Below are 43,418 nucleotides of genomic sequence, written 5' to 3' on the forward strand. Positions count from 1 at the left end.
GTCGGCGGCGCGCAGGCGGGCTGGGGGGCCTGATGAACCACCTCAACCAGACGGTGAAACAGTTGCTGGACCGCTGTCACACGCTGGGCGCGGACCGGCGCAACACCAACTACGCCGGGGGCAACGCCTCCGCCAAGGGCACCGATCGCGACCCCGTCACCGGCGGCGAGGTGGAGCTGCTGTGGGTCAAAGGCTCCGGCGGCGACCTCGGCACGCTCACCGAGGCGGGCCTCGCGGTGCTGCGGCTGGACCGGCTGCGCGCGCTGGTAGACGTCTACCCGGGCGTCGAGCGCGAGGACGAGATGGTGGCCGCCTTCGAGTACTGCCTGCACGGCAAGGGCGGCGCGGCCCCGTCGATCGACACCGCCATGCACGGCCTGGTCGACGCCGCCCACGTGGACCACCTGCACCCCGACGCCGGCATCGCCGTCGCCTGCGCCGCCGACGGCCCCGAGCTCACCGAGCGTATCTACGGCGACCGGGTCGTGTGGGTGCCGTGGCGCCGCCCCGGCTTCCAGCTCGGCCTGGACATCGCCGCGATCAAACAGGCCAACCCGCAGGCCATCGGCGTGATCCTGGGCGGGCACGGCATCACCGCCTGGGGTGAGACCAGCGAGGAGTGCCAGGCCAACTCGCTGGAGATCATCCGGACGGCCGAGCGGTACATCGCCGAGCACGGCCGGCCCGAGCCGTTCGGCCCGGTCGTCGTCGAGCCGCTGCCCGAGCGGGAGCGGCGGGCGAAGGCCGCCGAGCTGTTCCCAGCGATCAGGGGCCTGGCCTCGGCGAGCCATCGGGTGGTCGGCCACTTCACCGACTCCCCCGAGGTGCTGGACTTCGTCTCGCGCGCCGAGCTGCGCCGCCTGGCCGCGCTGGGCACCTCCTGCCCGGACCATTTCCTGCGCACCAAGGTCGCCCCGCTCGTGCTGGACCTGTCGGATGAGCTGGAGCCGCAGTTCGAGGCCTACCGGGCCGAGTACCGCGCCTACTACGAGCGGCACGCCACCCTCGGCTCGCCGCCCATGCGTGGCGCCGATCCGGCGATCGTGCTGGTGCCGGGCGTGGGCATGTTCAGCTTCGGCAAGGACAAGCAGACCGCCCGGGTGGCCGGGGAGTTCTACGTCAACGCGATCAACGTCATGCGCGGCGCCGAGGCGCTGTCGCGCTACCAGCCGATCGACGAGGCGGAGAAGTTCCGCATCGAGTACTGGGAGCTGGAGGAGGCCAAGCTCCGCCGCCTGCCCCCGCCCAAGCCGCTGGCCACGCGGGTCGCGCTGGTCACCGGCGGCGGGTCCGGGATCGGCGCGGCCACCGCGCGGAAGCTGGCTTCGGAGGGCGCGTGCGTGGTGGTGGCCGACCGGGACCTGGGCGCCGCCGAGAAGGTGGCCGCGGAGCTGGGATCCGCCGACGTCGCCGTCGCCGTGGAGGTGGACGTCACCTCCGAGGAGCAGATCGCGGCAGCCGTACGGCAGGCGGTCCTCGCCTTCGGCGGCGTGGACCTGGTGGTCAACAACGCCGGGCTGTCGATCTCCAAGAGCCTGCTGGAGACCACCGCCGCCGACTGGGACCTGCAGCACCAGGTGATGGCGCGCGGCTCGTTCCTGGTCTCCCGCGAGAGCGCCCGCGTGATGATCGCCCAGGGCATGGGCGGCGACATCGTCTACATCTGCTCCAAGAACGCCGTCTTCGCCGGGCCGAACAACCTCGCCTACGGCGCGGCCAAGGCCGACCAGGCGCACCAGGTCCGGCTGCTGGCCGCCGAGCTGGGCGAGCACGGCATCCGCGTCAACGGCGTCAACCCCGACGGGGTGGTCCGCGGCTCGGGCATCTTCGCCTCCGGCTGGGGCGCCAACCGGGCGGCGGTGTACGGCGTGCCCGAGGAGAAGCTCAGCGAGTTCTACGCCCAGCGGACCCTGCTGAAGCGGGAGGTCCTGCCCGAGCACGTGGCCGCGGCGGTCTTTCACCTGACCCAGCTGTCCCACACCACCGGCCTGCACATCCCCGTGGACGCCGGGGTCGCGGCGGCCTTCCTGCGATGAGCGGCGGCCTTCCCGGCGGGGGCGCGCGCTACGCGGCCGTCGACCTGGGCGCCTCCAGCGGCCGGGTGATCGTCGCCGAGGTCGGGCCCGAGCGGCTGGAGCTGCGGGAGGTCCACCGCTTCGGCAACGTCCCGGTCGAGCGGGACGGCACGCTGTGGTGGGACTTCGGCCGCATCCTCGACGGCATAGCCACCGGGCTGCGCGCCGCCGGCCCGGTGGACGGGATCGGCGTCGACTCCTGGGCCGTGGACTTCGGCCTGCTCGACGCCTCCGGGACGCGCGTGGGAGACCCCGTGTGCTACCGGGACCGCCGCACCGAGGGCGTGCCCGAGCGCGTGGACGCGGTCATCCCGGCCGAGGAGCTCTACGCCAGGACGGGGATCGCGCGCCAGCCGTTCAACACCCTCTACCAGCTGGTGGCCGCCCCGCCGCCGGCCGGGCGGACGCTGCTGCTCATCCCCGACCTGGTCGCGCACTGGCTGACGGGGCAGGTGGGGGTCGAGGTCACCAACGCCTCCACCACCCAGCTGCTGGAGGCCCGCACCCGGCAGTGGGACGCCGAGCTGATGAGCCGCGTGGGCATCGACCCCGGCCTGTTCCCGCCGCTGCGCTCCCCCGGCGAGGTGATCGGCCGGGTCCGTCCCGAGCTGGCCGCGCGGTTCGGCTGGAGCGAGTCTCCCCCGGTCATCGCGGTCGGCTCGCACGACACCGCCTCGGCCGTGGCGGCGGTCCCGGCCGAGGACCCGCACTTCGCCTACATCTCCTGCGGCACGTGGTCGCTCGTGGGCGTGGAGCTGGACAAGCCCGCGATCAGCGAGGAGGGGCGGCGGGCCAGCTTCACCAACGAGGCCGGCATCGACGGCACCGTGCGGTACCTGCGCAACGTGACGGGGCTGTGGCTGCTGCAGGAGTGCCTGCGCGAGTGGGGCTCCGGCGCCGGCCTGGCGGACCTGCTGCGGCAGGCGGCCGAGCTGCCACGTGGCGCGGTGGTCGACGCCGGCGACCCGGAGTTCCTGCCGCCGGGCGGCATGCCGCGGCGCATCGCCGAGCACTGCCGCCGCTCCGGCCGGCAGGTTCCGGCCACCCGCGCCGAGACGGTGCGCTGCATCCTCGACTCGCTGGCCGTGGGGCACCGCGCCGCGGTGGAGGACGCCGTCCGCCTCACCGGGCGGGCGGTCGACGTGGTCCACATCGTGGGCGGCGGCTCGCGGAACGAGCTGCTGTGCCGGCTGACCGCGCAGGCCTGCGGGCTGCCCGTCGTCGCCGGCCCGGTCGAGGCCACGGCCATCGGCAACGCGCTGGTCCAGGCCCGGGCGACGGGCGCGCTGGAGGGGACGCTGCGGGACCTGCGGGCGCTGGTGCGCCGCACGCAGCCGCTCACCCGGTATCCGCCGTCCTGACCGGGCCCTCGCCCCGGTCACATCCGGGTCGCGGGATCCGTCAGTGGTATGAAGGACCCCGACGAAGGATTGTGACCATGAGCGACTTCCTGGCCCGCCGTTTCGAGGAGCACCGTCCCCACCTGCGGGCGGTCGCCTACCGCATGCTCGGGTCCCTGGCCGAGGCCGAGGACGCCGTGCAGGAGGCGTGGCTGCGGCTCAGCCGTACCGAGGCCGGACAGGCCGGGCAGATCGACAACCTCGGCGGCTGGCTGACCACCGTGGTCGGGCGCGTGTGCCTGGACATGCTGCGCTCCCGGGCGGCCCGGCGCGAGGACCCCATCGGCGATCGGCAGCACGAGGCGGGCAGGGTGGATCCCGAGCACGAGGCGATGCTGGCCGACTCGGTGGGCGTGGCGCTGCTCGTGGTGCTGGAGACGCTGGAGCCCGCCGAGCGGCTGGCGTTCGTGCTGCACGACCTGTTCGGGGTGCCGTTCGAGGACATCGCCCGGATCGTGGACCGCACCCCGGCGGCGGCCAGGAAGCTCGCCAGCCGCGCCCGCGCCCGGATCCGGGGCGTCCGGGCGGTCCCCGCCGCCGAGCTGCCCCGGCAGCGGGCCGTCGTCGAGGCGTTCCTGGCCGCGGCCCGCGGCGGCGACTTCGAGGGGCTGCTGACCGTGCTCGATCCCGACGTCGTGGTCCGCTCCGACACGGACGTGGCAGGGCTGGTGCGCGGCGCCGCCGCCGTGGCCCGCCAGGCGCTCACCTACGCCACCCTGTCCAGGACGTCGCAGCTGGCCCTCGTCGACGGCATGCTGGGAATCGTCGTCACGCACGAGGGGCGGCCCGTCCGCACGCTGGTGTTCACGGTGCGCGACGACAAGATCACCGAGCTGCGTTCCGTCGCCGGCGCCGAACGGCTGGCGGAGCTGGAGATCAGCCTGCTGATCGACTGACGGCCCGTCCGCCCGCGGGATACGTGGATGTCTGGCTAGATTGGTCCACGTGACCGAAGAGGAACAAGCGCCATCATGGGTGGTGAACCCCCACATTCCCAGCGTCGCACGGATGTACGACTACTACTTAGGCGGAAAGGACAACTTCGCGGCCGACCGGGAGGCCGCCAGGAAGATCATCGCGCTGGTGCCGAACGCCCGGGAGATCGCACGGACCAACCGTGTCTTCCTCGGCCGGGCCGTACGCCACCTGTCCGCCTCGGGGATCCGCCAGTTCCTGGACATCGGCACCGGCCTGCCGACCCAGGAGAACGTCCACCAGGTGGCGGCGGAGGGGTCGCGGGTGGTCTACGTCGACAACGACCCCATCGTGCTGACCCACGCCCAGGCCCTGCTGGCCGACAACCCCGACACGATCGTGGCCGAGGGCGACCTGCTGCGGCCGGAGACGATCCTGGACAACCCCGCCGTGCGGGCGCACCTGGACTTCTCCCAGCCGGTGGCCGTGCTCATGCTGGCGATCCTGCACTTCGTGACCTCCGACGCGGAGGCGGCGCGGGCCGTGACGGCCTTCCGCGACGCGGTGGTTCCGGGCAGCCCGCTCGTCATCTCGCACGTCACCGCGGGGGATCTGAGCGAGAGCGAGGTACGGCAGGGCGACCAGATCTACCGGGCGACGCAGGCGGGCGGCATCGTGCCCCGCACGGTGGCGCAGGTCCGGTCGTTCTTCGAGGGGTACGACCTGGTCGAGCCCGGGGTGGTGCCGCTCGCCGACTGGCGGAGGGACCCCGACGAGATCGACCTGCCGGACAGGGGCGGCGCGGGAATCATCGGCGCCGTCGGCGTCAAGCGGCCCTGACCCGGCCTGGGGGTCCGGCGCGGGTTCTGGCGGGTCCGGCTCGGTCCTGATGGGTCCGGCGCGCCGGGCAGGCACGGGCTCAGCCGGATGACGGCCGGGCCGGGTGCAGCTCGGCACGCGCGAGGTCCCCGGCCCCGGGACCCGCCTCGGCGAGGCAGGCGCCGTCGGGGGCCCAGATGCCCGAGCCGCCGGCCGTACGGTCGTAGCCCTCGCCCGTGGGGCCCGCGAAGCTGGCCGTCGCCGTCCAGACGCCGTGGCCGGCGGCCACGCGGCGGGCGCGTTCGCCGTGCAGGCCGGCTTCCTCCGCCCTGTGCACGACCCCCGCGACGTAGACGTCCATGCCGAGCGCCGCCGTGTCGGCCGCGTGCCGCGCGACGCCCGTGTCCTTGCACACGGCCAGCCCGAGGCGCCAGCCGTCCACCTCGATCACGGACGGCGCCGCGCCCGGGCGGAAGCGCTCCGGCTCGCGCCCGCCCAGCCACACCTTGTGGTAGACCGGCATCACGCCCTCGCCGTCCACGGCCAGGACGCCGATGTGCGGCCCGGGCACGGGCGCGCCCACCAGCGCCACCGAGCCCGTCGCCGCGCACGCCGCCACGATCGGCGCCAGCCGCGGGTCGTCGGGGCTCACCTCGGGGGCGTCCAGGTGGTACCCCGTCAGCGACATCTCGGGGAAGACGACCACGCGGGCGCCGGCCTCCCGGATCGCCGCGGCGTGCGCCCCGGCGTTGGCCGCCACGTCGTAGGAGCGGCACGGAGGCTGGGCGACGGCGATGGCGAGTGGCGGGCGCATGCGCGTCATCCTAGGTCCAGCCCACCCGCCGCAGGACGGCGGCCGCCGCCTCCACGACGGTCAGGCGCGTGACGTCCACCGTCACGTCGTCCACCCCGGCGCGGTCGAGAATGCCGTCCAGCTCTCCCGCCCGATCCACGTACCAGACCGGCCCGTGCCCGTCGTGCTCGTGGCGGCGTCGGCCAGCACCGCCGCAGCCAGTCGAGGTCGATGACGGCGTTCGGCACCCCGGCGTCGGCCAGCGCGTCGCCGATCGCGTCCGCGACCGTGGTCTTGCCCACGCCGACGGTCCCGTTGACCAGCAGCGCGGCCGGAGAGCCCCTCACCGCACGTCCCGGGGGCGGAACTGGATGCTGATGCGCGGCCCCACCGCGCCCGCGGCCTTGGGCACCGCGTGCTCCCAGGTGCGCTGGCAGCTGCCGCCCATGACGATGAGGTCGCCGTGCCCCAGGTCGTGGCGGATGGACGGCCCGCCGCCGCGGGGACGCAGCAGGAGCGCCCGAGGGGTGCCGACGGAGACGATGGCGACCATGGTGTCCTCGGTGGCGCCGCGGCCGATCGTGTCGCCGTGCCAGGAGACGCTGTCGCGCCCGTCGCGGTAATAGCACAGCCCCGCCGTGACGAACGGCTCGCCCAGCTCGGCCGCGTAGTGGGCGTTCAGCGCCGCCCGCATGGCCTCCAGGGCCGGATGCGGGAGCCTTTCGCCCTCCTCGTAGAACTTCAGCAGCCGCGGCACGGCGACGACCCTGTCGTACATGCGCCGCCGCTCGGCCTTCCACGGCACGTCCGCCACGAGCCGCTCGAACAGCGCGTCGGCTCCGGCCAGCCAGCCCGGGCGCAGGTCGATCCACGCCCCGTGGGACAGGCGGGTGCGGCGCACCGCCGCGCCGAGCTCGCGGGGCCGGATCTCCTCGTCCAGGTCGAGCAGCGATGCCTGAAACATTCTTCGAGTATACGTTCGATCCGATCATGACGCAGCCCCGCGTGCCGGGTTCATCGCACCCGGGAGCATGGTGGGACAATCGTCGCACCCGCGATGACCATGGAGGGCGCGGGAGGCCTCGCCGTCCCGCCGGACCCGCACGGCGCGGTCTTCGCGGCCTTCGCGGTCGTCGCGAGCGAGCAGCCGCAGAGCCAGAGCTGAGGAAGGACCGCATGCCGCACCCGAACCTCGATCCGCAACTCGCCGCGGGCTGGGCCGCCCTGGACCTGCCCGCGGTGGACCTGCAGACCGCCGACCTCGCCGAGGTGCGGGCGACCCGGCGGGCCTGGGTGGTCCCCGCCGAACCCGACGACATCGCGATCGAGGACCGCCTGGTGCCCGGCCCGCCGGGGGCGCCGGACGTGCGGGTGCGGCTCTACCTGCCGCACGAGGGCGAGCGCCCGCTGCCGTGCCTGTACTGGATCCACGGCGGCGGCATGGTCATGGGCAGCCCGGAGGCCGATGACCACTTCATGGTCCAGATCATCCGGGAGGTCGGGTGCGCGGTGGTGTCGGTCGACTACCGGCTGGCCCCGGAGAACCCGTATCCGGCGCCCCAGGAGGACTGCTACGCCGGGCTGGTGTGGACCGCCAAGAACGCCGCCGAGCTGGGCCTGGACCCCGGCAGGATCGCGGTGGGCGGGGCCAGCGCGGGCGGCGGGCTGGCGGCGGCCACCGTGCTGATGGCCCGCGACCGGGGCGGCCCGGCGATCGCCTTCCAGCTGCTGGAGTGCCCCATGCTGGACGACCGCAACGTGACGCCGTCGTCCGCGATGGAGTACGACGACGCCCTGGTCTGGTCGCGCTCGAACAACCTGTTCGGCTGGCGGGCGCTGCTGGGCGATCTGGAGGAGGTCCCGCCGTACGCCGCCCCCGCCAGGGCCGAGGACCTGTCGGGGCTGCCGCGGACCTTCATCGACGTCGGCGAGCTGGAGGTTTTCCGGGACGAGTGCATCGACTACGCCGCCAGGCTGGTCAGGGCGGGCGTGTCGACCGAGTTCCACCTGTATCCGGGGGCCTTCCACGGCTTCGACGCCTTCGTGCCCGAGGCGGACGTCAGCCGCCGCGCGCTCGCCACGCGGCTCGCGGCGCTCCGCCAGGCCCTGCGCCGTGACGGCTGACCCCATGACGGCCGACCTCGTGACGGGCGGCGACGGCGCCCTCGGCGGGGTCTGCGTCACGGCCTCCCGCACGGCCTGCGCCACGCGAGAGCACGGCGGGCGGTCGTAGTGCTGGCGCGATACCTCGCGGGCGCGGTGGCCGCCCGGACCGGCAACGAGATGTCCGGTCCCGCCCTGCTCGTGCTCGCGCTGGCGGTGACCCGCTCGCCGGTCGTGGCCTCCTCGCTCCTGGCGGGGCTGACCGTCTCGGCGGCCGTGGGCGGCCCGCTGCTGGGCGTGCTGCTGGACCGCGCGGGCCGCCCCGGGCGGATGCTCGGCCTGACCATGGCGGGGTACGCCGCCGGGCTCGTGCTGATCGTGCTCGGCATCCCGTACCTGCCCCATGCCCTGCTGATCGGCATCGCCGTCGTGACCGGGCTCCTCGGCCCGGCGATGGCCGGCGGCTGGACCGCCCAGCTGCCGCTGGTGGCCACCGGCGACCGCCTGGCGCGGGCCAACGCCCTGGACGCGATGACCTACAACGTCGGCGGCCTGGCCGGTCCGGCGGCGGTGGGGGTGATCGCGACGACGGCGGGGCCGCAACCGGCGGCGCTGGCCGCCGTGGCGCTGATCGTCGCGGCCGTCGCGGGCGCCTGGTCCCTCCCCCGCCGCGCCGACGCGGCCACCGCCGGGAACACGGCAGGAGACACCGCCGCGGACACGGCGAGAGACACGGCAGGAGACGCGGCCAGGGACCCGGCAAAGGCGCGCGGCGTCCGGGCCGAGCTGGCGGCCGGGTTCTCGGCCATCGCCAGGCCGGGCCCGCTGCGCCGGGCGACGGCCACCTCCGTGGTCTCCATCGCCGGGGAGGCGATGTTCGTGGTGTGCGCGCCACTGCTCGGCGCGCGGCTGCTGGGTGAGCCCGGCTACGGGGCGATGCTGCTGACCGTCATGGCGGTGGCCGGGCTGGCCGCCAACGCGGTCCTGGCCCGGGTGCGGCACGACCCCGACGTGCTGCTGGTGGCCACCACCCTGGTGCTGGGCCTCGCGCTGGCCCTGGCGGCGCTGGCCACGTCCTTCGCGCTGGCCGTGGTGGCCGCCGCGCTGGCGGGGCTGGCCGAGGGCCCGCAGCTGACCGCCCTGTTCGCGGTACGGCACCGCGAGTCGCCCCCGCGGCTGCGCAGCCAGATCTTCACCACCGGCGCCAGCCTGAAGATCACCTCGTTCGCGCTGGGCTCGGCCGCCGCGGGCCCGCTCGCGACCGTCTCGCCCGGCCTCGCCCTGCTGGTCGGCGCCGGCATCCAGGTGCTGGCCGCGCTCACCTTCGCCGCCCTGTCGCGCAGGCCGTGACCGGCGGGCTCAGCGCAGGGGGCGCCGCCCGGCGAAGCCGAGCTCGGTCCGGTGGTACCAGCCCAGCTCCGGCTCGCCCTCGATCCAGCACAGCCGTACCGAGACCCCGTCGAGCACGGCGGGGAAGTCGACCAGCACGGGCGCGACGCCCTTGATCTCCAGGCCCCGGTCGGTCCAGCCGCTGAGGATCTCCTCGATGCGCGCCTCGCGGGCCTTCAGCTCCGCCAGGCCGCCCAGCGGCGAGGTCTCGCCCGTCTGGCGCGCGTAGGTGATCTCGGCCAGGTCCGCCCTGGCGGCGACCAGCTCCGCGGTCTCGGCCTGGATGACCGGCAGCAGCTCGCGTGCCTCCTCCACGGTGAAGGTCCTGTGCATGCTGGAACGTTAGCCCTTGGGCGCGTAGGCGCGCAGCAGCAGCTGCTCGGCATGGTCGAGGTAGGCCTCCAGGTAGCGGCCGGCCTCCTCGGCCTTCCCGGCTTCGACGAGCTCCAGCAGCTCGCGGTTGCGCTCGACGAACGGCTCGTGGAACTCGCGCGGGTTCTTCATCACGTGGAAGACCAGCCGCAGCTCGGCCAGCAGCTGCCGCATGGCCTCATCCAGGCGGGGGCTGGCGTTGAGGGCCGCCAGCGCCTGGTGGAAGCGGATGTTGGCGGTGCCGACGGCCTGCCAGTCGCCCGCGACGGCGGCCCGCTCGGCGTCGGCCACCGCCTCCCTGATGGCGGCGAGCGTCTCGGCGGACGCCTCGCGGCTGCGCCGTACGGCCGCCCCCTCGATGACGCGGCGCACGCGGTAGAGGTCGGCGACGTCGGCGGCCGACAGGATCCGCACGAAGACGCCCTTGTTGAGCCGGTGCTCCAGCAGGCGCTCGTGGCCGAGCAGCCGGAAGGCCTCCCTGAGCGTGTTGCGCGAGACGTCGAGCGCCTCGGAGATCTCGCCCTCGAGCAGCTGCATCCCCGGCCAGAAGACGCCCTCGGTGATCCGCTCGCGCAGGATGTCGGCCACCCACTCGGCCGTGCTGCTGCGGCCCAGGCGCAGGCGGTCGTGCTCCAGCCGGGCTACAACGTCACGCACATGTGACATGAAATCAGCCAACAAACCTCTTGTCGAGTTGTTCAACGATTCATATGTTGAAGGGAACCCCCTTAGCAGAGGAGCCTGACATGACCGGCAGCTCTTCGAACCAGACCCGGCGCGTGATCGTGGCCAGCCTGATCGGCACGTCGCTGGAGTGGTACGACTTCTTCCTCTACAGCACCGCGGCGGCCCTGGTCTTCGGCAAGCTGTTCTTCCCGACGCTCGACCCGGTCGCCGGCACGCTGGCCGCGTTCACGACCAATGCCGTGGCCTTCGTGGCCCGGCCCCTCGGCGGCATCGTCTTCGGCCACTTCGGCGACCGCGTGGGCCGCAAGACCGTGCTGGTGGTGACCCTGCTGGTGATGGGCATCGCCACCTTCCTCATCGGCCTGCTGCCCACCTACGCCGCCATCGGCGTGGCCGCGCCCGTCCTGCTGGCCGTCCTGCGCTTCGTCCAGGGGCTCGGGCTGGGCGGCGAGTGGGGCGGCGCGGTCCTGATGTCCATCGAGCACGGCGCGCGCGGGCGCCGCGGCCTGAACGCCAGCTGGCCGCAGGTGGGCGTGCCCGCGGGCAACCTGCTGGCCGCCGGTTTGCTGGCGGTGATGTCGGTCCTGCTGACCGACCAGGCGTTCCTGTCGTGGGGCTGGCGGGTGCCGTTCCTGCTCAGCGGGGCGCTGGTCGTGGTCGGCCTGTGGATCCGCCTGAAGATCACCGAGTCGCCGCTGTTCGAGGAGGTCGAGCAGAAGGGCGTCAAGGCGCAGATGCCGCTGCTGGAGGTCCTGAAGACCCACCCGAAGGCGCTGCTGTCGGCCTTCACCGCCCGCATCGGGGTGGACGTGGCGTTCTACACCTTCACCGCCTACATCCTCGTCTACATCACCAAGGATCTCGGCCTGGACCGCCAGATGGGCCTCAACGCGGTCCTGCTCGGCTCGGCGCTGCAGCTGGCGCTGATCCCGTTCTTCGGCGCCCTGTCCGACCGGTACGGCAGGCGCACGGTCTACCTCGGCGGCGTGCTGGCCGCCGCGGTCTGGGTGTTCGCGTTCTTCCCGCTCCTGGACACCAAGTCCTTCCCGATCATCGCGCTGGCCGCGATCGTCGCGCTGGCCGCCCACGCCGCCATGTACGGCCCGCAGGCGGCCTTCATCGCCGAGCTGTTCAGCACCCGCCTGCGCTACAGCGGCGCCTCGATGGGCTACCAGGTGGCCGGCATCGTCGGCGGCGGCCTGGCCCCGATCATCGCCGTGTGGCTGCACGACACCTACGGGTCCTCGGTGCCGGTGTCGCTCTACGTCCTGGCCGCCCTGGCCGTGACCACCGTGGGGCTGGCCATCGCGCCGGAGACCCGTGACCTGGACCTGGCCGCCGACCTGAAGGAGGCCCGGCGCGCCTGACCCGGCCCGCCGCGAGGGAGGGCGGGCGGCGGCTGCCACCGCCGCCCGCCGGCTCGCGTTCACCGCGTTCACCGCGTTCACCGCGTTCACCGCGTTCACCGGAGGAGCCCATGACCGCGAAGCGAATCGTCTTAGCCGCGCTGGCCGCGATCGTGGCCCTGCCCGCGCTGGTCGGCACGGCGCGCGGCTTCACCGGCACCGCGCCGGGCGAGGTCGCCGTGGTGCGCGACGGTGGCTGGTTCGACGACACCGAGATCCGCCAGGTGATCGGCCCGGCCTCCGGGCCGACCTGGACAGGCCTGTGGTCGTCGGTCCACACCTATCCGGCGCAGCAGCGCTTCTACACCATCACCGCCGACCCCAAGCGCGCCACCGCGCTCGGCGTGGACGTGGTGACCGTGCCCAGCAGCGACGGGGTGAACCTGGGCCTGGAAGGCACGCTGTACTTCACCCTCACCGCCGACGAGCAGGCGCTGCGCAGGTTCGACGACAAGTACGGCACGCGCACCTACCGCGGCCAGGACGACCGGTCGCTGGCCGCCTGGGACGGCGACGAGGGCTGGGCCGCCTTCTTCGGCCAGGCCGTCCGGCCCGTCGTCGACAACGCCCTGCGCGTCCAGGTCGGCGCCATGCGCTTCACGCTGGCCAAGGTGACGCTGCCGGCGGAGGTGCAGCGGGCGGTGGACCGGGCGCTGGCCGCCGGCGCCGCCGTGTCGGAGGCGCGGGCCCGCGTGGAGCAGGCCAAGGCCGAGGCCGCGGCGAACCGGGCGCGGCAGGAGGGCTACGACAAGTGCCCGGCCTGCGCGGAGATCGACAAGCTGAAGTCCCTGCCGCAGGGCATCACCGTCTACGCTCCCGGCAATCCGCAGTCGGTGGTCGTCCCGGCCCGGTGAGGCCCAGGCTCACGCGGTCGCGTCGGCCGGCGCCGTACGCCTCCTGGGCAGCAGCGCCATCGCGGCCAGGAACACCACCTGCCCGGCCAGCGCGACCTGCAGCCAGGTCTGCCAGCCGCCGGCGGCCACCACCTGGGGCGCCACCACCAGCAGGACGACGATCATCACGCGGACGACCATGCCCCACAGGCCGAGGGCGGCGCCCTGCAGGCGGGCGTCGACGTCCTCGGCGTCCTCGGAGAAGGCGGCCATCCACGGCACGTAGGCGATGCCGAGGAAGAGGAAGAGCAGGCTGTAGACGAGGGTCACGTGGGCGGCTCCCGGGCGGTCCCCCACGAGGCTGACGCAGTAGGCCAGGGTGGCGATCGTCAGCGCCGTGCCGGTCAGGACGAACGGCCTGCGCGTCAGCAGCCGGTCCGACACCCGGCCGACCACGACGACGGCCAGCGCGTTGAGCACGATGGCGAGCGCCACCACGCCGTTGGCCGCGGCGGTGTCCATGCCGAACGCCTCCACCAGGAGGGTCTGGCCGAAGATGGCGAAGGTCCAGTAGAGGACCTGCCAGGCGGTGTTGCCGGCGACGTGCGCCCATAAGTGCGGGTGGCGCAGCAGCGCGCGGACCTTGCCGGGGTCGACGGCCCGCTCGGCGGTGACCTCGGCCTCGGCCGTGAGCACCTGCGCGCGCAGGGCGGCGGACGGCTCGGCGATCTGCCAGATGATCACCCCGCACAGCGCCAGGGACACCACGCCCATGATGATCGCCTGGGACTGCCAGGCGTTGCCGAACAGGGGCAGCGTGAGGCCGGCGATGCCGGAGGCCAGGAACGAGGCCCCGACCGGCCCCCACGTCCAGAACGCGAACGCCTGCGCCCGGCCGAGCCGGGGAGAGAAGTCGCGCACCAGGCTCGCGGTGATGGTGATGCCCGCGCCCTCGATGAAGAGCATCAGGCAGCGCACGGCGAACAACTGGCCGGGCGTCTCGACGAGGGCGAGGAGAAAGTTACAGGCCGCGGTGACGGTCAGGGTGGGCACGAGGATGGCCACGCGGCCCCACCGGTCCGACAGGATCCCGCCGAAGCCCGCCGACAGGCCGCCGACCAGCACGGAGGCGGCGGCGATGAGCCCGTAGACGCGCAGGGACATGCCGAGGTCGGCCATGAGGAGGGGCAGGATGGTGGCGATGGTGGTCTCGAAGTTGGCCACCAGGCTGGCCAGGACGGCGATGGCCAGCAGGCGGATCCGCCTGGCGCCGACGGGGTAGACGTGCAGCTCGCGGACGTAGAACGGCTTCATCCGCCCTCCACCAGAACTGTTTTCTAGTACCGGGTTCACCTTCTCCGCGGTCCGAGAGGCCCGTCAACGCCCCGGGATATCACGATGTGATGTCGATCACAGCTCAGTGTGAAGGTTTCGGGCGGTTTCTCCCGCCTTTGATCGCAGAATGCGCATAAACTGCCCGCCTGTGAGTCTCCCTGTTCGCCAACGCTCCCCCCGCCCCGGCGGCGGACGCCACCGCGCACCGGTTCCCATGAGCCTGCCCTCCGACGCCCCGGTGCTGCTGCTGGCCGTGCCGGGTGACGTCGAGGGCGTCCCCGCCGAGATCGCCTCCGTCGTGCGCGTGGACAACCCCCAGATCGAGGTGCGCCTGGCCTCGGTCGCCGCGCTGGACTCCGCCTTCCCCGAGGGCCGCGCCGCCGTCGTGGTGCCGCTGATGACCTGGCCCGATCCCGCGGTGCTCGGCCAGATCAGCAAGGCCGTGGCCGCGACGGGCGCCGACGCGGTCGTGACGGGCCCGCTGGGCCCGCATCCGCTGCTGGCCGAGGCGCTGCACATCCGGCTGGCCGAGCGCGGCCTGGCCCGCGCGGACCGGGTGCGCCTGCTCAACATCTCCAGCCCGGTCGACGCGGTCGTCCTGGGCGTGCCGGGCGGCCCGGACGGCGTCCAGGCGGCCCAGCCGACCGCCGTGCTGCTGGCCTCCCGCCTGACCCTGCCGGTGGTGGCCGCCTCCCTGGAGGGCGAGCCGGGAGTACGGCTGGCCGCGCAGCGCCTGCGCGACGCGGGCGCCCAGCGCCTGGCCCTGGCGCCCTGCCTGATCGGCCACGAACTGCCCGCCGAGGCGGTGAGCGAGGCGGCCGCGTCGATCGGCGCCGGCCACGCCGCGCCCTTGGGCGCCCACAGCCTGGTCGCGGACCTTGTCGCGCGAGCTTACGGCAGTCAACTCGCTACTTGACAAAGGGTTGTAAAGATCGAGTCGCTCGGGTTAAGTTTCTCCCCATGCGTTGCGTCCAGGTCACCGGCGCCCGTCTCCGCCTTCGGGAGGTCACCCGCGACGACGTCGACGCCCTGCACGCGATCTACGGCGATCCCGCGGCCACCGAGCACCTCCCCTTCGACCCGCGCACGCCGGAGGAGGTGGCCGAGATCGTCGAGGAGGCGATCGAGGCGGCGATGGCCGAGCCGCGCAGGTTGTACCTGCTGGCCGTCACCGACGTCCACGACGGGCGGGTCATCGGCGTCGCGCGGCTCCAGATCGAGGCCGACCACCCGCACAGCGCCGAGATCGGCCTGGCGCTGCGGCCGGAGACATGGGGCCGCGGGCTCGGCACCGACCTGGTGCGGATGCTGCTGTCCTTCGGCTTCCGCGACCTGCGCCTGCACCGCATCTGGGGCGCCCGCTCCCCCGCCAACGTCCCGGCCCAGCTGGCGATGCTCGTGGCCGGGATGGTGGAGGAGGGCCGGGTGCGCCACCACTACCGGACGCCGCGGGGCTGGCGCGACTCGATCGTGCACTCGGCCCTGGAGGACGAGTGGGACGGCGACCGGCGCAGATGAGCCCTCTCAGAGGTAGGCCCGGGCGGCGGTGACCAGATCCGCCACCGCGTCGCGCGTGTCGACGAGCATCGCCCCCTCGGGGGTGCGCTCGCGCACGTCGCGGTCGCGGATGGCGAACACGGCCGGGACCGGCGCGCCCGTCTCGCCGAACCGCGCCGCCACCACCGCCGCCACCGCCCTCCTGAGGTCGGCGACCACCTGCCTGGCCGTGTGCCCCTCGCCGGCGGCGGCGAGGTAGCCAAGCAGGCCGGCGAACCGCATCTCCGTGCGGGAGGGCGGCCGCTGCCCGGGCAGCACCGGCCGGTCGAGCCAGAACACCCGCCCCACCAGGAAGCCGTCGTAGCGCAGGCCGTCGCGGTCGAGGGAACGCGCCGCCTCGGCGACGATCTCCCCGAACTCCGCCAGGTCCGCCCCGGGCGGCAGGTCGGTGGTGACGAACAGCGGCACGATGAGCGCGTCGAGCATGCGGCACATCGTAGAGGCCGCCACCGACACCCGCGGGCCGGCGCTCAGAACGTGATGAGCGGTCCGCCGAACAGACTCGCCACGAAGTTGACGAAGAAGAACCCGAAGAACAGGAAGTTGAGGACCAGGATCACGTAGTGCCACGGCCTCGGCCGCGCCGGCCTGGGCAGCTTGCTGTTGAGGTACATCAGCAGGAACGGGTAGATCAGCGCGCCCAGGTTGGACATGTTCGCCGACCAGTTGATCAGGTTCTGCGGCAGCGTCAGGTGGATGATCACGGAGATCACCACCAGCATGACGATCATGAACGGGTAGTAGAAGCGCCGGGGGTCGCCCTCGATCCTGGCGCGAAGCCTCGGGCTGGTCGCGTGAGCGGCGTCGGTGGTGACGCGCACCATCGCCTCGAAGATGCCCAGCTGCGTGGAGAACAGGACGAGCACGCCCACCAGCAGCAGCAGGTAGAACAGGCCCCTGCCGTACTCCTGGCCGAGAGCGGCGGCCGTGAAGGTGGGGATGTTGGCGTCGGTCGGCCGCTCCCCGGTCAGCCGTACGGCCTGCGTCATGAGGATGGTGGGCAGCAGCATGCCGAGCATGGCGCCGACGAAGAAGACGCCCCACATGTCGGTCAGCAGCAGCCGGTACCACCGCTTCCAGCGCGCCGCGTTCCCCGCGTCGTCGGGGAAGGTCACGCCGCTGGCCATGATCTCCCGCCGCTCGCCGCGCAGGCCGGAGATGAAGCCGGCCCGGTAGCCCATGCCGTACCCCTTGTCGCGGTAGTGGCCCATGACGTACCAGTTCAGCCCGGAGGCCAGCGCGGTGAAGCCGGCGATGGCGCCGATCTGCGTCGCGGTGATCCCGGCGGGCGGGGCGGCGGGGGTGAAGAAGCCGCGGATGCCCTCCCACCACAGCTCGAAGGGCACCACGAACAGGTCGACGGCGACGAGGATGAGCAGGATCGCGGCGACCATCACCCAGTTGGCCAGCTCCAGCGCCCGGCTGATGCGGCGGGCGAAGGCGGTGATGAGGAAGACCAGCACCAGCAGCGCGATGGCCCACAGCCTGGGCTCCTCGGCGCCCCGGGGCGGCACGACGCCGTGCACGAGCGCGTAGACGCCCTGCCCCGCCGAGGCGGCCCAGCCGCCGGCGATGAACGCGAAGATGACGACGAACACCGACAGCGGCACCCACAGCCACCAGCCCGGCGGCACGCGCCCCCAGCCGACGACCGGTACCTCGCCGGTGGCCATCACGTACCGCGAGCACTCCACGTTGTAGAACGTCTGCAGCAGCGCCGAGACGACGATCACCCATCCGACGCCGACGAAGCCGAACTCCCCGATGTTGCGCGGGCCGATGAGCCACTCGCCGCTGCCGATCGAGATGCCCAGCGCGATCAGGCTGGGGCCGACAGCGTACTTGACCAGCTCCTTGGGGCCGATCCGGGAGACCTTGAAGACCTCTTCAGGCGTGGGCAGGTCGGCGACCTCGAGATCCGGGCGGCTGACTCCGAGTTTGTACGGCATGGCACGCCTCCTCAGCTTCAGCGTGATCCCGGATCAGGCCGCCCGCAAGACCCATTTCGGCCTGCACCTGGGGCTTCACACGAGCGTGGAGTACAGCTCCAGGGTCCGTTCGGCGATGCGCTCCCACGAGAAGTGCTCGACCGCCCGCGCCCGCCCCGCCCGGCCCAGGGCCGCGGCGCGGCCGGGGTCGGCGAGCAGCGCGTTGACGCGCGAGGCGAGCTCGGCCGCGAAGGCGTCGGGGTCGCGCGGCTCGCCGTCGGGCCGCTGGCCGATCGGCACCAGCAGCCCCGTCTCCCCGTCGGCGACGACCTCGGGGATGCCGCCGGTCGCGGTGGCCACCACGGCGGTCTCGCAGGCCATGGCCTCCAGGTTGACGATGCCCATGGGCTCGTAGACCGACGGGCACACGAACACCGTGGCGTGCGTGAGCAGCTGGATCACCTCGTGCTTGGGCAGCATCTCGGAGATCCACACGACGCCGTCGCGCTTCAGCCCCCGCACGAGCCCGGTGACCTCCTCGGCGATCTCCGGCGTGTCGGGGGCGCCCGCGCACAGCACCAGCTGCGCCCCCGGGTCGAAGGAGCGGGCCGCGTGGAGCAGGTGGACCAGGCCCTTCTGCCGGGTGATGCGGCCCACGAAGACGACGTACGGCCTGGCCGGGTCGACGCCGTGCTTGCGCAGCGCGTCGTGGCCGTGGTCGGGGGCGTACTCGACGGTGTCGATGCCGTTGTGGATGACGCTGACCTTCTCGGGCGCGATGCCGGGGTAGGCGGCCAGCACGTCGCGCCGCATGCCCTCCGACACGGCGACGACGGCGTCGGCGGCCTCCAGCGCGGTCCGCTCGGCCCAGGAGGAGATCCGGTACCCGCCGCCGAGCTGCTCGGCCTTCCAGGGGCGCAGCGGCTCCAGGCTGTGCGTGGTGATCACGTGCGGCATGCCGTACAGGAGCTTGGCCACGTGCCCGGCGAAGTTGGCGTACCACGTGTGGCTGTGCACCACGTCGGCGCCCTCGCAGGCCGCCGCCATCTCCAGGTCCACCCCGAGGACCTGCAGGGCCGGGTTGGCGGTCTCCAGCCCGCCCGGGATGCGGTAGGCGGACACGCCGGGCTCCTCACGCGGGCCGCCGAAGCACCGCACGCGCACGTCCGCCAGGCGGCGCAGCTCGCGGGAGAGGTATTCCATGTGCACGCCGGCGCCCCCGTACACCTCGGGCGGATACTCCCGGCTCAGCAGATCGACACGCATGGCACGACACTAGAGCCTGGAGGGCGCGAACGGCCGTCACCCGGTATGGTAGGCGCCCCGTTTCGGGGTAGCTTCTGACCATGAAATCCTCGCCCAAGGTCCTCGCGGTCGTGCTAGCCGGTGGAGAAGGCAAGCGCCTGATGCCCCTCACCGCGGACCGGGCGAAACCCGCGGTGCCGTTCGGGGGGATGTACCGGCTCATCGACTTCGTGCTGTCCAACCTCGCCAACGGCCACTACCTGAAGATCGTCGTGCTGACGCAGTACAAGAACCACAGCCTCGACCGGCACATCTCCCGCACCTGGCGGCTGTCGGCGATGCTGGGCAACTACGTCACGCCCGTCCCGGCCCAGCAGCGGCTGGGGCCCAGGTGGTTCGCGGGGTCGGCCGACGCGCTGTTCCAGAACCTCAACCTCATCTACGACGAGATGCCCGAGCACGTGATCGTGTTCGGGGCCGACCACATCTACCGCATGGACCCCCGCCAGATGGTGGCCCAGCACGTCGACTCCGGCGCGGACGTGACCGTGGCGGCCATCCGGCAGCCGCTGTCGCTGGCCGACCAGTTCGGCGTGATCGAGACCGACCCGGCGGGGCGCAGGATCGTGGCCTTCCGCGAGAAGCCCAAGGACGCGGTCGGGCTGCCCGACGCGCCCGACCAGATCTTCGCCTCGATGGGCAACTACGTGTTCAGGACGCAGGCGATGATCGACGCGCTGCGGGAGGACGCCCTCGATCCCACCAGCAAGCACGACCTCGGCGGCAACATCATCCCGATGATGGTCAAGTCGGGCGGCGCGGAGGTCTACGACTTCGCCCACAACATGGTGCCCGGCTCCACCGAGCGCGACCGCGGCTACTGGCGCGACGTGGGGACCCTGGACGCCTACTACGAGGCCAACATGGACCTCATCGCCCCCCACCCGGTCTTCAACCTCTACAACGACCAGTGGCCCATCTACACCGGCCACGATCCGCTGCCCCCGGCGAAGTTCGTGCACAACGTGGGCGACCGGGTCGGCCGGGCCGTCGAGTCGCTGGTCTCCCCCGGCGTGATCATCTCCGGCGGTACGGCGCAGCGGTCCATCCTGTCGCCCCGCGTGGTGCTCCACTCGCACTCGCTGGTGGAGGACTCGGTGCTGATGGACAACGTCAAGATCGGCAGGGGGGCGATCGTCCGCCGGGCGATCATCGACAAGAACGTCGTGATCCCCGACGGCGCCAGGATCGGCTTCGACCTCGACTACGACCGCACCCGCTTCGCGGTCACCCGCAGCGGCGTCGTGGTCATCGGCAAGAACGAGGTCGTGGACCGGTAGCCCGGGTCAGGCGGCGCCCAGGGCGGCGCGGACCTCCTCCATGCGCCGCATCACGGCCAGGCTGTCGGCCACCGGCATGACCTCGCTCTCGGTGCGGCCCTCGGCCAGCGCCGCCGCGACCTCCCGCGCCTGCTCCTGGTAGCCGCCGCGGGAGGGGTCCAGCACGTGCTCCTCGGGCTCGACGCCGGGCCCGCTCAGCACCATCCGCCCGGGCGCCCAGAAGGGCGCGGGCAGGTCGGCGCGCAGGCCGGTGCCGACCACGGTGGCGCTGTTGGCCATGGGGCTGACCAGCGAGGTCTCCAGCAGCGCCCGCGCGCCCCCGGCGTAGGTCAGCAGCATCCCGGCCTCGGCGTCGACCCCGCTGGGCGCCAGCGTGCCCGTCACGTGCAGCGCCTCCGGCTCGCCGAGCAGCAGGTGGGCCAGGGCCAGCGGGTAGACGCCCAGGTCCAGCACCGCGCCGCCCGCGGTCGCCGGGTTCCACAGCCGGTGCTGCGGGTCGTAGGGCGCCACGAAGCCGAAGGACGCCTGGACCGAGCGGATCTCGCCGAACCGCCCGTCGGCGGCCAGGCGCCTGATGAGGGGGTTGAAGCGCATCCACATGGCCTCCATGAGGAACACCCCCGCGTCCTTGGCCAGCTTCGCCATGCGCTCGGCGTCGGCCAGGGACCCGGCCAGCGGCTTCTCGCACAGCACCGCCTTGCCCTCGGCGATGGCCGGCTCCGCCACCGCCAGGTGCTGGGCGTGCGGGGTGGCGACGTAGACGACGTCCACCTCCGGGTCGGCGCACAGGGCGGCGTAGGATCCGTAGGAGCGCTCGGCCCCCAGCTCCGCGGCCAGCGCCGCCGCCCTGCCCGCGTCGCGCGAGCCGACCGCCGCCACGCGCATTCCCGGTTCCGCGGCGATCACCGCTCCCACGGTCCGCGCGATCCCGCCCGTCGCCGCGATGCCCCAGCCGAGCTTCTTCACCAGTCCCCCCCAGCCGTGTCGTCGGTCCCCAGGCTGGCGTGCCGTACGGCTGGGCGGCAACCGTGTCTCACCCTTCGGCCACCGCCCCGGCCGGGCGGCGCCGCCGTACCGCCCGCAGGATCCCGGCCGGGGAGCGCAGCGCGGCCCACAGGGCGACGGCGATGTAGAGGGCCTGCTCGGGGACGCGCCGCCACAGCGGGGTGGCCGCCTCGCCGGCGAAGGGCGTCTCGCTCACGGCCGCGTAGACGTTCGCGGGCAGCAGCGCCACGAACAGCAGCGCCAGGGCCAGCCCCGCGGCGCGGCGGGTGGCGGGCGCCACGAGCCCGGCCGCGCCCGCCAATTCCAGCACGCCCGTCAGGTACACCGTCGCGCTGGGGAAGGGCACGAACGGCGGCACCATGCGGACCAGGTCGGCGTGGTTGGGCATGACCGTGACGCTCTCCGGCACGAAGTGCGCGCAGGCGGTGAGCACCAGCATGACGGCCAGCCCATGGGCCGCACTGGCGTGCCATGTGGCCCACCGGCGCGCGCCCAGCGCGCCGAGCAGGCGGAAGGTGAGCGTGGCGGCGACGAGGACAGCGGGGATCATCAGCGTTCTCCTCCCTATTGGATAGTGACACTATCCAATAGGTCCGGCGGAAGCGCAAGCGACGGGCAAGGTCCTTGCAAGAGGCCGGGTCCACCGTGAGAGCATGACCGCCGCAGCCCTGGCCGCCCGTGTGCGCACGGACCTGCGCAACCCCCTGTTCCTGCAGGGGTACGCGCTCATGGCCAACACCGGGATCACCGCCGTCCTCGGCCTGGGCTACTGGATGCTCGCGAGCAGGCTCTACTCCCCCGAGGCCTTCGGCGAGGGCCAGGCCCTCATCAGCGCGATGCGGCTGTTCTCCTCGCTCACCGGGCTGGCGCTCGCCGGCGTGCTGGCCAGGTTCATCCCGGTGGCCGGGCGGCGCACGGGCGAGCTCATCGTGCGCGGCTACCTGCTGGCCGGGCTGGCCGGGCTGGCGGCGGCGCTGGGCTTCCTGCTCACCCTGCCGCTGTGGGGGCCCGCCTACGCCAGGCTCGACGGCCTGGTCCCCGGCCTGCTGTTCCTCGGCTCCGTGCTGGTGTGGACCGTCTTCACCCTGCAGGACGTCGCGCTGACCGGGCTGCGCAGCGCGATCCTCGTGCCGGTGAACAGCCTGCTCTACGGGCTGGTCAAGATGGCGCTGCTCGCGGGGCTGGCGGCCGGGCTGCCGGAGACCGGCGTCTTCACCTCGTGGATCGTGCCGACCGCGATCGCGCTGATCCCCGTCAACTGGTACATCTTCCGCAGGCTCCTGCCCAGGGCCGCGGCCAGGGACACCGAACCGCCCACCACGGCGCAGATCGGCCGCTTCCTGGCCGGCGACGTGCCCGGCGCCCTGTCCGCCCTGCTGATCGTCTTCCTCGTGCCGGTCCTGGTGGCCGTCTGGCTCGGCGACGCTCGCCTGTTCGGCTACTTCTGCGTCGCCCATACGCTGGGATGCATGATCGCGCTGCTGCCCGCCAACATGGGCATCTCGCTGACCGTCGAGGGCGCCCTGGACCCCGGGCACCTGGCGCGCAAGACGCGCAGCGCGCTGCGCCGCGCCTTCGCCGTCGTCGGGCCCGTCGTCGCCCTGGTCTTCGCGGCGGCGCCGCTGATCCTGCGGCCGTTCGGCGCCGAGCTGGCCGAGCACGGCGCGCCGCTGCTGCGCCTCATGGCGCTCGCGGTGCTGCCCGCGACGGTCATCGAGATCCACCTGAGCACGCTGCGCGCCCTGCGGGCGGCCCGGCGGCTGGCGGCCGTCCAGATCGGCCTGGCCGTGCTGGTCCTGGGCGCCGTCTCGCTGGCCTTCCCGATCTGGGGTATGGCCGGAGTGGGGTACGCGATCCTCGCCAGCCAGCTCCTCGTCGCGGCCTTGGTGGTCCGGCACCTGCGCGGCCACATGACCAAGCACTAGCCTGGGAAAGGATCCATGGAGATCACCGTCATCCGGCCGGGAGAGCTGGGCGCTTCGGACATCGCGTCCTGGCGCGGCATGCAGCGCGCCCTGCCACAGCTGGACAACCCCTTCCTCAGCCCCGAGTTCACCCTGGCCATGGGCGAGGTCTCGCCCGACGCGCGCGTCGCCGTGCTCGCCGAGGGGCGGCCGGTCGGCTTCTTCCCGTTCGAGCTGCGCGGGCGCGGCGTGGGCGCCGCCCTGGGCGCCTGGGTGTCGCTGGGCCAGGGCCTCGTCCACGAGCCCGGCCTGGAGATCAGCGGCGAGCGGCTGCTGCGTGGCTGCGGCCTGGACGTGTGGGAGTTCGGCACGCTGGTGCGGGACCAGCCGTGGTTCGCGCCCTACCAGACGCTCGTCCAGGACAGCGCCATCGTCGATCTGGCCTCCGGCTTCGACGCCTACCTCAAGGGGCTGAGCAAGCAGTTCGTCGCCAACACCTTCCGCAAGGAGCGCAAGCTCGGCCGGGAGGCCGGCGAGGTGCGCTTCGAGTTCGAGGTGCGCGACGAGGCGCAGCTGCGGCTGCTGCGCCGGTGGAAGTCCGACCAGTACCGCGCCATGGGCCGCGCCGACCGCTTCGCCAGGCGGTGGGTGGTGGAGCTGGTCGAGCGCCTGTACGCGGTCCAGGAGCCCGGCTTCGCGGCGCCGCTGTCGATGCTCTACATCGGCGACGAACCCGTCGCCGGGCATTTCGGGATTTGTACTGACACCACGCTCGTCGACTGGTTCCCCGCCTACGATCCCGCCTACTCGTCCTACTCGCCCGGCCTGATCATGCACCTGCGCCTGGCCGAGGCCGCCGCCGCGCGCGGCATCCACACCTTCGACCTCAGCGTGGGCACCGGCTCGCAGTACAAGACGTCCCTGCGCAGCCGGGGCGAGCCCGTGGCCGAGGGCGTCGCGCGCCGCCGTACCGCCCGCGCCGCCGCCCACTGGCTCGGCACCGAGCCCGTACGGCGCGCCCGCCGCCGCGTGCTGGAGACTCCGCTGCTGTACGGCATGGCCGACCGGCTCATGCGTGGCTACGGCCGCCTGCGAGGCCGCCGGTAGGGTCGTGTCGAACTGGACGATGGCGGCTCACGTCCCAGTGGCAGGCAGGGCGCGGAGGTGCCGCGCCCTGCCCGCAGACGTCCATCGATACGTCACGACGACTGCACCGCCCGGTCCACCGTGGCCGGCTGCCGCGCGTCCGTATGCCAGTGCCGCGGAGCGGCCTTCATCCCGCTAGGGGGTGCCCGACCTAGCCGAGCTGCCCGCGGATGGCGCCATCCGGGAACTCCTCGTTGTGGACGTTGGCGTAGTACCGGCTCGGATTCTCGAGGATGGCCCGGAACTCCTCGAAGGTCAGCGTGGTGTCGGCGTTCTCGGCGGTCTGGCTCTTCACGGGCTGGATGCAGTCGTTCGCGAAGCCCTCGCTGGGCGCCTTCAACGCCACCACGATCGGACCCGCCTCCCCCCTCTCTCCCTCGTGGATGTGCGCGGCGGTCGCGGGCTGGATGTTGTGAGCGGTGATGACGTAGCAGAGCCGCCCGTCCTTCACCGTCTTGGCGAAGATGCCGACGCCGTCCGGATCGCCGGGACCGGGAACCTCCTGCTCCCCGGTCATCTCGACGAAGCGGTAGGACGGCGTGTGGCTGGCCGAGGCCATACCGGGAAAGACGGCCGCTGCCGCGGCGAGTGCCGGGATCACGATGAGTGCTTTGAGCACGGCAAGCCCTCCTTGGTAACTTTGGGTAGTGATCTAATTACTCTGAGCAGTCTCTCCAGGTCTGCCGAGCCGAAAACCACGCCGTGATGACCGGAATCGTCAAGTGACGGCATGACCGGCGACGACCTTGTGCCGCCCGACACGTCGAGCCCGGCGGCGTGGGCCTGCCGGCTCCTCCAGCTGACGGGACCTCGCGTCAGCGGTGAGGCGGCCACCCGGCCCCGTGTCACGCCGTACCGTGAACTTCGCCTTCCAGGCAGGCCGTGGTGGAATCCACGCCGGCCAGGTGGGGGTCGGCCTGCCCGCGGGCAGCGGCCTCGGCGATCACGGTCTGCATCAGGTGCTCACAGACGCCCGTCGTCGCCCACGACCGGAACCGGTGTGGACGGTGGACCACGGGCCGTACCCGGCAGGCAGCTGGGGGTGGTGCGGTTCGAAGGCAGGCATTCCAGTGCCGCCCCAGGGAATCGAACCCTGATCCTCCACGTCCTGAGCGTGGCGCCTCTGCCAGTTGGGCCAGGGCGGCGTCGGCCCCGGACGGACGGCTGGCGTGGGCCGTCGTCCGGGGCATGCGGGACCGTTTTCCAGCCGGGGGTTCGCCGTTCCCGTCGGCCAGAACGTTCTCCCATGAAAAAGCCGCCCTGGTGAAACCTCCACGGCGGCTTTCCGGAAAATCTCGGGGATTATCCGGTGGCCGGGCTGCGGAACGGCTCCGCGAGGCTCGGCAGCGACCGCATGTCCGGCTCCTTTCTCGTCGACGATTTCACGGTAATGGGCCTGTCCAAGGTGTCGCCACCGATTTATCGGCCGTCTTCGCCGGCCGGCCTTCCGCACCGCGTGCCGGGGCGTTTGCCGGGGCGCTCCAGACGACGCCGGCGCCCAGCACCGCGGCCCTGCCCGGGCATGAGCCGGCGCGCACGATCCACGGCGGCTGCCCGGCTCCCGGCCGATCCCGGATTCAGTGCACCGGGGCTGTGATCTGCTGTGGCTTGCCGTGGTCGTGCAGCGTAAGTTTCGCCCTGAAGAGCACGTTCACCGCCCGCGTCATGTCCTCGTTGCCCACGAGGAACTCGCTTTCGACCTCCAGGATCCGGGGACGGTCCTGCTCGTCCACAAAGAGTTCAAGCTGGATCAGCGCGTCAGGCGGATATACCCGGCGGGCGCGGTCGAGGATATCCGGAGCCTTTTTAAGGCATTCGCCTACCATGCAGGAAATATAGTATCTCCGTAACTGCGCGCCGGCCGTGGTGGTCGGGGACGGCGACCCGACCAGGTAGCCCTTGCTCCGGAACATCGCGGCGACCATGGTCGTCCGCAACATCGCCTCGGTGCCGGCCGGGTTGAGCCCGCGGTTCCCCACCACGGTCGTCGTCCCGGCGAGGGTTCGCCATTTGGACGATTGCAGCGTGTTGCGGACGTAGGTGCGACCGTCCACGGTGATCACGCGGACGGCCCCGGTGCGGACGAGATCCGGGCTGTATTCCCGCTCGACCGTGGTGGTGACCGACCGCAGATCGAGATCGGTGGCGGCCTGATCGGGCGCGGAGCGCTGGGTGCCCCGCATCTGCGCGTTCATCCTGATCGGCGGGATGGCCCCGCTTCTCACGAACACCTCGGCCTCGACGTCCGCCCGGAGCGGCCGCTCCAAACCGGTGAGGGCCTTCTCCAGATGCCGGTAGGCCCTCTCCGACGGATCCTCGGGAACCTCCTGCCCGCAGCCCGCGAGAACCACCGCCAGGGCTCCCAGTACGGTGGCCGCGGTGCGCCGATTCATTGCTTCTCCCTTTCGTGTGTTGGCTTTTCGCATGCCGGCACGTGCGGCCCAGCCGCCCGACCGTGTCGCGGCATGGGCGGCGCCCATCCCGCTCGCCGGCCCGCCGGGATCCGGCGTGGCGATCATGGAGAGTACGGCGGGGGCCGCGACCGTGGCGATCGCGCCCATGATGTGGCCGGGCATGGCGCAGTTCCCCGTTCGTTCCCATGGTGACCCGTGCACCCGAAGCCGGGAGCGCCCGATCGGTGTCACCCGTTCATGGATCCGCACCAATTCGGTAGCGCGCGGCGCCTATCCGATCGCTATCGGATGCCTGTCTGCGCCGGTGAGGGCGTTGCGCCGAACCGGATCAGGACGGGACGCTCGCTGATCGTCACGGTCTGCCCGGCGTGCACGGGCATGGACCGCCCGTCGAGATGGTCGATGCGCCGCACACCGCGCTCAAGCGTCATCGCGACAGCGCCTTCGGCCGTCCAGCGCACGGCGACCTCCTCGCCGCCGCGCGCGGCAGGGAGCGTGAACCGGCACTGCCACACCCCGTCCGCCAGGCCGTTGGCCCTGCCCCGCCCGCACGACCGGACCGACGCCCCGGCCAGCCAGCCCTGGAGCCGGTCGATGAACAGCGCCGCCCGGGTCGGCGCGCTCCCCTCCACCTGGAGCACCAGAGGCAGGTTGCGGACGCCCCAGCTGTAGAAGTACATACGGCCGTAACGGGCGTAGAGGCCCGCCAGGTAGAAGCGCACCGCGTAATTGTTGGCGTCGTCCTCCCGCAAGGGCTTGTCCGTGGGGATGGAGTGACCCGGCCCCGTGGCCCACATGGGCAGATGGACTCCGGCATTGTGCAGCGTGTTGTAGATGAGGACGGCCAGTTCCGTCATTTCCTCGGGACGGCCCGTGTTGCTGCGTGGATGAAGCTTGACGGCGGCGGCGTCACAAGACCGGTAACCGCCCATGGCCGCGAAGCTCGCGAGATCCCGACGGCCCTGGGGCGTCCACAGCTTCCCGAAGGAGGGACACACGACCGTGGCCCGCGGGTCCGCCTTCTTGATGATGGCCGCGGCCCGATGCGTCATCTCGCTCAAGGTCGCCAGGTCACCCGTGTAGTGCTCGGGGGTGTTGGCGAAGTCCCAGATCTCGTAGGCGCCGATGCGTCCCTTGTAGCGGGACACCACTGCCCGCACGTACCTGTCCCAGTGGGCGAGGTCGCGGGGCGGGGCCGTCCTCGAGCCGTCGTCGTACGCGCTTCTGGGAGCGTCGGGCGCCGCCCAGGACGGGGTGATGCCCATCGTGTAGAGGATCGGGAGGCGCTCGCGTTCGGCCCCCTCCACCATCCGGTCGAGATTGCTCCAGTCGAACGTGTCGGGTCCGGGCTGGACGTTGGCCCAGCGCGTGCGGCTGTCCCAGAAGCGGACCGCCCCGACGCGGAATCCCGGCATGGCGCCGCTCTTGGTTCCGACGGTCGTGCCGAAGAACGCCGCCGGCACCGGCTTGGGCGGTGCCTCCACCCAGGCAGGCCCGGAGACCAGCTGAACACCCGCCGGCTTCGGGGGCACCTCGGTGGTGAACCCGTCACCCACGGCCAGCCCACCGGCACAGACCACCAGCGTGATCGCCGCTCCCACTCCGATCATCCTGACCCGCTTGCCGCCGCCCGCCGGCCCGGCTACGACAGGTACGGCTTGAGCGGGCGGTGACGTGCGAGTGGCAGGCGGCTCCCGCGGGCGTTCCGGGGCGGCGGCGGGAGGGTCCGGGTCACGGTCGCCTCTCAGGATCACCTCGTGCAGGTCACGCAACCGGGCCGTCGGTTCCAGGCCGGTTTCCTCCACAAGTAACGCGCGCCCGCTGCGGTACACCTCCAGCGCCTCCGCGCGCCGCCCGCAACGATAGAGCGCCAGCATCAACCGGGCACGAAGCTCCTCTCGAAGGGGATGCTCGGTCACCAGCGCCGCCAGTTCCGCCACCACGGCCGCATGCCTGCCGAGAGCCAGCTCAAGGCCAAGGCACTCCTCGAGCGCCGTCAGGCGCAGTTCCTCCAGTCGTGCCGCCTCGCGGGACACGAACACCGCGCCGGCGCCTTCCAGCGGTTGCCCACGCCACAGCCCGAGCGCCGCACGGAACTCGGCGACGGCTTCGTCCGGCCGTCCACGAGCGGCGCAGTCCCTCGCGCGTTCGATCCGTCCGGTGAACTCGGAGACATCGATCGCCACGGAGATCTGCGCCGAGCCGGTGCGGAGCACATATCCGGGCGGGCTGGTCTCGATCAGGACCCCGGCCTCGCCCAGCGACTGCCGCACCCGGTACACCAGCGTGTGCACCTGGGTGCGGGCCGAACCGGGCGGCAGATCACCCCAGAGTTCGTCCACCAACCGGTCGATCGAGACCACGCGGTCGGCGCTGAGCAGCAGCGCCACGAGCAGCGCACGCTGCCTGCCGCCGCCGAGCGGCACCGGCCGGCCGCCGCTTCGCACCTCCACCGGGCCCAGCACCGAGAAGACGACGTCCAGCATGCACTCCTCCAGGTGTTCATGACGCCTGCCCGGCATCCACCGACACCACCATCTAGTGGTCGTGCGGCCGGTCGCCCGGATCCAGGTCGACGCGGAAGCGCGGCAGCGCGTCCGGACGGCGGGTCCTGACGTACTCCACCAGGTGCTCGCGGACGTCGCACTTGAGGTCCCAGACCGAGGCGGAGTCGGCCGCGCTCATCAGCGCCCGCAGCTCGACCAGGCCGTTGGGCAGGATGTCGGTCACCTGGAGGGTCCAGTCCTTCTGGTCCCACAGCGGGTGGTCCTTGATGAAGGCGTGCAGCTCGTCGCGCAGCTCCCGCACCGGGACCGCCCAGTCCATCCGCAGGTAGACGTGGCCGATGACGCGGCTGCCGTGGCGGGTCCAGTTCTCGAAGGGGTTCTGGGTGAAGTAGGAGACCGGGAACACCAGCCGCCGCTCGTCCCAGGAGCGCACCACCACGTAGGTGAGCGTGAGCTCCTCGATCCTGCCCCACTCGTTGTTGACGACGACCACGTCGTCCAGCCGGAGCGCGTCGCTGAAGGCGAGCTGGAGCCCGGCGAGCATGTTGCCGATGGTCGACTGGGCGGCGATGCCGACGATCGCGCCCGCGATGCCCGCCGAGGCCAGCAGGCCGGTGCCCAGGGCGCGCACCTGCGGGAAGGAGAACAGGATCGCGCCGAGGGCGATCACGACGACGACCGCCGCCGCGACCCGCCGCACCAGCGCGATCTGCGTGCGGATGCGGCGGGCGCGGCGGTCCCGGTCGCCCTCCACCTGCTCCAGCCGTTCCAGGACGACGTCGGTGACCGCGTAGGAGGCCTGGATGACCAGCCACGTGACGCCGACGACGGTCAGCAGGCCGAGGGCCCGGTCGACCAGGTCGCCGACCTGCCGTTCCTCCGGCCCGTAGCCCATCATGGAGGGCGTGTAGACCGTGTTCGCCGCCACCAGGACGGCCACGGTGAAGCCGGGCCAGATGCAGCGGCGCAGGAACGGCCCGGCGGCGGGCCAGCGGCGCGCCGCCCTGACGAGCCAGCGCCGGAGCAGCTCCACCGCGACGACGGCGCCGACGAGCGCGACGAGGAGGGTGAGCCAATTGAGCGACGCACTCATGCCCCAATCACATCAGAACGCCTCGTCGAAGGTCACACTCCCCTCCACCGCCACCTGGTAGGCCGAAACGCGCCGCTCGAAGAAGTTGGCCAGCTCCTGCACGTCCTGCAGCTCCATGAACGCGAACGGGTTGGCCGTGCCGTACCGGCGGGAGAAACCGAGCCGGGCCAGCCGCTGGTCGGCGACGTACTCCAGGTACTGCCGCATCTGGCCGGCGCTCATGCCGGGCATGCCGTCGCCGCACAGGTCGCGGGCGAAGGCCAGCTCGCAGGCCACGGCCTCCTCCAGCATCTGGACGACCTGGCCCTCCAGCTCGTCGTCGAAGAGCGAGGGCTCCTCGGCGCGCACGGTGTCCACGACGCTGAAGGCGAACTCCATGTGCATGGACTCGTCGCGGAACACCCAGTTCGTGCCGGTGGCCAGGCCGCCCAGCAGGCCGCGGGAGCGGAACCAGTAGACGTAGGCGAAGGCGCCGTAGAAGAACAGCCCCTCGATGCAGGCGGCGAAGCAGATGAGGTTGAGCAGGAACGCCCGCCGGTCCTCGGCGCTGTTCAGCCGCCGCACCCCGAACAGCGAGTCGATCCACTTGAAGCAGAACTCGGCCTTGTCCCGGATGGAGGGGATGTGCTCGACGGCGGCGAAGGCCTTGGCCCGCTCCTCGGGATCCGGCAGGTAGGTGTCCAGCAGGGTCAGGTAGAACTGGACGTGCACCGCCTCCTCGAACAGCTGCCGTGACAGGTACAGCCGCGCCTCCGGCGCGTTGACGTGCTGGTAGAGGTTGAGCACCAGGTTGTTGGCCACGATCGAGTCGCCGGTGGCGAAGAAGGCCACCAGCCGGTTGATCAGGTGCCGCTCCTGCGCGCTCAGCTTCGGCAGGTCCGCCAGGTCGGAGTGGAGGTCGACCTCCTCCACCGTCCAGGTGTTGCGGATGGCCGCCCGGTAGCGCTCGTAGAAGTCGGGGTAGCGCATCGGGCGGAGGGTCAGGTCCATTCCGGGGTCGAGCAGCATCACTGGCACGCCTCACACGTCTCGGGGTTCTCCAGGGAGCAGGCCGCGGCCGGTACGGCTGCCGCCGCTGTCGTCTGCACGGTGGCCTGCACGGTGGCCTGCACGGTCGTCTGCGCGATCCGCGTCGCGGGACGCGAGCGCAGGTAGTAGGTGGTCTTCAGGCCCTTCTTCCAGGCGTACAGGTACATCGACGAGAGCTTGCCGATGGTCGGGCTGGCCATGAACAGGTTGAGGGACTGGGACTGGTCGATGTACGGCATGCGCGCCGCGGCCAGGTCGATGAGCGCCTTCTGCGGCAGCTCCCAGGCCGTGCGGTAGAGCACCTTGAGGTCCTCGGGGATGCCCGGGATGTCCTGCACCGACCCGTCGGCCCGCTTGATCGCGTCGCGCATCCGCGGGGTCCACAGCCCGCGCGCCTGCAGATCGGCCACCAGGTAGCGGTTGACCTGCAGGAACTCCCCCGACAGGGTCTCGCGCTTGAAGACGTTGGACACCTGCGGCTCGATGCACTCGTAGCAGCCCGCGATGGACGCGATCGTGGCCGTGGGCGCGATGGCGATCATGAGGGAGTTCCGCAGCCCGGTGCGGGCGATCTTCTCGCGCAGCCCCTCCGGCACCGGGGCGCCGAAGTGGTCGGGGTGCAGCACGCCCCCCGCGGCGCGCGTGTCCTCGTAGGAGGGGTGCCGCCCGCGCTCGACGGCCAGGTCGGCGGAGGTGTCGTAGGCGGCCCACATGATCTCGGCCGCGATCCTCGTGGACAGCTCCAGTGCCTCGGGCGAGTCGAAGGGCAGCCGGAGGGCGAAGAACACGTCGGCCAGGCCCATGACGCCCAGCCCGATCGGCCGCCAGCGCCTGTTGGCGGCCTCCGCCTCCGGCGTCGGGTAGAAACCCAGGTCGATGGTCCGGTCCAGGAAGCGCACGGCGGTGCGGACGGTCCGGCGCAGCCTGGCCCAGTCCAGGCCGGTGGCATCGAGGTGGGCGGCCAGGTTGACCGAGCCGAGGTTGCACACGGCGGTCTCGGCGTCGCTGGTCACCTCCAGGATCTCGGTGCACAGGTTGGACAGGTGGATGACGTTTTCCGGCCGGGCGGTCTGGTTGGAGGCGCGGTTGGCGGCGTCCTTGAAGGTCATCCAGCCGTTGCCGGTCTGGGCGAGGGTGCGCATCATCCGGCCGTAGAGGGTGCGGGCCGGGATGGTCCGTACGGCCAGGCCCGCCGCCTCGGCCTCGCGGTAGGCGCGGTCGAAGGCCTCGCCGTACAGGTCGGTGAGGTGGGGCACGGTCTTGGGGTCGAACAGCGACCAGTCGGCGCCGGCCTCCACCCGGCGCATGAACTCGTCCGGCACCCAGTTGGCCAGGTTGAGGTTGTGGGTGCGGCGGGCCTCCTCGCCGGTGTTGTCGCGCAGCTCCAGGAACTCCTCGATGTCGGCGTGCCAGGTCTCCAGGTACACGCACGCCGCGCCCTTGCGCCGGCCGCCCTGGTTGACCGCCGCGACGGAGGCGTCGAGCGTGCGCAGCCAGGGCACGATGCCGTTGGAGTGGCCGTTGGTGCCGCGGATGAGCGAGCCGCGGGAGCGCACCCGGGTCCAGGAGATGCCGATGCCCCCGGCGTACTTCGACAGCCTGGCGACCTGCCCGTAGCGCTCGTAGATGGCCTCCAGCTCGTCGCGCGGGGAGTCCAGCAGGAAGCACGACGACAGCTGCGGGCGCCGCGCCCCTGAGTTGAACAGCGTGGGCGAGGAGGGCAGGTAGGCCAGCGTGGACATGAGCCGGTACAGCTCGGCGGCCTCCGCCACGGTCTGCGACAGGCCGCAGGCGACGCGCAGGAAGAAGTGCTGGGGCCGCTCCAGCACGGCCCGGCTGACGGGGTGGCGCAGCAGGTAGCGGTCGTAGACCGTGCGCAGCCCGAAGTACTCGAACCTGTCGTCGGCCCCGGGGTCGACGAGGGCGTCCAGCTCGGCGGCGTGCGCGGCCACGAACGCGGCCAGCCGGTCCTGGACCAGCCCCTCGGCGTGGGTGGCCGCGACGGACTCGGAGAAGGTCCGCACCCCGTGGGTGGCGGCCTCCTCGGCGATCTCCTCGGCCAGCAGGCGCGCCGCGGCGCGCGAGTTGGCCGGGTCCTCGATCACCCGCGCGGCGGCCTCCTCGATGGCCAGCCTGCGGTCCCGTTCGACGGTCTGCGTCACGTGCTCTCTCCTCGCGAGCTCTGCCGCCCCCAGGGCAGGCGAGAGCACGCGGGCACGCCGCGACGCCCCCGAGCCCTCCCTCGAGGCTCCGGACAGCTGAAGTCGCCGGCAGGTCTTCGGACTCGCGGGCGTGGTGGTCTGCCTACTGGCCGTCGCTTCCCAGATGCGCATCCAGTGCTTCGTGACGGCGGTCGTTCCCGCTCACCGCTGCGGGGCAGTCCCGGACTCGCACCGGGTTCCCTTTTGCTCCGCCCCCTGAGGGGCGAACCAGCGACGATCAGGATCCTACATCTAGTGGCCGTTTCCGCAACCGACCCCACAACTTGTGCTGTGCGTGTCGAGCAGGCCGAGATCCCGCAGCACGTGGCGGGTGCGTCCGAGCTCCGAGGCCAGCCACCGGGCGAAGTCCCCGCCCGCCAGCGGCATCGGCTTCCAGCCCCGGGTACGGCAGGCCTCCAGCCACTGCTCGGAGTAGGCGACCTCCTCGCAGGCTGCCACGGCGGCCAGCCGCGCCCTCTCCCCCATGTCGGGCGGGCCGAAGGCGGCGCACCACTCGCTGAAGTCCACGCGGACGCCGCACTCCCGCAGCGTCGGCGCGTCCAGGCCGGCGACGCGCTCGGCGGTGGAGACGGCCAGGACCCGCACCCTGCCCCTGTCGATGCGGGTGCGCCAGGCGGCCAGGGTCCCGGCCGCCGCGGCGACGGTGCCGGCCATCAGCGCGGCGGCGGCCTCCACGCTGGTGGAGTAGCCCGCGTAGTCCACGAGCCGGGTGTCGGCGCCCAGGCCCTGGGAGATGAGCCCGAACAGCACGTGGTCCGCCTCCCCCTGCGGGCCCCCGGCCAGCCGGATCGCGGCCGGGTCGGCGAGCAGCGCGGCCGCGAAGGCGTCGAAGCCGGCCAGCCGCGACTCGGCCGGGACGACCACGACCTCGGGCTCGCCGGTCAGCCTGGCCAGGGGCGTGGCGGCCTCCAGCAGAGGGGTGCGCTGGTTGACCTCGGCCGAGGCCACGGCCGACAGCCCCGTGACGGTGATGCGCGTCGCCGGGCCGGGGACCGCGGCCGCATGGCCGGCCGGCGGCGCCACCCGCTGCCGGAGCGCCCTGCCGTACACCTGGGCGACGGGCGCCCAGTGCTCGCCGTCGGCCACCACGGAGACATGCCCCAGGGCGGCGGTCCCGGCGGGGCCGGCCCGCCGCGACCCGCACCCCGCGGCGCTCACCGCCGCCCCCAGCCCGAGCGCCAAGAACCGCCGACGCCGCATGGCGTCCACCCCCGTGATCACGCCCCCGCAGTACTACGAAGAGTTATGCGCACATTCCAAGCAGCTACACATCCTCGTCATGATCTTCACAAGCCGGGCGTGCGATCTCGGGTCTAGTCGAAGGGGAGCACACTCGCTACCGTCCGGTTTATGGCCGATGTTGCGAAATATCCGTTCATGACCGGCCCACGGGGCGTCCCCTCCCCCGAGTACGCGCGGCGTCGTGAGCGCGATCCGCTCTCCCGGGTCCAGCTGCCCAGCGGCGACGAGGTGTACCTGACCACCACCTACGAGGACGCGCTGATGGTCCTCACCGACCCGCGCTTCTCCCGCGACCTGAGCGCCCCCGGCTCGCCGCGCATGTACCGCGGGTTCACCCTCGCCGAGGCGCCGGGCGGCCTGATCAGCCAGGATCCGCCCGAGCACACCCGGATGCGCCGCCTGCTGTCGTCGACCTTCACCCCCCGCCAGGTGAACCAGTGGCGGCCCCGGCTGCGCGAGCTGACCGCCGAACTGCTCGACGCCCTGCCGGAGGAGTTCGACTTCGTCACGGGCTTCGCCTTCCCGCTGCCCGTCCAGGTGATCTGCGACGTCATGGGCGTGCCGGGCATCGACTTCGGCCGCGTCCGCGCCTGGTCGGACGCCATGCTGTCGACCTCCGCCCTGCCGGAGGAGGACAAGCTCAAGGCCGCCGCGGAGTTCTACGACTACTGCGCCGGACTGGTCGCCGAGCACCGCGGGAACCCGCGCGACGGCCTGCTCGCCACCATGCTCAGGGCGCGCGACGGCGAGGACCGGCTCACCGAGGAGGAGCTGGTGCGCACGGTCCTCGGCCTGTTCGTGGCCGGGCACGAGACCACCGGCTCGGTGCTGTCGCGCGCCGCCCTGCGGCTGCTGGACCCGCGGGACGGCTACGCGAGCCTGGTGGCCTCACCCGAGCTGATCCCCGGGGCGGTCGAGGAGCTGCTGCGGCTGGACCAGCCCGGCGAGAGCCCGCTGATCAGGCTCGCCACCGAGGACGTGGAGCTGCCCTCGGGCACGGTCAGGAAGGGCGAGGGCGTCATCGCCTCCTTCATCGGGGCGAACTTCGACCCGGCGGTGTTCCCCGACCCCGAGGCCATGGTCCTGGACCGCGAGGCCCGCCACCTGTCCTTCGGGCAGGGCCCGCACTACTGCCTGGGCGCGAACCTGGCGAGGATGGAGATGCAGGAGATCCTCGGCGTGCTCGTCGCCCGCGCGCCGGACCTCACGCTGGCCCAACCGGCGCACGAGGTGCCGTGGACCAGCGGAAGCCTCGTCAACCGCCCCGTCAGCCTGTGGGTGCGCAGGTCCGCTACTCGACCGTGACGCTCTTGGCGAGGTTGCGCGGCTTGTCCACGTCCCGCCCGAGCGCCACCGCGGCGTGGTAGGCCAGCAGCTGCAGCGGGACGGTCAGCAGGATGGGGTCCAGCTCGATCTCGTTCTTGGGCACCACGATCACGTCGTCGGCCAGGCCGGCCTCCGGCTCGCGGTGTCCCACCATGAGCACCCGGCCGCCGCGGGCGTGGATCTCGCCCAGCGTCGTGAGGTTCTTGTCGAGCAGCTCGTCGTCCGGGACGATCGCCACGGTCGGCATCTCCGGGCCGATCAGCGCCAGCGGCCCGTGCTTGAGCTCGCTGGCCGGGTAGGCCTCGGCGTGGATGTAGGAGATCTCCTTGAGCTTCTGTGCGCCCTCCCGGGCCACCGGGTAGCCGCGGACCCGGCCGACGAACATGATGCTGGGGTAGGTCGCGTACTTGCGAGCCAGCTCGGCGATCCTGTCGCCCTGCTTGAGGATCTCCTCGATCTGGGCGGGCAGCCTGCGCAGCCCCTCGCAGATGCGCCGCCCGTCGGCCGGCGACAGGTCGTGCACGCGGCCGAAGTGCAGGGCGATGAGGGCGAAGGCCACGGCCGTGGAGGTGAAGGCCTTGGTGGAGGCCACCGACACCTCCGGCCCGGCGTGCAGGTAGACGCCGCCGTCCACCTCGCGGGCGATGGCGCTGCCGACCGCGTTGACGATGCCGATGACGCGGCCGCCCTTGCGCTTGATCTCCTGGACGGCGGCCAGTGTGTCGTAGGTCTCCCCCGACTGGCTGATGGCCACGTAGAGGGTGTCGGGGTCGATGACCGGGTTGCGGTAGCGGAATTCCGAGGCGGGCTCGGCGTCGGCGGGGATGCGGGCCAGCTCCTCGATGAGCTGCGCGCCGATCTGGCCGGAGTAGTAGGCCGAACCGCAGCCGATGATCTTCACGCGGCGGAAGGACCTGGTCTCGCGCGGATCCATGTTGAGCCCGCCGAGGTGGGAGACGTGGAAGCGGTCGTCGATGCGCCCGGACAGGGTCCGCGCCACCGTGTCGGGCTGCTCGGAGATCTCCTTGAGCAGGTAGTGCTCGTAGCCGCCGGTGTCGAAGTGGCCGGCGTCCCAGTCGACGGTCAGCGGCTCCTTGGCGGTCTCCCGCGCGTCGCTGGAGAAGGTGTTGAAGCCGTCGGCCTTGATGACCGCCAGCTCGCCGTCCTCGAGGTGGACGACCTGGCGGGTGTAGCGGATCATGGCGGCCACGTCGGAGGCGGCGAACATCTCCTTCTCGCCGATGCCCAGCACGATGGGGCTGCCGTTGCGGGCGACGACGATCTCGCCGGGCCGCTCGGCGTCGATCACGGCGATGCCGTAGGTGCCGACCACCCGCTTGAGCGCGAGCCGTACGGCCTCCTCCAGCGAGGCGGTCTCCTTGACGGTGGCGGCGATGAGGTGGGCCAGCACCTCGGTGTCGGTCTCCGACACGAACCGCACCCCGTCGGCCTGGAGCCTGCCGCGCAGCTCGTTGGCGTTCTCAATGATGCCGTTGTGCACGACCGCGATGCGCTCGTCGGCCGACAGGTGCGGGTGCGCGTTCACGTCGCTGGGCGCGCCGTGGGTGGCCCACCGGGTGTGGCCGATGCCCACCTTGCCCTTGAAGCTCGCCGGCACGGTCTGCGCCAGGTCCGCCACCCGGCCTTTGCACTTGCGGACCTTCAGGCCCTTGTTCGACACCACGATGCCGGCCGAGTCATAGCCGCGGTACTCCAGCCGCTGCATGCCTTCGAGCAGGATCGGGGCGGCGTCCTTGGGCCCCACGTACGCGACGATTCCGCACATGTGGTCTTCTCCTCATCCGTAAACGATCCGGCGCAGCTGCCGCAGCGTCAGCGGCGGGGCCGCGACCCGGCGCGCCGGCAGTTCCGCGGCGATCCTGGGGAAGATCTCGTCGTTGGTGAGCCCGCGAGCCTTGAGCTCGCGGTGCCGCCGCCTGACGAACTCCTCCACCGGCTCGGAGAAGTACGCCAGCACGTCGGCCACCACGCGCGCCGCCTCGCCCGGGCCGAGCGGGCTCGTCCGGGTGAGGTGCGCGATGAGGTCCTCGTGGGGATGCACGACGAGGACCGTACCCATGCGGAGGCACTCCAGCCAATATCCTGCCCGAAATCGGGCAAGAATTGGGAACCATCGCAGGCTTGATCGTCTCGGATGAACCGTCCACAGCCGGGCATGGTTACAGTATGGAGTTAATCAGTCGCGCTTCGTGGGGGTCAGCCATGCCGTACTGGATCGTCACCCTGCTCGCCGCCCTGATGGCCCCCCTCGGCCTGGCCGCCCCGGGCGAGCAGCCGGGCCGGCAGGGCGACTTCCGCAGGGCGGCGGCGGAGTACGGCGTGCCGGAGAGCGTACTGCTGGCGGTGTCCTACCTGCAGTCGCGGTGGGACGCCAACGCCGGGCTGCCCAGCGCGGCCGGCGGCTACGGGCCCATGCACCTGGTCGACGCGGCGGCCGTGCGGGCGGAGGAGGACCGGCGCGGCGACGAGGGCAGGCCGCTGCGCGCCGTGCCGCACGTGCCCGACACCCTGCGCGAGGCGGCGCGCCTGACCGGGCTGCCGCCCGAGCGGCTGCGCGCCGACCCGGCCGCCAACATCCGGGGCGGCGCGGCCCTGCTGGCCGCCTACCGTGCGGGCGGGAGCTGGCACGAGGCGGCCGCCCGCTACGGCGGGTCCGAGGCGTTCGCCGACGAGGTGATCGAGATCATGCGGACGGGCGCGCAGCGCGTCACCGACGACGGCCATCCCGTACGGCTCGCCGCCCACCCGGGCCTGGCCGCGCCGCAGCGGCCGCCGGCGCGCGCCGCCCGCCAGGCGGAATGCCCGCAGACGCTCAGCTGCCAGTGGCTGCCCGCCGCCCACGCCCGCTTCGGCAGGGGCGACTACGGCAACCACGACCGGGTGCGGGGCCGCCGGTGGATCGACTACATCGTCCTGCACGACATGGAGGGAACCTGGGGCGGCGTCCCCGCCATGGTCCGCGACCCCCGGTACGTCAGCTGGCACTACACCATCCGCTCCCGCGACGGGCACGTCGCCCAGCACGTGCGGACCCGCGACATCGCCTGGCACGCCGGCAACTGGTACGTCAACACGCGCTCGATCGGCATCGAGCAGGAGGGCTACCTGGCCAAGGGCGCGGCCTGGTACACCGAGGCGATGTACCGCTCGGCAGCCCGGCTGGTGCGCTACCTGGCCGACCGCTACGACATCCCGCTGGACCGCGACCACATCCTGGGCCACGACAACGTGCCGGGCCCCACGGCCAGAGAGCTGTCGGGGATGCACAACGACCCGGGGCCGTTCTGGGACTGGGCGCGCCTGTTCGCCCTCATGGAGGCGCCGCTGCCGGGGCCGGGCGAGGAGGGCGCGCTGGCGGCGGACGAGGGCGGCTCGGTGCTCGTCAACCCCGACTTCCAGGGGAACGCCCAGCCGTACACCGGCTGCGCGCGCAAGACCCCCTGCCGGCCGCAGGGCTCCTCGGCCGTGTGGCTGCGCACCGCCCCGCGACCCGACGCGCCGCTGGTCGACGACCCCGGCCGCCGCGGGCCCTCCACCGCGAGCGTCTACGACCACGGGGCCAGGGCCTCCGCCGGGCAACGCTACGCCGTGGCCGGCCGGGAGGCCGAGTGGACGGCGATCTGGTACCTGGGCCGCAAGGCGTGGTTCCACAACCCGCCGGAGGCGCCGGCCGCCGTGCCGGCCTCGGGTCCGCTGGTGACGCCGGTGCGCGACAACGTGCCGGTGTACGGCCGGGCCTACCCGGAGCGGGCGGCCTACCGGGGCAGGGCGCCCTACCAGCCGCTGTCGGCTCTGCCGTACCGGCTGGACAGGGGGCAGGCCTACGCGCTCGGCCTGACCGTGCGCGGGTCCTTCTACGCGGCCCGTTCGCCGGACCCGGCGCGGCACGTCCACGTCCGCGGCCGGACGGAGTACCACCAGATCCAGCTCGGGCACCGCATGGCCTTCGTCAGGGCCGCCGATGTGGACGTGATTCCATGAATTCGCGCGCCGCGGGCCCCTGGATGGGCGCATGCACTCCGTGGAGACGATAAAGTTTCCTCGTGGCCCGCGAACGGCGGGCGACGCGGAAGTGGCTCAGGGGTAGAGCATCACCTTGCCAAGGTGAGGGTCGCGGGTTCGAATCCCGTCTTCCGCTCGGAGCGCAAGACTCCTGGTGGAGTGGCCGAGAGGCGAGGCAGCGGCCTGCAAAGCCGTCTACACGGGTTCAAATCCCGTCTCCACCTCGGTGCTGGATGGCGGACCCGGCAGGATCCGCTAAAGTAGTGCACACGCCAAGCGGAAGTGGCTCAGGGGTAGAGCATCACCTTGCCAAGGTGAGGGTCGCGGGTTCGAATCCCGTCTTCCGCTCTCTGGACGATTAGCTCAGCGGGAGAGCGCTTCCCTGACACGGAAGAGGTCACTGGTTCAATCCCAGTATCGTCCACCAGGTTTTGAGCTTCTAACGCAACCACCGCAGAGCCGCGTCGGCGCAGTCCTCGGGGCTGCTGTTGAAGGCGATGGCGGCATCGGGCGCGTGCTGCCGGACCAGATTGACCACCTTCTCGAAGAGCTCGAGCAACGGCTCGTACGTGCGGATGCCGCCACCGATCACCACGCAGGCGTAGTCCTTGCGGGTCAGCGCCTCCACGATCGCTTCCTCGGGGTTCTCGTCGAGTGCCACCAGGCACCAGTCGGCCTCGATGCCGTGATCGTCGAAACGGGCCCGGCCGCGGGCTATCGCCGCCTGCACCGGCTCCGGATCCCAGCCCTGGATCTTGGCGGGGTCGAGACCGATGACCAGTACTCGTGCCACTGTCACGCGCCCTCCTCCTCGCGGAACGTTTCGATGCCGGCGCCCTGGTCCATCGTCATTGTCGATCTCCTCCAGTTCGTCACCGGTGTCCCGGTAGCGGCGGTGTCCCGGTAGCGGCGTGACCATGGTTCGCCGCCCGGAACACCGCCATGAGCACTTGGACAACAGCGGCCGCCCGGATCCCAGGCTGGATCGACGAGACGAACCGAACGCGGTGTCATGCTCAGGTTCAACCGGTCACCCGCTTGACGCCAGAGGGGTCGACGAGGAGGAAGCCGTTGCTCCGACGGCACCGTCCCGGCGCCTGGAGGAACATCGGGTCCTCCCGATGCCAGACCCCGATCCCGGTGAACCGGTCGCCATCCAGCAAGTCCCCCACGCCGGGCAGCGAGACACCGCGGTGGACGCCGGTGTGGAGCGGGGCCGTGCCTTGGGGCCAGATCGGCACCACGACGCCGCTGCCGGTGTCCACGGCCAGGCAGGAGTCATTGCTGATCCATTTCACCTGCCCGGTGAAGGGTCTGTGGCCGTCCTCCCGTGGGTCGTGTATGAGGATCTGGGGGTCGCTGCCGACCATGCAGACGGCGCCAGGGCAAGTTGTGGAGGTGGATGGGGCAGCCGCGGGAGAGGAGTCAGCTGCGCAGCCCCCTGAGACAGCGACGCCGACCAGGGGGACGCCAGTGGTGATCGCTGACTTCATCGGAGCCTCCGGCGATGAAGGGAAAGGCTGAGCCGGGCCGCTGTTGCGGCCGAGCGGGAGCTTGGCGAGCGGTTCGCGCGCCGCGAGGTCACCATGAAGGCGGTCACGCCGTTCTGGGGGTGATACCGGAACCACGTCGGCCGCGTCGGGACGGTTCGCAGCGCCTTGTGAAGGGACTTCTGGGCTTTCGAAGATCGGCCTCAGAGTAGCCCAGGGTGCCGTATCGCAACACCAGAATCGGTCCGAATCCGGCCCTTGTCACACCACACTCGTTGATGGAGCACATGCTCAGCTCGTGGTCTATGTCGCGAGTCTGGGGCTTCTTCCTGTCGGTAGTTGATCGCCGTTGTCAGCACCCTGGGCCGACGTTGTGCTGACCCTTGCATGACCTCACCTTGACCAAAGCCGTTGACGCTTCCTCGATCTGCGGTCAGGCTCGCGAGTGTGCAAGGAATCGCAAGCCCCAAACAAGGGAGAGCCTCATGGCGCTAGCGTTCTACGGCAAGGACCCGAGCAATCCAGGCAATAACTGTCCGGCCGTCTTCCGGGACCCCATCACAGGGGACTTCTACTTTCAGGGCGAGACCGTGACAGACCCGGAGATACTGGCGATGGTCGCGGCGAACAGCCCGATCCTGGACAGCGAGTCAGTCGTGCGCCTCCCCGCACGCATGATCGAGATCATCATGGAGGCATGCCGTGGCGGACTTCAACGAACTCCTGGCAACGTGTGAGCGCACCGCCTTCAAACTGGAGATGCGTGACCAGTACATGCTGGATGCCCCCGGCTACAAGGCTTGGGAGGCCGGAGACCTGGCCGAAGCCGTTCGGCACTATTCCGACTTCACTGAGACCGCTCGGGCGGCAGTAGCGCGCGGCGTTGCCATACGCCGGGTTCGTATCATCTCCGAACCGGTGAGCACCTACATCAGGTTCGAGTACGAGGTGACGCCAGGGGTCAATCTCTCCGCTGGAGAGGTGATCAGATGGTTGCCCAGGCGCTTGGCCTCAGATCTGGCCCTGCCTGGGAACGACGTCTGGGTCTTCGATGGCCGAGTGGTGCAATTCTGCCACTTTGCAGGGGATGGCACCTGGGTCGCCAACGACGAAAGTGAGGACCCGGCTACGGTAAGTCTCTGCACGACCGCGTTCGCGGCGGCTTGGGAACGAGCCATAGACCACGCGGAGTATCGAATCTGATCACCAAAACCCCGCACGACGTGGCACCGTAGATCATGGCTTCCCCGTACTCGGCCAGCTCCAGCGCTCAGGCAGCACGGCAGGCACTTGCATCCAAGCTTCGAGAGCTTCGCCTCGACGCGAACCTCACCGCCCGAGCGCTGGCAGCCAAGGCAGGCTGGCATGAGGCCAAGACCTCACGAATCGAACATGGTAAGAAGCAGCCCTCAGAAAGTGATCTAGCCGCCTGGGTAGAGGCGTGCGGGGTTCCCGGCCTGCTTCCCGAACTGATCGCGGAACTCCGTGCCGTAGATACCGCCTGGTTGGACTGGCGGCGGGCGGAGAAGTCTGGGCTGACGCGGCTAAACGTCGCGGTCCGGGAGTTGTATGAGCGGACGAAGCTCTATCGGTCCTACTGCCAGGATGTCATCCCCGGCCTGCTCCAAACGGCTGGATACACCACCGCCACCCTGGAGGCCATCCGCGATACCAGGCGTGTTCCTGTCGATGATGTCGCTGAGGCAGTTGCCGAACGGATGGCGCGTCAACACATCCTCTACGAGGGCAACCATCGCTTTGTGTTCATCCTGGAAGTGAACCACTCCGACTTTCGTGGAGGCCCTGAAGCCAGCATCATC

General features: G+C 71.8%; 41 protein-coding genes, 5 tRNA genes and 1 riboswitch (1 of these 47 cut by a window edge). Of the genes, 23 read left to right on the forward strand and 23 right to left on the reverse strand.

The genetic code is table 11. The features are described 5' to 3' along the window. The 5 genes from rhaI to BSB02_RS08300 all read left to right on the forward strand — a co-directional run. On the forward strand, positions 1-33 hold the final stretch of the coding sequence (rhaI, locus tag BSB02_RS08280) for an L-rhamnose isomerase (RefSeq protein ID WP_084958092.1). The gene continues 1,113 nt to the left of window position 1, outside the view; 33 of the gene's 1,146 nt are visible here — the last part of the coding sequence; its start codon lies off the left edge, out of view; the stop codon is at positions 31-33. Then, positions 33-2,036, forward strand: a complete 2,004-nt coding sequence (locus BSB02_RS08285) for a bifunctional rhamnulose-1-phosphate aldolase/short-chain dehydrogenase (RefSeq protein WP_084958093.1) — start codon at positions 33-35, stop codon at positions 2,034-2,036. Before rhaI ends, BSB02_RS08285 begins: the two co-directional genes overlap by 1 nt. After that, positions 2,033-3,436 carry a rhamnulokinase gene (locus BSB02_RS08290; protein WP_084958094.1) on the forward strand — a complete coding sequence of 468 codons (1,404 nt, stop codon included), beginning with the start codon at positions 2,033-2,035 and terminating at the stop codon, positions 3,434-3,436. The genes BSB02_RS08285 and BSB02_RS08290 overlap by 4 nt, the downstream gene beginning before the upstream one ends. 71 nt (positions 3,437-3,507) lie before the next feature. Next, positions 3,508-4,371 (forward strand): sigma-70 family RNA polymerase sigma factor, encoded by an 864-nt coding sequence (locus tag BSB02_RS08295; protein WP_143590379.1) that lies wholly within the window; start codon positions 3,508-3,510, stop codon positions 4,369-4,371. A gap of 82 nt (positions 4,372-4,453) precedes the next feature. Then, positions 4,454-5,230 carry an SAM-dependent methyltransferase gene (locus BSB02_RS08300; protein ID WP_338064329.1) on the forward strand — a complete coding sequence of 259 codons (777 nt, stop codon included), beginning with the start codon at positions 4,454-4,456 and terminating at the stop codon, positions 5,228-5,230. A 79-nt stretch (positions 5,231-5,309) separates the two neighbouring features. Here the strand turns inward: BSB02_RS08300 and BSB02_RS08305 are convergent, their stop codons facing one another. From BSB02_RS08305 to BSB02_RS08310, 3 genes are all read right to left on the reverse strand, one after another. Beyond that, on the reverse strand, positions 5,310-6,023 hold the full coding sequence (locus tag BSB02_RS08305) for a carbon-nitrogen hydrolase family protein (protein WP_084958155.1): 714 nt from the start codon (positions 6,021-6,023) through the stop codon (positions 5,310-5,312). Between the two features lie 10 nt (positions 6,024-6,033). After that, entirely contained in the window at positions 6,034-6,162 is a 129-nt protein-coding gene (locus BSB02_RS42925; protein WP_276206314.1) for a hypothetical protein, read from the reverse strand. A gap of 183 nt (positions 6,163-6,345) precedes the next feature. Further along, on the reverse strand, positions 6,346-6,966 hold the full coding sequence (locus tag BSB02_RS08310) for an alpha-ketoglutarate-dependent dioxygenase AlkB (protein WP_084958096.1): 621 nt from the start codon (positions 6,964-6,966) through the stop codon (positions 6,346-6,348). 212 nt (positions 6,967-7,178) lie between these two features. Between BSB02_RS08310 and BSB02_RS08315 the strand changes: the two genes are divergently transcribed. Then, entirely contained in the window at positions 7,179-8,126 is a 948-nt protein-coding gene (locus BSB02_RS08315; protein ID WP_084958097.1) for an alpha/beta hydrolase, read from the forward strand. 108 nt (positions 8,127-8,234) lie between these two features. After that, a complete protein-coding gene (locus BSB02_RS08320) occupies positions 8,235-9,455 on the forward strand; it encodes an MFS transporter (RefSeq protein WP_240506273.1) in 1,221 nt (406 codons plus the stop codon). 9 nt (positions 9,456-9,464) lie between these two features. On the opposite strand, the gene BSB02_RS08325 is transcribed toward BSB02_RS08320, so the two are convergent. Then, a complete protein-coding gene (locus tag BSB02_RS08325; RefSeq protein ID WP_084958098.1) occupies positions 9,465-9,827 on the reverse strand; it encodes a DUF2203 domain-containing protein in 363 nt (120 codons plus the stop codon). 9 nt (positions 9,828-9,836) lie between these two features. Then, the gene (locus BSB02_RS08330; protein ID WP_240506274.1) at positions 9,837-10,523 is read right to left on the reverse strand and encodes a GntR family transcriptional regulator; all 687 of its coding nucleotides are present in this window, start codon (positions 10,521-10,523) and stop codon (positions 9,837-9,839) included. A gap of 89 nt (positions 10,524-10,612) precedes the next feature. Between BSB02_RS08330 and BSB02_RS08335 the strand changes: the two genes are divergently transcribed. Further along, entirely contained in the window at positions 10,613-11,920 is a 1,308-nt protein-coding gene (locus tag BSB02_RS08335; protein WP_206184571.1) for an MFS transporter, read from the forward strand. A 110-nt stretch (positions 11,921-12,030) separates the two neighbouring features. Continuing rightward, positions 12,031-12,813, forward strand: a complete 783-nt coding sequence (locus BSB02_RS08340; protein ID WP_084958101.1) for an SPFH domain-containing protein — start codon at positions 12,031-12,033, stop codon at positions 12,811-12,813. Between the two features lie 9 nt (positions 12,814-12,822). Here the strand turns inward: BSB02_RS08340 and BSB02_RS08345 are convergent, their stop codons facing one another. Further along, positions 12,823-14,106: an MFS transporter gene (locus tag BSB02_RS08345; protein WP_084958102.1), complete on the reverse strand. Its 1,284-nt coding sequence runs from the start codon at positions 14,104-14,106 to the stop codon at positions 12,823-12,825. A gap of 235 nt (positions 14,107-14,341) precedes the next feature. Here BSB02_RS08345 and BSB02_RS08350 point away from each other — a divergent pair, with 235 nt between their 5' ends. Beyond that, positions 14,342-15,043, forward strand: coding sequence for a sirohydrochlorin chelatase (locus tag BSB02_RS08350; RefSeq protein ID WP_084958103.1), 702 nt, complete (start codon positions 14,342-14,344; stop codon positions 15,041-15,043). A 44-nt stretch (positions 15,044-15,087) separates the two neighbouring features. Continuing rightward, positions 15,088-15,645 carry a GNAT family N-acetyltransferase gene (locus BSB02_RS08355; RefSeq protein WP_084958104.1) on the forward strand — a complete coding sequence of 186 codons (558 nt, stop codon included), beginning with the start codon at positions 15,088-15,090 and terminating at the stop codon, positions 15,643-15,645. A gap of 6 nt (positions 15,646-15,651) precedes the next feature. Here the strand turns inward: BSB02_RS08355 and BSB02_RS08360 are convergent, their stop codons facing one another. The 3 genes from BSB02_RS08360 to glgA form a co-directional block, all read right to left on the reverse strand. Next, positions 15,652-16,110 (reverse strand): hypothetical protein, encoded by a 459-nt coding sequence (locus BSB02_RS08360; RefSeq protein ID WP_084958105.1) that lies wholly within the window; start codon positions 16,108-16,110, stop codon positions 15,652-15,654. A gap of 44 nt (positions 16,111-16,154) precedes the next feature. Continuing rightward, entirely contained in the window at positions 16,155-17,633 is a 1,479-nt protein-coding gene (locus BSB02_RS08365) for an Nramp family divalent metal transporter (protein ID WP_084958106.1), read from the reverse strand. Positions 17,634-17,708: 75 nt separating this feature from the next. After that, complete coding sequence (gene glgA / locus BSB02_RS08370; RefSeq protein ID WP_084958107.1) at positions 17,709-18,878, reverse strand: glycogen synthase; 1,170 nt, start codon at positions 18,876-18,878, stop codon at positions 17,709-17,711. 80 nt (positions 18,879-18,958) lie between these two features. Between glgA and glgC the strand changes: the two genes are divergently transcribed. Beyond that, positions 18,959-20,197, forward strand: coding sequence for a glucose-1-phosphate adenylyltransferase (glgC, locus tag BSB02_RS08375; protein ID WP_084958108.1), 1,239 nt, complete (start codon positions 18,959-18,961; stop codon positions 20,195-20,197). 6 nt (positions 20,198-20,203) lie between these two features. On the opposite strand, the gene BSB02_RS08380 is transcribed toward glgC, so the two are convergent. Together BSB02_RS08380 and BSB02_RS08385 are read right to left on the reverse strand one after the other, a co-directional pair. Further along, positions 20,204-21,163 carry a Gfo/Idh/MocA family protein gene (locus BSB02_RS08380; RefSeq protein WP_206184572.1) on the reverse strand — a complete coding sequence of 320 codons (960 nt, stop codon included), beginning with the start codon at positions 21,161-21,163 and terminating at the stop codon, positions 20,204-20,206. A 67-nt stretch (positions 21,164-21,230) separates the two neighbouring features. Beyond that, positions 21,231-21,752 (reverse strand): DoxX family protein, encoded by a 522-nt coding sequence (locus tag BSB02_RS08385; RefSeq protein ID WP_084958109.1) that lies wholly within the window; start codon positions 21,750-21,752, stop codon positions 21,231-21,233. 103 nt (positions 21,753-21,855) lie between these two features. Here BSB02_RS08385 and BSB02_RS08390 point away from each other — a divergent pair, with 103 nt between their 5' ends. After that, positions 21,856-23,127: a lipopolysaccharide biosynthesis protein gene (locus BSB02_RS08390; protein ID WP_084958110.1), complete on the forward strand. Its 1,272-nt coding sequence runs from the start codon at positions 21,856-21,858 to the stop codon at positions 23,125-23,127. Between the two features lie 15 nt (positions 23,128-23,142). Beyond that, positions 23,143-24,213: a GNAT family N-acetyltransferase gene (locus BSB02_RS08395; RefSeq protein ID WP_084958111.1), complete on the forward strand. Its 1,071-nt coding sequence runs from the start codon at positions 23,143-23,145 to the stop codon at positions 24,211-24,213. A gap of 190 nt (positions 24,214-24,403) precedes the next feature. On the opposite strand, the gene BSB02_RS08400 is transcribed toward BSB02_RS08395, so the two are convergent. The 8 genes from BSB02_RS08400 to BSB02_RS08435 all read right to left on the reverse strand — a co-directional run bounded on the left by BSB02_RS08400 (position 24,404) and on the right by BSB02_RS08435 (position 34,738). Next, positions 24,404-24,871 (reverse strand): CHRD domain-containing protein, encoded by a 468-nt coding sequence (locus BSB02_RS08400; RefSeq protein ID WP_084958112.1) that lies wholly within the window; start codon positions 24,869-24,871, stop codon positions 24,404-24,406. A gap of 452 nt (positions 24,872-25,323) precedes the next feature. Further along, positions 25,324-25,397, reverse strand: a tRNA-Leu gene (locus BSB02_RS08405). Positions 25,398-25,829: 432 nt separating this feature from the next. Continuing rightward, entirely contained in the window at positions 25,830-26,828 is a 999-nt protein-coding gene (locus tag BSB02_RS08410) for a hypothetical protein (protein ID WP_143590381.1), read from the reverse strand. A 119-nt stretch (positions 26,829-26,947) separates the two neighbouring features. Further along, complete coding sequence (locus tag BSB02_RS08415) at positions 26,948-29,188, reverse strand: BTAD domain-containing putative transcriptional regulator (protein WP_084958114.1); 2,241 nt, start codon at positions 29,186-29,188, stop codon at positions 26,948-26,950. A gap of 16 nt (positions 29,189-29,204) precedes the next feature. After that, positions 29,205-30,266 (reverse strand): mechanosensitive ion channel family protein, encoded by a 1,062-nt coding sequence (locus tag BSB02_RS08420; RefSeq protein ID WP_084958115.1) that lies wholly within the window; start codon positions 30,264-30,266, stop codon positions 29,205-29,207. A gap of 12 nt (positions 30,267-30,278) precedes the next feature. Continuing rightward, positions 30,279-31,274: a ribonucleotide-diphosphate reductase subunit beta gene (locus BSB02_RS08425; protein ID WP_084958116.1), complete on the reverse strand. Its 996-nt coding sequence runs from the start codon at positions 31,272-31,274 to the stop codon at positions 30,279-30,281. Beyond that, on the reverse strand, positions 31,274-33,457 hold the full coding sequence (locus tag BSB02_RS08430) for a ribonucleoside-diphosphate reductase subunit alpha (protein WP_206184573.1): 2,184 nt from the start codon (positions 33,455-33,457) through the stop codon (positions 31,274-31,276). Before BSB02_RS08430 ends, BSB02_RS08425 begins: the two co-directional genes overlap by 1 nt. A gap of 90 nt (positions 33,458-33,547) precedes the next feature. Beyond that, positions 33,548-33,745: riboswitch (cobalamin riboswitch) on the reverse strand. Positions 33,746-33,748: 3 nt separating this feature from the next. Then, positions 33,749-34,738: a tripartite tricarboxylate transporter substrate-binding protein gene (locus BSB02_RS08435; RefSeq protein WP_084958117.1), complete on the reverse strand. Its 990-nt coding sequence runs from the start codon at positions 34,736-34,738 to the stop codon at positions 33,749-33,751. Between the two features lie 156 nt (positions 34,739-34,894). Here BSB02_RS08435 and BSB02_RS08440 point away from each other — a divergent pair, with 156 nt between their 5' ends. After that, complete coding sequence (locus BSB02_RS08440) at positions 34,895-36,064, forward strand: cytochrome P450 (protein ID WP_158088584.1); 1,170 nt, start codon at positions 34,895-34,897, stop codon at positions 36,062-36,064. Here the strand turns inward: BSB02_RS08440 and glmS are convergent. Then, positions 36,051-37,871: a glutamine--fructose-6-phosphate transaminase (isomerizing) gene (gene glmS, locus BSB02_RS08445; RefSeq protein WP_084958119.1), complete on the reverse strand. Its 1,821-nt coding sequence runs from the start codon at positions 37,869-37,871 to the stop codon at positions 36,051-36,053. The genes BSB02_RS08440 and glmS overlap by 14 nt on opposite strands. 12 nt (positions 37,872-37,883) lie before the next feature. Further along, positions 37,884-38,165 carry a hypothetical protein gene (locus BSB02_RS08450; protein WP_084958120.1) on the reverse strand — a complete coding sequence of 94 codons (282 nt, stop codon included), beginning with the start codon at positions 38,163-38,165 and terminating at the stop codon, positions 37,884-37,886. Between the two features lie 143 nt (positions 38,166-38,308). Here BSB02_RS08450 and BSB02_RS08455 point away from each other — a divergent pair, with 143 nt between their 5' ends. From BSB02_RS08455 to BSB02_RS08475, 5 genes are all read left to right on the forward strand, one after another. After that, positions 38,309-40,087 (forward strand): N-acetylmuramoyl-L-alanine amidase, encoded by a 1,779-nt coding sequence (locus BSB02_RS08455; protein WP_084958121.1) that lies wholly within the window; start codon positions 38,309-38,311, stop codon positions 40,085-40,087. An 85-nt stretch (positions 40,088-40,172) separates the two neighbouring features. Beyond that, a tRNA-Gly gene (locus BSB02_RS08460) sits at positions 40,173-40,244 on the forward strand. Between the two features lie 17 nt (positions 40,245-40,261). Beyond that, a tRNA-Cys gene (locus BSB02_RS08465) sits at positions 40,262-40,332 on the forward strand. 52 nt (positions 40,333-40,384) lie between these two features. Beyond that, positions 40,385-40,456, forward strand: a tRNA-Gly gene (locus BSB02_RS08470). A 4-nt stretch (positions 40,457-40,460) separates the two neighbouring features. Beyond that, positions 40,461-40,535, forward strand: a tRNA-Val gene (locus BSB02_RS08475). Positions 40,536-40,547: 12 nt separating this feature from the next. Here the strand turns inward: BSB02_RS08475 and BSB02_RS08480 are convergent. Next, positions 40,548-40,907 (reverse strand): hypothetical protein, encoded by a 360-nt coding sequence (locus tag BSB02_RS08480; protein WP_084958122.1) that lies wholly within the window; start codon positions 40,905-40,907, stop codon positions 40,548-40,550. A gap of 223 nt (positions 40,908-41,130) precedes the next feature. Then, entirely contained in the window at positions 41,131-41,406 is a 276-nt protein-coding gene (locus BSB02_RS08485; protein ID WP_143590383.1) for a hypothetical protein, read from the reverse strand. 677 nt (positions 41,407-42,083) lie between these two features. Between BSB02_RS08485 and BSB02_RS08490 the strand changes: the two genes are divergently transcribed. The 3 genes from BSB02_RS08490 to BSB02_RS08500 all read left to right on the forward strand — a co-directional run. Next, positions 42,084-42,335, forward strand: a complete 252-nt coding sequence (locus tag BSB02_RS08490; RefSeq protein WP_084958124.1) for a hypothetical protein — start codon at positions 42,084-42,086, stop codon at positions 42,333-42,335. Then, on the forward strand, positions 42,301-42,801 hold the full coding sequence (locus BSB02_RS08495; protein WP_240506275.1) for a DUF6879 family protein: 501 nt from the start codon (positions 42,301-42,303) through the stop codon (positions 42,799-42,801). The genes BSB02_RS08490 and BSB02_RS08495 overlap by 35 nt, the downstream gene beginning before the upstream one ends. A gap of 35 nt (positions 42,802-42,836) precedes the next feature. Continuing rightward, positions 42,837-43,418, forward strand: a 582-nt coding sequence (locus BSB02_RS08500) for a Scr1 family TA system antitoxin-like transcriptional regulator (RefSeq protein ID WP_084958160.1), incomplete at its 3' end; no start/stop codon positions are given.

Source organism: Thermoactinospora rubra (genome assembly GCF_002093975.1).
GTDB lineage: Bacteria > Actinomycetota > Actinomycetes > Streptosporangiales > Streptosporangiaceae > Nonomuraea > Nonomuraea rubra_A.

Bases quoted from the DNA above. Each gene is read 5' to 3' on its own strand.
- BSB02_RS08285 (WP_084958093.1), top strand. From the start codon at position 33: ATGAACCACCTCAACCAGACGGTGAAACAGTTGCTGGACCGCTGTCAC.
- BSB02_RS08290 (WP_084958094.1), top strand. From the start codon at position 2,033: ATGAGCGGCGGCCTTCCCGGCGGGGGCGCGCGCTACGCGGCCGTCGAC.
- BSB02_RS08305 (WP_084958155.1), bottom strand. From the start codon at position 6,023: ATGCGCCCGCCACTCGCCATCGCCGTCGCCCAGCCTCCGTGCCGCTCC.
- BSB02_RS08310 (WP_084958096.1), bottom strand. From the start codon at position 6,966: ATGTTTCAGGCATCGCTGCTCGACCTGGACGAGGAGATCCGGCCCCGC.
- BSB02_RS08315 (WP_084958097.1), top strand. From the start codon at position 7,179: ATGCCGCACCCGAACCTCGATCCGCAACTCGCCGCGGGCTGGGCCGCC.
- BSB02_RS08325 (WP_084958098.1), bottom strand. From the start codon at position 9,827: ATGCACAGGACCTTCACCGTGGAGGAGGCACGCGAGCTGCTGCCGGTC.
- BSB02_RS08335 (WP_206184571.1), top strand. From the start codon at position 10,613: ATGACCGGCAGCTCTTCGAACCAGACCCGGCGCGTGATCGTGGCCAGC.
- BSB02_RS08340 (WP_084958101.1), top strand. From the start codon at position 12,031: ATGACCGCGAAGCGAATCGTCTTAGCCGCGCTGGCCGCGATCGTGGCC.
- BSB02_RS08345 (WP_084958102.1), bottom strand. From the start codon at position 14,106: ATGAAGCCGTTCTACGTCCGCGAGCTGCACGTCTACCCCGTCGGCGCC.
- BSB02_RS08350 (WP_084958103.1), top strand. From the start codon at position 14,342: ATGAGCCTGCCCTCCGACGCCCCGGTGCTGCTGCTGGCCGTGCCGGGT.
- BSB02_RS08355 (WP_084958104.1), top strand. From the start codon at position 15,088: ATGCGTTGCGTCCAGGTCACCGGCGCCCGTCTCCGCCTTCGGGAGGTC.
- BSB02_RS08360 (WP_084958105.1), bottom strand. From the start codon at position 16,110: ATGCTCGACGCGCTCATCGTGCCGCTGTTCGTCACCACCGACCTGCCG.
- BSB02_RS08365 (WP_084958106.1), bottom strand. From the start codon at position 17,633: ATGCCGTACAAACTCGGAGTCAGCCGCCCGGATCTCGAGGTCGCCGAC.
- glgA (WP_084958107.1), bottom strand. From the start codon at position 18,878: ATGCGTGTCGATCTGCTGAGCCGGGAGTATCCGCCCGAGGTGTACGGG.
- glgC (WP_084958108.1), top strand. From the start codon at position 18,959: ATGAAATCCTCGCCCAAGGTCCTCGCGGTCGTGCTAGCCGGTGGAGAA.
- BSB02_RS08385 (WP_084958109.1), bottom strand. From the start codon at position 21,752: ATGATCCCCGCTGTCCTCGTCGCCGCCACGCTCACCTTCCGCCTGCTC.
- BSB02_RS08390 (WP_084958110.1), top strand. From the start codon at position 21,856: ATGACCGCCGCAGCCCTGGCCGCCCGTGTGCGCACGGACCTGCGCAAC.
- BSB02_RS08395 (WP_084958111.1), top strand. From the start codon at position 23,143: ATGGAGATCACCGTCATCCGGCCGGGAGAGCTGGGCGCTTCGGACATC.
- BSB02_RS08410 (WP_143590381.1), bottom strand. From the start codon at position 26,828: ATGCCCGGCCACATCATGGGCGCGATCGCCACGGTCGCGGCCCCCGCC.
- BSB02_RS08415 (WP_084958114.1), bottom strand. From the start codon at position 29,188: ATGCCGGGCAGGCGTCATGAACACCTGGAGGAGTGCATGCTGGACGTC.
- BSB02_RS08420 (WP_084958115.1), bottom strand. From the start codon at position 30,266: ATGAGTGCGTCGCTCAATTGGCTCACCCTCCTCGTCGCGCTCGTCGGC.
- BSB02_RS08425 (WP_084958116.1), bottom strand. From the start codon at position 31,274: ATGCTGCTCGACCCCGGAATGGACCTGACCCTCCGCCCGATGCGCTAC.
- BSB02_RS08440 (WP_158088584.1), top strand. From the start codon at position 34,895: ATGACCGGCCCACGGGGCGTCCCCTCCCCCGAGTACGCGCGGCGTCGT.
- glmS (WP_084958119.1), bottom strand. From the start codon at position 37,871: ATGTGCGGAATCGTCGCGTACGTGGGGCCCAAGGACGCCGCCCCGATC.
- BSB02_RS08450 (WP_084958120.1), bottom strand. From the start codon at position 38,165: ATGGGTACGGTCCTCGTCGTGCATCCCCACGAGGACCTCATCGCGCAC.
- BSB02_RS08455 (WP_084958121.1), top strand. From the start codon at position 38,309: ATGCCGTACTGGATCGTCACCCTGCTCGCCGCCCTGATGGCCCCCCTC.
- BSB02_RS08490 (WP_084958124.1), top strand. From the start codon at position 42,084: ATGGCGCTAGCGTTCTACGGCAAGGACCCGAGCAATCCAGGCAATAAC.